Here is a 57,465-nt window from a genome sequence, read left to right as displayed (position 1 = left end):
CGTCAGCCCCTCACCGGCCGGCACCAGGAAACCGGACAGCTCCGGCAGGGCCGGGCCGGGCAGCGCCAGGGTGATCAGGGCGACGCTGGCGTAGTCGAGCGCGCCCACCGTCTCGGCCGCCTCGGGCGCGGCGGCGGCGAGCAGCCGGGCGGCCGGGCGGGCCGGCACCGCGAGCAGCACCGCGTCGGCCTCGACGTGCTCGGCGTCGCGGGTCGGCCCGACGGTGAGCCGCCATCCGGACGGGGTGCGGCGCAGCTCGCGTACCGCGGCGCCGCGGCGGATCGTCGCGCCGCTCGCCGTCGCCGCCGCCTCGACCAGCGTGCTCAGCCCACCGGCCAGGGTGCCGAAGACCGGGGCGCCGGGCGCGCGCGGCGCGGCGGCCTGCGCGGCGCGTACCGCACCGACGAGCGTGTGCTCGGCGCGTGCCGCGCGGGCCAGCGCCGGCATCGTGGTGACCAGCGACAGGTCGTCGGCCCGCCCGGCGTACACGCCGCCGAGCATCGGATCGACCAGCCGCTCCACCACCGCGTCACCGAGACGCTTGCGGACCAGCTCACCGACCGAGGTGTCCTCACCGTCGGCCAGCAACGGGTGGCCCGCGTCGCGGTCGGCGTCCGCGGCCGGCGGCGCGACCGCCGCCACCTTCTCCAGATCCCCGGGTACGCCGACGAGCGTCCCGCCCGGCACCGGGCGCAACGTGCCGTCGACCAGCAGGGCGGCCTGCCCGACGGTCGGGTGCACGATCGCCTCGGCCAGGCCGAGGCGCCGGGCCAGCGTCACCGCCGCCGACTCGCCACCGGCCGGGTCGCGCATCAGGAACGACTCCGCGCCGAACTCGACCGGCCCGCCTGCGAGCTCACCGGTGAACAGCTTGCCGCCGAGGCGGCCGGACTGCTCGTACACGGTGACCTCGGTGCCCTCGGGAGCGCGGTCGCGAAACCGGACGGCGGCGGCCAGCCCGGTGATCCCGCCACCGACGATCGCCACCCGCCACGGTCGCACCACTGTCGCCTCCTAGCGCTCCGGTCGCGCGGTCAGCTCGTGCACCAGCGCGACCACCCGGGTCAGCACCTCGGGGTCGGTCTCCGGCAGGACGCCGTGGCCGAGGTTGAACACGTGGCCGGGAGCGGCCCGGCCCTGCTCGACGATGCGCCGCACCTCGGTCTCCACCACCGGCCAGGGCGCGAGCAGCACAGTCGGGTCGAGGTTGCCCTGCACCGCCTTGTCCGGCCCGATCCGGCCGGTGGCGACGTCCAGCGGCGTACGCCAGTCCACGCCCACCACGTCGGCGCCGGCCTCGCCCATCGCGCCGAGCAGCTCGCCGGTGCCCACCCCGAAGTGGATCCGCGGCACGCCGGAGTCAGCGAGCCCGCCCAGCACGTACGTCGAGTGCGGCAGCACGAAGCGGCGGTAGTCGGCCTCGGAGAGCGCGCCGGCCCACGAGTCGAACAGCTGCACCGCGGAGACCCCGGCGTCGATCTGCACCTGGAGGAACGCCAGCGTCACCTCGGCCAGCCGGGAGCACAGCGCGTGCCACAGGTCCGGGTCGCCGTACATCAGCGCCTTGGTCTTGGCGTGGGTACGCGACGGCCCGCCCTCGACCAGGTAGCTGGCGAGCGTGAACGGGGCGCCGGCGAAGCCGATCAGCGGGGTGTCGCCCAGCTCGACGACGAGCTGGCGGACCGCCTCGTCCACGTACGACACCTCGTCGCGGCCGATCGGGGAGATCCGCTCGACGTCGGCGGCGGTACGGATCGGCTCGGCCACCACCGGGCCGGTGCCGGGCACGATGTCCAGGTCGATGCCAGCCGCGGCGACCGGCACCACGATGTCGCTGAACAGGATCGCCGCGTCCACGCCGTGCCGGCGCACCGGCTGGAGCGTGATCTCGGTGACCAGGTCCGGCCGGCGGCAGGACTCCAGCATCGGCACGTTCGCCCGGATCTCGCGGTACTCCGGCAGCGACCGGCCGGCCTGGCGCATGAACCAGACCGGCGTGTGCGGGCCCGGCTCGCGCCGGCAGGCGCGCACGAAGGGCGAGTCGGCCGGCCCGCCGCGGCGGGGTTCTCCGTCTCGGGCGGCAGTGCCCGTGGTGTCGGTGGTCATCGCGGCAATCGTGCCACGCCCCCGGCAGGCGCCCGCGCTCACCGTCCGCATTTGTGACGTAGAAGGAAGGGCCCCCGCTTAACGCCTCCGGTAGAGGAAGGGCCCCTTCTTAACCGTCGATCACCCGGCGCGCCGTCGCGCGCCGTACGGTGGGCGCGCATAGGCTGCCCGCATGGCCCCCCCGATCGCGCTCCCGGAAACGTTCGCTCGCGCGGTCGCGGGGCTGCGGTCGGTGACACCCCGCCCGGAGATCATCCTGGAGGAGGTCGGCGCGCCCCAGCGGCTGGCCCCGTTCGCGTTCGCGCTCTCCGCCGCCGTGATGCGCGACGACGACGAGGTGGCCACCGGCCGGCTGATCCTGCTGCACGACCCGGCCGGGCACGAGGCGTGGCAGGGCACGTTGCGGCTGGTCACGTACGTCACCGCCGAACTCGAGGTCGACCTGGCCAGCGACCCGCTGCTGCCGGGCGTCGGCTGGACCTGGCTGACCGACGCGCTGGACGCCCAGGGCGCCGGGCACCGGGCGATCGGCGGCACCGTCACCCAGACGCTCTCCACCCGGTTCGGCGAGCTGGCCGGGCCGCCCGCCGCCGGCGACATCGAGATCCGCGCCTCCTGGACGCCGCTGCGCGCCGACCTGGGGCCGCACCTGCTCGGCTGGTGCACGCTGCTGGCCTCCACGGCCGGCCTGCCGCCGCCCGGCGTCACCGCGCTGCCCCGGCGTTCCGCCGGCGCCGCCTGACCACACCCGGCCGGATACGCGAAGGCCGCCCCGGCGAACCGGGGCGGCCTCGGGCGAGCACAGGTCAGAGATAGTTCTCGGCCTCGTCGCAGACCTTGTCCAGACCCTTGTTCGCCGCCTCGAAGGCAGCCCGGTCGCCACGCGACGCGGCGGCGATGGCGGTGGTCAGCTTGTCCAGGCAGCTCGCGATGACCTTCTTCTGCCGGGCCTGCTCGTCCCGGTCGTTCTTGGTGCCGGTCAGGTCCTGCTGGGTGTCCGACAGCCGCTCCTGCACCGTCTTCAGCTCACCCTTGAGCTTCTCGATCTCCTGCTGGTTCGCCGAGATGGTGCCGTCGCGCTGGCTGACCAGCCGCTGGGACTTGTCCAGCTCGCCGTCCGTGGAGACGTACAGGAAGGTCATCACGCCACCGAAGACGAACAGCAACGCGGCGACGAGGCCGAGGACCAGCGGGGCCCACCTCCGGCCGCCGCCGGCGGGCGCGGCGCCGGCCGGTCCGTAGGGGCCGGGCGGCCCGGACATCGGCGGCGGGCCGTAGCCGGGGCCGGACACCGGTGGGGCCGACAGCGGCTGCGGGTAGCCGGGGCCGGAAACCGGCGGTACGGAGACCGGCGGCGCCGACATCGGCGGGGGCACCGGAGCGGCGCCCGGCGCGTAGCCCGGCTGACCCGGCGCGGCGGGCTGGTATCCGCCGTACCCGGGTGTGCCGTCGGGCGCGGTGGGCTGGTGCAGGGTCGGGGCGGGCTGGTTCGGGTCGTACTGCTGGGGCGCGGGCCGGCTGCCGTACACGTTGCCGTAGACCGTGCCCCCCGGCGCCGGGGGCGGGTTGTCGCCCCCGGCCGGTGGGTAGGACATGTCGTTCCTCCAGATGAGCTGGTCCCCCGCGGGGTGGCCCGATGGGCCGGGGTCGATGCGCTGCGGTCGCCCCACACCGGCGTGGGCGACCGGTCAGCAGAGGCGGAACCGGTCGCAGGCGGTCTTGATCGGCACCGCCAACCCGATGCCCTCGGCGTTGCGGGCCTTGGCCGTGGCGATGCCGACGACCTCCTTGGCGCCGTTGATCACCGGGCCGCCGGAGTTACCGGGGTTGATCGGCGCGTCGAACTGGATGACCGGGCCACCGCCGCGCTCGTCTTCGCGGAACGCGCTGACCACGCCCGTGGTGACGCTGTCCTGCAACCCGAGCGGCGCGCCGACCACGATGATCTGCTGGCCGGACCGCACCGGATCGCTGGCCGCGACCAGACCGGCGAACTTGGCGGTGGTGCGCAACTGCGCCAGGTCCTTGTCCTTGTCGGTGGCGATGATCGTCGCCTCGAACCGCTGGTCCTTGCGCTCCAGGAACACCTTGCGCTCACCGGCGGTGAAGACCGACTCGACCACGTGGAAGTTCGTCAGCAGCGTGGTGCCGCCGCCGGACGGGGCCTTGCCGACGGCGAACGCCGTACCGGTGAACTGCCCGGCCCGCACCCGGAACACGCTCGGCAGCACCGCGCTGGCCACCGCCTCCGGGTTGAAGGCGGCTCCGGCCTGCTTCTCCAGGCTGCCGGCGCGCTGCTCCAGGCCGTCGAGCCGGCTGGCGTCCGCGCCCTGCCCCTCGGCCATCCGCTTGTCGGCGGCGGCGAGCCGGTCGTCGAGCCGGTAGATCTGGTACGCCTGCACGCCGCTGACCACCGCAAGCACGGCGGCCAGGGCCAGCGCCACCACCGCGAGCCGGCTGCGCCGGGGGGCGCGCTCCGGCGGACCGAGCGGCGCGCCGAAGCCGGAGACCTGCTGACCCGGGTACGCCGCCGGCTGGCCGGGATAGGACGGCGCGGACACCGGCTGGCCCGGATAGGCGGGCGCGGAGACCGGCCGGCCCGGGTAGGACGAGCCGGAGCCGGACGGGGCGCCGGAGTGCCGGTCCGCGTACGGCGACGAGGCCTGGCCCGGGAACGACTGTGACCCGGCGGGCGCCTGGCCCGGGTAGGCCGGGGCGGACTGGGCCGGTGCCGAGCCGAAGGAGGACTGCCCCGGCTGGGCCGACGGCGTGCCGTAGGAGGACTGACCCGGCTGGGCCGGCGCGCCGCCGAACGACGACGGGCCCGGCTGGGACGGCGCGGCGCCGAACGACGGCTGGGACGGCGCGGGCGGGGTCGCGACACCCGACGACGCTGAGTAGGCGGCCGACGGCGACGCCCCGGCCGCGTCGGCGCGGCCCGGGTAACCGGCGGACGGCTGCGCGGTCGCCCGCGCCGGATGACCCGCGCCCGAGGACGGGGCGGGGTAGCTCGTGCCCGAGGACGCCGGGTAGCTCCCCCCGGACGATCCCGGGTAGCTCGCGCCCGGCGACGTGGTCGGGTAGCCCGCGCCCGGCGACGTGGCCGGGTAGCCCGTGCCCGGCGCCGCGTGGCCTCCGGTGCCGGCGCCGCTCCACGACGCGCCGACACCGCCCGCGGTCGACCCGGGCACGGTCGACCCGGACAGCGGAGCCGGACCGCCGGGCGGGTCGAAGCGTGGCGGCAGCGGGCCCGGCCGATCGGCCGTCGGGTCACCGCCCTGCCCCGGCACGCCGTCGCCGGTTCCGTACCCGCCTGTCATGCTCGACCGTCCTCCCCGTCGGCTTCGCCGACGCCCCCAACCGCTGTCGTCCGGCCCTGTGCGCCGCTCGCGGCTCGATGGACCGTACCGGCGGAAACGGGCTTTGTCTCCCCCGCTGTCCGACCCTCTCACGGCCCCGCAACCCGGTTCGTTCCGGACACCTGACGGACACCGCGCCGACACGCGCCGGACCGGCTGCGCACACCGGATCGTCCGGCCTACTAGGGTTGTCAGGTGACCGACGAACCACCCCTGCGCCGTCGGGCCGCCGAAAGCCGTACGGGAGAGGTCTCCGCCGATCCGACGTCGGCCCTGCCGGAGCCGGCGGACGCGGGGACCGAGACCGAGCCGGGCGCGGCCGTCCCCCTGACCGCGCCGCGCGACGGCACGCCCGCCCCGGTGGCCACACCGGCCGAGTTGAACGAGGTCGTGGCCCGTTTCGCGGGCGGCACCGGCCCGGTGGCCCTGGACGCCGAACGCGCCTCCGGCTACCGCTACAGCCAGCGCGCCTACCTGGTGCAGTTGCGCCGCGTCGGCGCCGGCACCGCGCTCATCGACCCGCTGCCGCTGCCCGACCTGTCCGCCCTCGACGAGGCGATCGCCGAGACCGAGTGGGTGCTGCACGCGGCCAGCCAGGACCTCGCCTGCCTGGCCGAGCTGGGCCTGCGCCCGCGCCGGCTGTTCGACACCGAACTGGCCGCCCGGCTGGCGGGATTCGAGCGGGTCGGCCTGGCCGCGCTGACCGAACAGCTGCTCGGGTTCAGCCTGGAGAAGCACCACTCCGCCGCGGACTGGTCCAGCCGGCCGCTGCCGGAGTCCTGGCTGACGTACGCGGCGCTGGACGTCGAGCTGCTGGTGGACCTGCGCGACGCGCTGGACGAGGAGCTGGGGCGGCAGGGCAAGTCCGGCTGGGCGGCGGAGGAGTTCGACGCGCTGGTGCGCAACGGCGCTCGTCCGCCGCGCGTGCGCGCCGAGCCGTGGCGGCGCACGTCCGGCATCCACCGGGTACGCGGCGCGCGCGCCCAGGCCCGGGTGCGGTCCCTCTGGTACGCGCGGGACCAGATCGCCGCCCGCCGGGATGCCGCGCCGGGCCGGGTGCTGCCCGACTCGGCTATCGTGGCCGCCGCCGAGCTGGACCCGAAGGACGAGAAGACGCTGCTCACGCTCCCCGGTTTCGGTGGGCGCTCGGTGCGCCGGCTGGCACGTACCTGGCTGGCGGCGCTCGACGACGCGCGTCAGTTGCCGGACGACGCGCTGCCGGTGAGCCCGACGGTGGAAGGGCCGCCTCCGCCGCACCGCTGGGCCGAGCGTGACCCGGTGGCGGCCGGGCGGCTGGCCCGGGCCCGGGAGGTGGTGGTCGGCACCGCCGGGGCGCACCGGCTGCCGGCGGAGAACCTGATCGCGCCGGACTCGATCCGCCGGCTGGCGTGGCAGCCGCCGGAGGAGATCACCGACGACACTGTCGCGGAGGCGCTGCGCGCCTTCGGCGCCCGGGAGTGGCAGATCGGGCTGCTGCTGCCCGCTCTTACCGAGGCGCTGCGCACCCCCCAGCAGTAACGTCGGTGGCAGGTGTGAGGTGGGCCACGCGGGGGGTGGTGCCGCGTTTGGTTACTGGCGAGTAGCATCCGGGGAAATGCCCGTGCCGAGGGAGGCTCCAAGTGCCCCGTGAAGTCCGGGATGTCGTCTTCGTCGACGGCGTCCGTACCCCGTTCGGCAAGGCGGGTGGGATGTACGCCAACACCCGCGCCGACGATCTGGTGATCCGCTGCATCCGCGAGCTGATGCGCCGCAACCCGCAACTGCCGCCGGAGAAGGTGGAGGAGGTGGCGATCGCCGCCACCACCCAGATCGGTGACCAGGGCCTGACCATCGGCCGCACCGCCGCCCTGCTGGCCGGCCTGCCCAAGACCGTGCCGGGATTCGCCATCGACCGGATGTGCGCCGGCGCGATGACCGCCGTCACCACCGTGGCCAGCGGCATCGCCATGGGCGCGTACGACGTCGCGATCGCCGGCGGCGTCGAGCACATGGGCCGCCACCCGATGGGTGAGGGCGTCGACCCCAACCCGCGCATCGTCGCGGAGAAGCTCGTCGACCCGTCCGCCCTGGTGATGGGCTCCACCGCGGAGAACCTGCACGACCGGGTCCCGCACATCACCAAGGAGCGCACCGACGCGTTCGCGCTGGCGTCGCAGCAGAAGACCGCCAAGGCGTACGCCAACGGCAAGCTCCAGGGCGACCTGGTGCCGGTGGCGGTGCGCGACCCGGAGGCGGGCTGGGGCCTGGCCACCGTGGACGAGGCGCCCCGCGACACCTCGATGGAGAAGCTGGCCGGGCTGAAGACGCCGTTCCGGCCGCACGGCAAGGTCACCGCGGGCAACGCGGCCGGCCTTAACGACGGCGCCACCGCCGCGCTGCTCGTGGCCGAGGAGACCGCCCGTGAGCTGGGCCTGCCGGTCGGCATGCGCCTGGTGTCGTTCGGCTTCGTCGGCGTCGAGCCCGAGGTGATGGGCGTCGGCCCGATCCCGTCGACCGAGAAGGCGCTGCGCATCGCCGGCCTCAGCATCGACGACATCGGACTGTTCGAGCTGAACGAGGCGTTCGCGGTGCAGGTGCTCGCCTTCCTCGACCACTTCGGCATCGCCGACGACGACCCGCGGGTCAACCCGTGGGGCGGCGCGATCGCCATCGGTCACCCGCTCGCGTCCTCCGGCGTCCGGCTGATGACCCAGCTCGCCCGCCAGTTCGCCGAGCACCCCGAGGTCCGCTACGGCCTCACCGCCATGTGCATCGGCATCGGCATGGGCGGCACCGTGATCTGGGAGAACCCGCACTGGGAGGGTGGAGACAAGTGAGCCTCGCCGCACCGAACGAGGTCGTCACCAAGGCGCTGCTGCGCCAGGTGGCCGTACCCGGGCTGGACCGGCCCGCCGCCCTCATCACGCTGGACAACGGCTTCGACCACACCAAGCCGAACACCTTCGGCCCGGCCGGTCTGACCAGCCTGGACGAGGCGATCACCGCCGCGCTGGCGGCGGAGCCGGCGTTCATCGCGGTCACCGGCAAGCCGTACATCTTCTGCGTGGGCGCGGACATCACCAGCCTGCCCGCCCTGGAGAACCGCGAGCAGGCGCTGGAGATCGGCCGGCTCGGCCACCGCGTCTTCGCCCGGCTCAAGGACAGCGCCGTCCCCACCTTCGCGTTCGTCAACGGCGCGGCGATGGGCGGCGGCCTGGAGCTGGCGCTGCACTGCCACTACCGGACGCTGTCGGCGGGCGCGGCGGCGCTGGCGCTGCCCGAGGTCTCGCTCGGCCTGATCCCCGGCTGGGGCGGTACGCAGCTGCTGCCGAACCTGATCGGCATCCCGGCCGCCACCCAGGTGATCATCCAGAACCCGCTGATGCAGAACAAGATGCTCAAGCCGAAGCAGGCGGCCGAGATGGGCATCGCGGACGTGCTGCTGGAGCCGGCCGACTTCCTGGAGCGGTCGCTGGAGTGGGCCGCCGGCGTGGTCCGGGGCGAGGTCGCCGTGACCCGTCCCGAGGTCGACAAGGACATGTGGGCGGGCGTGCTCTACTTCGCCCGGCAGACCCTCGACCAGCGGCTGCACGGCGCGGTCCCGTCCGCGTACAAGGCGCTGGACCTGCTGGAGACGGCGAAGGACGCCGACTTCGCCACCGGCACCGCGGCGGAGGACGAGGCCCTCGCGGACCTGGTCTTCTCCGAGGAGCTGCGCAGCGGCCTGTACGCCTTCGACCTGGTGCAGCGGCGGGCCAAGCGCCCGGCCGGCGCGCCGGACAAGGACCTGGCCCGCCCGGTCACCAAGGTCGGCATCGTCGGCGCCGGCCTGATGGCCAGCCAGCTCGCGCTGCTGTTCGCCCGGCGGCTGCAGGTGCCGGTCGTCATGACCGACCTGGACCAGTCGCGGGTGGACAAGGGTGTCGGCTACGTGCACACCCAGATCGAGAAGGCCGTCAGCAAGGGCCGGATGGACAAGGGCACCGCGGCCAAGCTGTACGGCCTGGTCAGCGGCTCGGTCGACAAGTCCGTCTTCGCCGACGCCGACTTCGTCATCGAGGCCGTGTTCGAGGACCTGGGCGTCAAGAAGCAGGTCTGGGCCGAGCTGGAGAAGATCGTCAAGCCGGAGGCGGTGCTCGCCACCAACACCAGCTCGCTGTCCATCACCGAGATGGCCGCCGACCTGGAGCACCCGGAGCGGGTGGTCGGCTTCCACTTCTTCAACCCGGTCGCGGTGCTGCCGCTGCTGGAGATCGTCCGCGGCGAGCGGACCGACGACGCCACGCTGGCCACCGCGTTCGCTGTCGGCAAGCAGCTCAAGAAGTCGTCGGTGCTGGTCAAGGACGCCCCGGCGTTCGTGGTGAACCGGCTGCTGACCCGCTTCCTCGGCACCGTGTTCGCGGCCGTCGACCAGGGCACCCCGCTGGACGTGGCGAACAGCGCGCTGGACCCGCTGGGCCTGCCGATGCGTCCGCTGGCGCTGCTGCAGCTCGTCGGGCCGGCCGTGGCGTACCACGTCGGCGGCACCCTGCACGAGGCGTTCCCGGACCGGTTCGGCGTCAGCGAGAACCTCAAGCGGATCGCCGACTCGGGCCAGCCGATCGTGGTCGACGACCAGATCAACGACGAGGTGGCGAAGCTGCTGGTGGTCGGCGACGAGCCGCTCACCGCCGAGCAGGTGCGGCAGAACGCGCTGGACGCGCTGGCGCAGGAGATCCGGCTCATGCTCGACGAGGGCGTCGTCGCCGAGGCGCAGGACATCGACCTGTGCATGATCCTCGGCGCCGGCTGGCCGTTCCACCTGGGCGGCGTGACGCCGTACCTGGACCGGACCGGCACCTCCGAGCGGGTGACCGGCAAGCGGTTCCTGCCGCGCGGCGTGGCCAGCCTGCGCTGACCGATACCGCATCGATCGCGGTGGTCGGGCTGTCCGAGACGGACGCCCGGCCACCGCGATCGGCGTTTCGCGGGCAGGTCACGGGTCGGATGCGGTTTCGTCCCACCGGCCTTCCACGGACAGCGGCATGTCGGTGCTCCTGGCTACGATCACGCCTTCAGTTTTCTCACAGGAGCTGCCTACATGTCCCAGCCGCCGTCCAATCCCTACCCCGGCCACTACCCGCCGCCCCAGCACCAGCCCGGCGGCTTCCAGCCGCCCCAGCAGCCGCAGTACGGCGGTGGCTACCCGCAGGCTCCGCAGCAGCCCCAGTACGGCGCTGACTACCCGCAGATCCCGCAGCAGCCCCAGTACGGCAACCAGTTCGGCGCGCCGGTCCCGCCGAAGAAGTCCGGCGTCGGCAAGATCCTGCTGATCGTCCTCGCGGTGGTCCTGGTGCTCTGCGTCGGTGGCGGCATCGTCACCTGGCTCGTCACCAAGGACACCGTCGGCGAGGTGGTCACCGCCACCAAGACCCGGGTGGTCGAGCCGCAGACGCTCGGCGGCCGGCCGAAGGTCACCGACCCGCAGCTGCAGAACGCCGCGACGCAGATGAAGGCCTCGCTCAGCAAGGACGTGCCGGACGCGACGAGCACGGCCGGCGCCTTCTACGGCAACCCGGAGAAGAAAGACCTGGTCATGATCGTCGCCGTGTCCGGCGTCATGGCCGACCCGAAGAAGGAACTGGACGACGCCGCCACGGCGGTCACGCCGGACCTGGCCACCAAGGACTTCAAGACGGTCGACCCGGGCCCGCTTGGCGGCGACGCCAAGTGCTCCGACGGCAAGGCCTCGGGTGAGCAGGTGGCCGTCTGCATCTGGGCCGACCGGGGCAGCCTCGGCATGGTGGTCGTCTACTTCAAGTCCGCGGCCGAGCTCCAGAAGGAGTTCGTCACGATGCGCGGCGAGATCGAGAAGCAGGGCTGACACCGCTACGCACCGGGCCCCCGCCGCGACGGCGGGGGCCCGGTGTCGTTTCCGGATCAGGCGGACTCGGCCCGTTCGGCAGGGCTCCGGCAGACGCAGAACTCGTTGCCCTCGGGGTCGGCCAGCACCACCCAGCCGCTGCCGTCCGGCCGGCGCCGGTCGGCCACCAGCGTGGCGCCGAGGTCACGCAGCCGCGCCACCTCCTCGTCGCGGGTGCCCTCGGCCGCGTGCAGGTCGATGTGGAACGCGCCCTTGCCGTGCCGCTCGCCCACCCGGACGAACAACAGGTCGGGGCCGTCGCCGGCGGGCGCGGCGAGGACCGCCTCCGGGTCGTCCGGGTGGTCGTCGTCGGCGAGCCGGCGGTCGAGCACCCGGGCCCACCATCCGGCGAGGGTGTACGGGTCGTCGGACTCGACTGTCACGCAATGGAACTGTGCACTCATCGGTGCTTCCTCCTGTGGGGTACGCGCCCCGGCGGAGTGGGAACGTCAGCGGGGAACGCGGGGCGCGGGACGGTTCACGAAAGACATCGACCACACCCCCTTCCACCTCATCGGGCTGACCGGTTGATCATTCCACCGCCCTCCGGCGCCGGCAACCCCGCCCCGCCGCAAGGAAGGGCCCCTTGTTAACAGCTGCGTGTTAACAAGGGGCCCTTCCTCTACCGGAGGCGTTAAGAAGGTGCCCTTCCTTACGGGCCGACGAACACCGCCTTCGCGCGCCAGTCGACGCCGTCGACCGCCGGGCCGCTGCGCACGGTGAACGTCGCGGCCGGCACGCCGTTCACCCAGTCGGTGGCGGCCAGGTCACCGGTGTTGCGGTTGACCTTGTAGAGCGTGCCGCCGGAGACGAAGACCGCGCCCGCGTCGGCGAACCCGCTCGCCCCGGACACCGTGAACCGGTCGGCGCCGACGACGCCGCTGTCCGGGGTGAACCAGCGCCAGAACAGTCCGTTCTGCCCGTTGAGCGTGTAGTAGAGCCGCCCGCCGGAGAAGAACATGCCGGTCACGTTCGGGATCTCGGCGTAGAAGCCGGTGGTCGCGCCGACGTACGTCTGCCCGGTCGGCCCGGAGTTGGTGATCACGTTGTCCCAGTACGGGTCGTGGTACGGGTCCACCAGTTCCGGCGTGCCGAACGTGGTGCCGTTGAACGTACGCCGCCACAGCGCGCCGTTGGCGCCGTAGAACACCGTCCCGCCGACCCAGAACGCGTTGCGCGCGCCCGCCCAGACGGTGCCGTTCGGGTCGGTCACCGGGTCCGGCGCGCCGACCGTGCTCTGCCCGTCGTACGAGCGCACCTGCACCGGCGAGCTGGCCGGGGCGGGCGGGGGCCCGGTCTTGACGATCTCGACGGCGTTCACCAGCGGGTTCTCCCGCACGTGGCGGAACTCCACGTCGATCGAGCCGTCGCTGACCACCGTGAACTCCCGCATGGTGCCCACGTTGTGCCCGGCGGTGGCGGACAGGTCGAGGTCGTCGAGGACGACAGCACCCTCCAGCGCCACGTCGAAGATCCGCGTGCCGGCGTTGGCGGTGCCCGCGTACCGGTTGGCCATGTAGAGCCGCACGTGCACCTCGGTGCCGTTGGGCACCGGGAACTGCCAGGTCATCTCCGCACCGCCGGACGGGTCGTACCGCTCGTGGTTGTAGAGCTCGACCGGGGTGCCGGCCGGCACCGTCGAGTCCAGGCTCGCGGCGGTGGTGTAGCTGGAGACGCTGCTGCCGGTGTTGTGGTACGGGCTGGGGCTGGAGCTGGTGTCGGCCGCCCAGTCCGGCCCGCCGTCGGTGGCGGCGACGGACGAGCCGCCGGCGTTCACCCGGTACAGCACGTTCGTCGGCTGCGGCAGGCCCGCCTGGTAGACGTTGCCGGGCAGGGTGGCCGTGGTGGTGGGGTGCACCGCCGTCCCGCCGGCCAGCGGGAAGAACGCGATCCGCTCCCGGCGGTACTGGAAGTTGCCGATCCACAGCGTGTCGCCGCCGACCCAGAGCCCGGTCGGCGTGACCAGCATCTCGGAGGCGCCGATGCCGCGCGGGTGGCGGCCGGGGTTCCAGGACAGCGGCAGGCCGTTGGCCGGGTCGAGCGCGGCGATGCTGGCCCGGCCGACCGCGCCGGCCCGGGCGTTGTCGGTGCCGGTGGTGTTGTTGAGCCAGCGGAGGTGGCCGCCGACGTAGACCGCCTCTTCGCTGATGCCGACGGACAGGAACGTGTCGCCGCCGCTGTAGTCGACCCAGGTCGGCTGGAGAGCGGAGCCGGTCGCGCCGGCCTCCCAGCGGGCCGCGGTGTCGCAGAGCGTTCCGCTGTACGGCGCGCCGGTGGTGACCACCACGAAGTAGCTGTTGTCCGGGGAGAACGCGACGTCACGGACGTACGAGTCGAAGGACTGCCACTTGCAGCGCGGCGTGTAGCGGGCCGTGTTCCAGTCCGCGACGGTGGCGGCGGTGGCACCCAGGTCGATCTTGACGATCTGGTCGTGCAGCACCCCGTCGGCCTTCTTGAAGTTGCCGATGACGACGAGCTGCGTGCCGTCCGGGGAGACGGCGAGCTTCTCCGCGCCGACGCCGGCCTTGGCGCCGCTGACCCCGTCCCAGTTGTGGTTCTCGGTCAGCGTGGTGGTGAGGTAGCTGTCCACGGCGCCGGTGGTGGCGTTGAGCGACGCGAGTCCGCCGCGCGGGTTGGGGTTGCCGGCCGTGGTGAAGATGCCGCCGACCAGCAGCCGGTTGCCGACCAGCGCGATGTCCTTGATGAGCCCGTTGAACGCGGGCGGCGCGAAGCTGGTGACGACCGCCCCGGTGTTGACGTCGAGCAGGGCCACCTTGCGCCGGGTCACGCCGTTGACGGTGTTGAACTTGCCGGCGACGAAGACCGTGTTCGCCGTGGGCCCGCCCGTGACCGCTGTCACCTCGTTGTCGAGCGTGGGCGCGAACGCGGTGTCCACCGCGCCGGTGGCCTTGTCGAACGCGAGCAGGTAGTCGCGGGGGATGTCGACGTCGGAGTTGCGGTTCTGCACACGGGTGAAGGAGCCGCCCGCGATGATCTTCGTACCGGCGTCGTGGATCGCGTCGACCGAGCCGTCCTGGACGTCGGGCGAGGCCGTGGAGGGGACGGTGTGGACCACTTTGTCGTGGCCGGGCGCGGCGGCGGCCGCGGGCGTGGCCGGAGAGAGGCCGACGACGGTGAGGGCGCCGGCGGTGAGGACCGCGAGAAGACGGCGGCGGCGCGGGGCCGAGAGGTGGGTCACGGGCAGCTCCGGTGGGTGAGCAGGGTGAGGCGTCGCTGCGCTTACTCTCCGTTGATCACCGCTCCGCGTCCAGCGTGAGCCGAGCATTCTGCCCGACCACCGTGCCGCCGGGGGCCGACCACCGCCGGGTCCGGCCAGGACAGCCGAGGCTGTCCGCACGAAAAGGTGAGGCCGCCTCACCGGCTGGACGGGTCGGGATGGGCGGTCAGGTGGCCGCGGGCGGGTCGGCCGACGGAAGCGTGACGGTCACCTCCAGGCCGCCACCGGGCTGGGCGACCGCCTTCACCGTGCCGCCGTGCGCGTCGCAGACGGCCCGCACGATCGACAGACCGAGCCCGGAGCCGCGAGCACCGGTGCGTTCCTGGCCGCCGCGCCGGAACGGCTCGAACAGCCCGGGTACGTCGGCGGGGGCGACCTCGAAGCCGGTGTTCCCCACCACCAGCCAGGACCGCTGCCCGTCGGTGCCGGTGCGCACCCAGATCCGCCCGTGCAGGTGGTTGTAGCGGACCGCGTTCTCCACCAGGTTGCCGGCCAGCCGGTCCAGCAGCCCCGGGTCACCGACCACCGGCGCCGGACGCAGCGACGTGTGCACCTTCAGGCCGATCCGCTCGACCTCCCGGGACACCGCGGACAGCGCGTTGGCGGTGCCGACGGCGAGGTCCGACTCCGCGCGCCGGGCCAGCCGCCGGCCGGTCTGGGCCTCGCTGCGGGCCAGCACCAGCAGCGCGTCGACCAGGCCGTTGGCCCGCTCCGAGGCGTCCCGCACCACCCCGGCCATGCGGCGGTACTCGGCGAGGTCGGCGTCGTCGTCGCTGAGCGTCACGTCGATTTCGGTACGCATCACCGCGAGCGGCGTCCGCAGCTCGTGCGAGGCGTTCGCGACGAACCGTTTCTGTGCCTCGAACGCGCCGCTGATCCGGTCCAGCATCGCGTCGAACGTCTCGGCCAGCTCGGCCACCTCGTCGTCGGCGCCGGACCAGCCGATCCGCTCGTCGAGCGTGGCCTCGCCGAGCCGGCGCGCGGTGGCTGTCACCTGGTGCAGCGGGCGCAGCGCCCGGCCGGCCACCAGGTACGCCCCGGCCACCCCGACGACGCTGATCGCCACGAGCGCGAGCAGTCCCTTGACCAGCAGTTCCTGCGACGCCGCGTCGACCAGTTGCCGCTGCCACTGCCCGGCGTCGAGGGTGCGGCCGTCGGTGAGCACCACTGTGGTGCCGGGCAGCAGCTCGTCGGTGGGGCGCAGCGCGTCGCGGACCAGCAGCCAGGCCAGCAGCACCAGGATCGCCCCGGCGCCGACCAGCAGGACGCCGTTGAGCAGGGTCAGCCGCAGCCGCAGCGTCGGCCGCACCCGCCGGGTGCCCACGCTCACCGCGTGCGGCCGATCCGGTAGCCCGCCCCGACCACCGTGTCGATGAGCGGCGGGTCACCCAGCTTCTTGCGCAGCGTCATCACGGTGACCCGGACGATCGTGGTGAACGGGTCGGTATTGGCGTCCCAGACCCGTTCCAGCAGCTCTTCGCTGGACACCACCGCGCCGCGCGCCTTGAGCAGCTCGGCGAGCACGCCGAACTCCTTGTTGGTGAGGTCGAGCGGCACGCCACCACGGGTGACCACCCGCCGGGCCGGGTCGAGCACAAGGTCGGCCACCTCCAGCACCGGCGGCGCGGCCGGGGTGGCCCGGCGCCCGAGCGCCTGCACCCGCGCCACCAGCTCGTCGAACGCGAACGGCTTGGCCAGGTAGTCGTCGGCGCCGAGCTGCAGCCCCTCCACCCGGTCGGCGACGGTGCCGCTCGCGGTGAGCATCAGCACCCGGGTCAGCGCGCCGGAGGCGGCCAGATCGGCGCAGATCTGGTCGCCGTGCACACCCGGCAGGTCGCGGTCCAGGATCACCACGTCGTAACGGGTGACGAACGCCGCCTCGTGGCCGGAGTCGCCGTCGTAGGCGACGTCCACCGCCATCCCGCGCTTGCGCAGCCCGCGCGCGATCGCGTCGGCGAGGTTGCGCTCGTCCTCGACCACCAGTACCCGCATCCCGGCCTCCCGCCTCGTGACCTCTGACAACCTAGTGCCGCCGGCCAAGCGTGTCGCCGGAGGAGCTGCCCTGCCGGCGCATGATCCGCCCGCCGTCCACCGGGTCGCTCTTCCGCACCTGCGCGGATTTCTGTGACTGTCAGTGAGATTGGCGACGGCGCGCCGCTGCGTCACTCACTGTCACCGACGGTTGCTCCTCCACGCGAGACTGCCGCCGAGTCAAAAGCCGCTGAACTGCAGATATGCCAATTCGGCCGTCGGGGTCTGCGATGCCCTTCCGTCGACTTTGCTCTGCAGCCCGATACGCACTTGTTGCGGTGAGTCACCGTTGCGTCGATGGCTGCAGAGCAAAGTTGGCGCAGGGTGAACCCCGGGAGCTCACGTCACGGTTACCTTCGGTGACGAAAATGCAGTCAGGTGGGCCGCCCCATCAACTCGCTACGCCCCTGATCACACCGGGCCCGGCGAGCAGGCGGACCCTCCCGCGCGGCTGGCCCGAACCCACTGGCCGACCGGTCCAGCGCGGGGCCCGCACCCACCGCCGTTGCACAAAACCTTCGGGTACGCGATGCTCAGCGGCAATGATCGACAAGCACGCGGGCGAGGCACCCGATCCACGCCGGGCGGCACCCCGATGACCGGCCGCGACATCGCGTACCGCCGGTTCCGTTTCCCGGCGGACCGGGACGTGGGCCTCGCCGACGGGCTCACCGCGGGGCCGGACGGGCTGGCGCTCGACGGCGCGCCCGGCCGCCTGACCCACACCGATCCGCACTCCGGGACCACCGCCGAGTACGCCGCCGGGAGCTGGACCTCCCCGGTGACGCCACTCGGCTTCGCCGCCGTCGAGCTGGTGCCCTCCTGGACCGCGCACACGCCGGCCGGCTGCTGGCTGCGCGTGGAGCTGCGCGGCTGGGCCGGCGACGCGGCCTCCACCGGCTGGTACGAGCTGGGCAACTGGGCCGCCGACGACAGCACGGTGCACCGGGCGTCCGTACCCGGGCAGGCGGACGACCGGGCGCGGGTGGCCGCCGACACGCTGCGGGTGACCGGCGCGACGGTGACCGGCTGGCAGGTGCGGGTGACGCTGCTGCGCCGCCTCGACGCGGCGGACGGCCCGGCGCTGCGCACGATCGGCGTGGTCGCCTCCACCGACCCGCCCGGCGTCGGACAACGAGCCGGCGCAAGAACCGACGCCGGCGCGGGCGGCGCGCGAGGGCGGGTGCTGGACGTGCCGCGCTACGCGCAGCGGCTGCACGCCACCGGGGAGACCCGCTGGGGCGGCGGTGGAGACTCCTGGTGCAGCCCCACCTGCGTGTCCATGGTGCTCGACTTCTGGGGCGCCGGCCCCACCCCGGACCGGTACGCCTGGGTGACGCCGCCCGGCCCCCGCCCGCGGGTCGTGCACGCCGCCCGGCACTGCTTCGACCACGCGTACGCCGGAGCGGGGAACTGGCCGTTCAACACCGCGTACGCGGCGACGCACGGCGTGGACGCGTTCGTCACCCGGCTGCGTTCGCTGGCCGAAGCGGAACTGTTCGTGGCCGCCGGCATCCCGCTGATCGTGTCGGCGGCGTTCACCGCCGGGCAGGTGCCGGGGCTGGACTACGACACCCGGGGGCACCTCATCGTGCTGGTCGGCTTCACCGCCGACGGCGATCCGGTGCTGAACGACCCGTACGCGCCGGACGACGAGCGGGTCCGCCGCACCGTGCCGCGCGCGCCGTTCGAGCATGCCTGGCAGGTGGGCAGCGGCGGCATCGCGTACGTGCTGCGGCCCGAGTCGACGCCCCTGCCGCCGCCACCGGCGCAGGCCAACTGGTGATCAGCGTCCGGCCGGCCAGATCGCCATGCCGCCGGTCGGGCGCAGGCACACCAGCTGCGTACCCGTGTCCGCGCACTCGGACCAGGCGCCGGGCAGGATCCCCCGGATCCGCACCTGTCCGGCCGCCACGTCCAGCGCGCCGACGAGCGTCCGGTCCTCGGTGAGCGTGCGCAGCCCGAGCAGCGGCCCGGACGGGAGGTCGTTGCCCGAGACGCGCCAGCGGCCCAGCCGGGCCAGCACCCGGCCGGTCGGCGGGTCCAGCGCCGACAGTTCCAGCTCCTCCCCGACCCCGCGCTCGGCGGCGATCAGGCGGTCGCCGACCGGTCCCATCCCGAGCCACCGCTCGTCGGTCCAGGCCGGGCGGCCGGTGGCCGGATCGAGGGCCTGCGCGCCGCCCACCTGGTTGCGCAGGCACACCATCCCGGCGCAGTCGGCGAACCAGAGTCCGGCGCGGGAGCCCACCGGCAGGCTCCACCGTTCCTCAAGCCGGTCCAACCCGTACCCGGTGACCGAGCCCCGGGCGTCCTCGACCAGCAGCAGATCGGCCACCACCTGGGCGTACCGGTAGTCGGCGCGGCCGGCCGCGGGCGCCACCCGGCCGGTGTGCGCGACGGTGCCCGCGTCCGCGTCGTACACGGTCACCCGGCCCTGCGGGGTGACCAGGACGAGCTGTGTCACCCCGTGGTCGTCGCGGCGGTACCCCACCTCCTGGCCCGGTACGGGCAGCGTCCACCGCACCGCGCCGGAGGCCGGGTCCACGGCCCGTACGGTGCCCGCGCCGGGCGGGCGGGGGTTCTCCAGCAGCAGCCCGCCGGAGGCGGTCGGGACCGGGTATCCGGGATGCCGCCAGCGCAGCGTGCCGGTCGCCGGGTCGAGCATCGCCGACACCGAGTCACCGTCCCCGGCCGGGCTGCTCGTCACCAGCAGTCCCCCGGCCACTGTGGTGAGGCCGAGCACGTGGTCGCCGTCGGTCAGCGCGAACCGCCACGCCGGTTCCCCGCCGGGCAGCCGGTACGCGGCGACCACCCGCCCGCCCCGGCCGGTCGCGCCGGGGCCGTCGGCCACCACCACCCGGTCCGGCCGGACCACGAACGCCGCGCCCTGCGGGGCGGGAATCCGGATCGGCACGGGCCGGCGCGGCGGACCGGCGGCAGCGTGCACGACGAGCAGCACCAGTACGCCGAGCAGCGCCACCCGGACCGCCGGGCCGGGCGGCCGGCGGGGCGGCGCGGGTTCCGGCTCGTCGGCGGACTCGCCGTGCCGCATCTCGCCCAGTTCGATCACCGGGCTCACGGCAGCCGCCGCACCACGTAGTCACCTGCGGGCCTGCGGCAGACCAGCAGCGTCACGCCGGTCGTGCAGTCGGTCCCGGTGATCACTCCCCTGATCGGGGGCGGACCGCCGGACAGGTCCATCTCGGCCAGGAGCTGCCGGCCGCCGCCCAGCAGCCGGGTGGCCAGCAGCGGACCGCCGGACCCGTGCTGCGGGGCCAGGGTCCAGCCGCCCAGCTCGGCGATCAGACGCCCGTCGGCCTGGCCGAGCACCGCCAGGCCGCCGGCGCCGATCGCGGTGTCGCCGACGAGCAGCCGGTCGTCGCGCGCCGCCACGACGCGCGCCCACCGGTCCACGCTCCAGCGCACGGCGCCGGTCGCCGGGTCGAGCGCTGTCATCCCGGCGCCCGGCCGGACGGCGCAGAGCAGGGCACCGCACCTGTCGACGTAGTCGACGAGCTTCTGTTCGACGGTCCAGCGCGGTCGCAGCGTGTCCAGGTCGTACGCCTCGATGAGCCCGCCGCCGATCTCCAGCAGCAGCCCGGCCACGGTCATCACGTGGCGCGGGCCGGGCGGTCGAACCGGGTGCAGGTCCCGGGCCGCGACCCGCGCGCCGGTGCGCGCGTCCACGACCACCACCTGCCCGGTGGCCGGCCACAACAGCATGCGTTCCGCCCCGGAGCCGTAATCGAACCCCAGCACGCCCGTCGAGGGCAGCGTCCACATCGTCCTTCCGTCGGCGGGGTCGACCCGGGTGATCGACGGGCGGGAGTCGGACGCGGCGGACTGCGACAGCAGCACCCGGCCGACCGCGAACGCGACGCCGCGCCGGCGCCAGACGTCCGCGCCGGTGGCCGCGTCGTACGTCACCGTCTCCCAGTCCTCGTCGTTGCCGGCCGGGCCGGCCACCATCACCCGGCCGTCCTGCTCCCACACCGACACGGCGGTGCCGATGCCGGGCAGCGGACTGCGCCACAGTTCCCGCCCTTCGCGGTAGGCGACGATCTCCCGCCCGTCACCGCGGTTCGGCCGCACCACGTACACCACGTCGCCGGAGACGAACACGGCCGAGCCCAGGCCGCCGGGCAGCGTCCACTCCGCCGGTCCTCGCGGCGGCGCGGCGGCGGCGAGCGTGAGCAGCGCCAGCAGCAGGAGCGCCAGGGTGCGGGCCGGCCGCCCGACGCTGCGCGGCGGGCGGGGGGCCGCCGGGGGCGGAGCGTCGTGACGCAACTCCCCCAGATCGATGACGGTCACGACCATCCTCTCCCGCGCGCCCGGCCGCCGTCCGGCCGTGACCGGCATTGCCACAATTCGCCTGTACGATGGCGCGTCGTGGCCGTGCCCGTGGTGGACCCCTCGTTGAACCCCTCGTCCGTCGAGACGGACGCCGTCGTGGCCGATCCGCCACGCCGTGCCCGTCGCCGGCCGGCCCGCGCCGATCTGCTGGCCATCGGAGCCTATGTGCTGCTCGGTGTTCTCGTCTGCCTCAACTACTGGGGCGACGTGGAGCACCGGGTCTCCTCGCACCTGCCGACCGACCACAGCTGGTTCGAGTGGCTGTTCGCGCACGGCGCGTACTCGGTGCAGCACCTGGAGAACCCGCTGTTCACCACCCGGCAGAACGCGCCGGACGGGGTGAACATGATGGCGAACACCTCGCTGCTCGGGGTGACGCTGCCGCTTGCGCCGCTGACGCTGCTGCTCGGCCCGCAGGTGATGTACGCGCTCTACCTGGGCGCGGCGCTGTCGGCGACCGCCGCCACGTCGTACTGGGTGCTGTCGCGGCACCTGGTCCGGTCCCGGGCCGCCGCGTTCGCCGGTGGCGCGTTCCTCGGCTTCGCGCCGGGCATCGTCCACCACGCGAACGGCCAGCCCAACTTCGTGTCGAACTTCCTGCTGCCGCTGATCGTGGCGCGGGTGCTGCGGCTGGGCGAGCCGGGGCGGTGGCGGCGCAACGGGCTGGCGCTCGGGCTGCTGGTGGCGTACCAGGTCTTCATCAACGAGGAGATGCTGCTGCTCACCGCGCTGGCCTGCCTGGTCGTCGTGGTGGCGTACGCGGTGCAGCGGCCCCGGGCGGCCCGCGCGCGGGCCGGGTCGTTCCTGGCCGCGCTCGGGCTCGGCGGCGGGCTGGCGCTGCTGCTGACCGCGTACCCGATCTGGTTCCAGTTCAACGGGCCGCAGTCCTACCGCGGATTGCAGGGCGGCGTCTTCCACAACTGGGGCGAGGACCTGGTGGCCTTCGTCACGTTCGCCCGGGACACGATCGCCGGTGACGAGGCGGTGGAGAAGACCATCGGGCTGACCGAGCAGAACACCTGGTTCGGCTGGCCGCTGGTGCTGGTGGCGCTGGGCGCGCTGGTGCTGCTGGTCCGCCGGTCGGTGCCGGCCCGGATCCTGGCCGTGCTGGTGGTCGTCTTCACGATCGCCTCGATCGGCCCGGTGGTGCGGTTCAACGGTGTGGAGACCGACGTCGACGGGCCGTGGGCGTACATTCCGGACGACCTGCCGCTGGTCGAGATGATGATGCCGACCCGGTTGAGCCTGGTCGTGGTGGCCGCCGTGGGTGTGCTGCTCGCCCTGGCGTGGGACGCGCTGGCCGGTGCCGGCCGTCCGCCGGTGCCCGCCCCCCGCGCCGCCGCCGACGACAGCACGGACGGCGACGGCGACGGGACGGCCGCGCGCGACACGCGCCGCCGGGTGCTGCGGCTGGCCGGGTACGCCGCGATCGTGGCCGCCCTGGTGCCGCTGATCCCGCGTCCGCTGCCGGCGGAGCACATCGACCCGCCGCCGCGCTTCATCACCGCCGGTGGCTGGCGGCCGTACGTGCCGGAGGGCCGCACGCTGGTGCCGGTGCCGATCCCGAGCAACGTGCACGGGCTGCACACGCTGCGCTGGAGCGCGCTGACCGGACACGAGTTCCCGATCCCGGGCGGCTACTTCATCGGCCCCAACGAACGCGGTGAGGGTGTCTTCGGCGCGCCGAACCGCCCCACCAGCACGCTCATCTACTCCACGATGGACGCCAACGAGGTGCCGGAGATCACCGAGGAGAACCGCCGCCAGGCCGTGGACGACCTGCGTTTCTGGCGGGCGTCGGTGGTGGTGCTCGGGTCCGGTCCGCGCGAGGCGGTGCTGCGTGACCTGATGGCCGAGCTGCTCGGCCCGCCGCAGCGGGTGGACGACGTGTGGCTCTGGGACGTGCGCGACCGGGTCTGAGCCGGCGTCCCGGTCAGCCGGTCAGCGCCCGGACGTCCCACAGGTGCCCGCCGGGCACGTCCCGGCCGGGGCCGAGAAGGGCGTCCAGCGTGGCGCGTACCGGGTCGGCCGGCGTCGAGTCTGCCTGCACCAGCGCCGCCGCCCGCCAGTGCCGCAGGTCGGCCACCGCCTGCCGGCGTTCCGCGTCGCCGACCGGCGGCACCTGGCCGGTCTCGGCGGCCCGGCGCAGCAGCAGCGACGTGGGCCGGTCCGGCGCGCCCCAGCGGGCGGCCGGGTCGTCCGCCGAGCGCGGGCCGATGAAGTAGCCGCCCGGCGCGTCGAACGCCAGCGCGGTGCGCGCCGACCAGAACATGGCCGGGCTGACCGCCGCCCCGGTCACCGGCGGCACCGGCACCAGCGTGCGGCCCTGCGGCACGTACTCCTGCCAGCCGCCGCCGGACACGACGGCCGGGACCGGCGCGACCGGCACCGTGCGGATCGGGGTCGGCGTCAGCGGCAGCAGCGCGGCGGCGACCGCGCCGGCCCACGGCGCCCAGGCGCGCACGGCGCCGTGCCGGACCCGGTCGACTGCGAGCGCCAGCAGCACCCCGAGCACCGGTACGCACACCAGCGCGAAGCGCGCCGGCACCACCAGGTCCAGCAGCGGCGCCCCGGCGAGCAGGCGGTACGGGCCGGGCAGCCCGGTGTCGTCGCGGTTCACCACCACCGAGGCGCCGAGCGACAGCGCCGCGAACAGCAGGCCGCACGCGGCGAGCGCGCGTACCAGCGGCCGCCGCCACAGCCGTACCACGACGAGCAGCGCCAGCAGCGGCAGGAACGGGCCGAAGAACGAGTTCTGCTCGGTCGGGTTCGGCGACAGCAGCCCGGCCCGGTGGGCGTCCCCGGCGACGCTCTGCCGGGCGGAGGCGACGAACGAGACCAGGTCCAGCCGGTAGCCCCCGGTGTGGAACGGCATCCCCCGGTAGTGGCCCGGCCCGGCGAACTGGAACCACAGCGGGTACGCCAGCAGCACGCCCGCCACCAGCGCGCCGACGCCCAGCCGGCGGGCCACCACCGGCGCCAGGCGACGCGCGGCGGCCCGGTCGGCGAGCGCGTACGCCCCGGCGAACACCCCGGCGGCCAGCGCCAGGAAGACGAGCACCTCCTCGCCGAGGAACACCTGGTACGCGACGGCGAGCCCGAGCAGCACGCCGTCGCGGCGTACCCGGTCGGTGGCCGGGCGGAACACCAGCGCGAGGATCACCGGCACCAGGAACTGGGCGGCCATGTGCAGGTGCGCGCCGGCCTGCGCCACCATGCCCGGGGCGAAGCCGCAGACCAGGCCGCCCACCGCGGCGGCGGCCCGGGAGCGGACCAGCCGGCGGGCGAGCAGCGCGTACCAGGCGGTGGCGGTGCCGGCGAGGCTGATCGTCACGGCGACGAGGAACGCCGCCTGGGAGCCGAACGCGACGGTGACCGGGGTGAGCGGCACGCCCAGCCCGAGCACCGACGTGTTCGCCATCAGGTTCACCCCGTCCGGGGCGTTCAGCGCGGCGCTGTGCAGCGGGTTCTCGCCGCCGGTGACCGCGCGGGCGGCCCGGGCCAGCATCCACTCGAACAGGATCTGGTCGCCGGCCTGGTGGAACAGCCGTTCCGGGCGGCGCCACTGGTCGCTGGTGAGCAGCACCGCGAGCGCGAGGTAGCCGGCCACCACCAGCGCGTCGACCGGCCGGCGGCGGGGCGCGGGCGCGGGAGCGGGCTGCTCGGGTGCGGTCAGGCGGGCCGGCTGGTCAGTTTCCGCACGTCCCACAGCCACACGTCCAGCTCCTGCCGTCCGGGCCCGACCAGTTGCTCCACCGTGCGGCGCAGCGGCTCGGCGTTCTGCTCGGCCAGCGGCAGCACCACCACCGCCGCGTTCCAGTGCCGCAGCTCGTCCAGGTAGCGGCGGCGCTGCCGGTCGTCGAGCTTCGGCGTCCGGCCGGTGGACGACACCTCCCGCAGCATCTCGCCGATGCCGCTGGGCCGCCCGCCGAAGCGTCCCGGGTCTCCGGTGACGCCGTTGCGCGGGGCGAGGAAGTAGCCGCCGGGAATCTTGAAGTCGAGGTTGGTGCTGGCCGCCCAGCGCATCGGGTCGGTGTTGCCCATCGCCGGCACCGGCACGGACACGAGCGTCTGGTCCGGGCCGACGTACTGCCGCCACCGGTCGGCGGTGATGAACTTCGGCACCGGCTCCCGGGTGGTGACCCGCAACGGCATCGGCGCGATCGGCAGCAGCGCGAGGATCAGGCCGGCGGCGGTGAGCTTGCGGGCCGTCCGCCGGTCCACGCCCCGCAGCGCCCAGGCGCGGCGCACCGCGTACGCGAGCAGGATCGCCACCGTCACGCTGGTGATCAGGCCGAAGCGGGTGGGCACCACGGCGTCCAGCAGCGGCAGCCGCACCAGGAACTCCCACGGCCCGGTGACGAGTTCCCGGTCCCACCAGGAGATCCGCTCGCCGAGGGAGAGCACGGCGAAGAACAGCCCGGTCGCGGCCAGCGCCCGGACGATCACGTCGCGCCGCAGCCAGATCACGATGCCCACGGCAATCAGCGACAGGCTCCAGCCGAAGAACGCGTTCTCCTCCGAGTAGTTCGGGGCGAGGTTGACGTTGGCGCGCTCGTTGCCGCCGAACGTGGGCGAGCCGGGGGCGAAGTACGCGGCGATGTCGTTGCCGTAGTCGCGTACCGCGTCGCTGAGCCCGTGGTACGCCATCGGGCCGGCGAACTGCACATACAGCGGGTACGCCAGCAGCGCGCCGGCCAGCGCCGCGCAGACCGCCAGCCCGGCGCCGAGCGGACGCCACGCGGTCGTCCACCGCTCGCGCTGCTGCACCACCACGGCGATCAGGAACACGCCCAGCGCGAGCGCGGTGAAGAGCAGGATCTCCTCGTTGATGAACGCCTGCGCGGTGACCAGCAGCGCCAGCAGCACGCCGTCGCGCACCGGCCGGGTCGAGCGGGTCAGCACCAGCACCCGCCACACGATGAACGGCAGCAGGAACTGGCTGATGATGTTCGGATGCCAGTTGGCGTGCGACAGCATGGCCGGCGAGAACCCGCAGAACCAGGCCGCCACGGCGGCGGCCGGGCGGTGCCGGATCACGTGCCGGGACAGCACCCGGTACCAGGCGGCGGCGGTGCCGGCCAGGCCGAGCGTGACCAGCGTGACGAAGGAGACCGCCGGTCCGAACAGGAGGGTCACCGGCACCATCGGGATGCCGAGCGCCAGGATGGCGGTGTTCGCCATCAGGTTGACGCCGTCGGGGTAGTTGAACTGCTCGGTGAAGAACGGGAACTCGCCGTGCAGCACCACCCGTACCGAGTGGGCCAGGAAGAACTGCACCTGCGCCGGGTCGCTGCTGTAGAGCGCGGCCACCCGCCCGGCCGGGTCGGCCCAGATGCCGCTGGTCACCCAGATCGCGGCGAGCAGGAATCCGCCGTACACGATGAGGTCGATCCGGCGGCGGGTCCACCGCCACCGGCGCGCGCGCCGCGCGCCCGGCGTGGCCGGCGCCTCGGGCTCGGCCGGCGGTTGCGGAGGTGTCGTGGTCGCCGGCTCCGGCTCGGCGACGGTGACCGGTGGTGGATCAAGGGTGACGGAGCGGTGGCCCGTCGGGGCGGCGGCGTCCGGCGTCGAGGCGCCGCGGGTCTCGGCAGGCGTCACAATCGGCGGAGTCTACCGGAGCCGGATATTGATACCCGAATCGCCCGTCACGTTCCGCAGTGGTCACTCGACCGAAAGGGTGAGCCGGGCGCGGCCGGGTGGCGGGCCGTCTCGTACCATGTGGGCTTCCGACCGACGACCGGCGAGGGGATCAGGGTGCTTTCAGCCCGCCGAAGCGCTACGACGGGCACCGCGCTGGCAGCTCTGCTGCTGGTCACCGCGGGTTGCGGACCGATCGCGGACCGGAAGCCGGCGGATCTGCGGGTCGGCTACGACAGCCTGGACGGCAACCTCGCGGTGTGGCCGCCGCGCGGCAGCCTGGCCGGCGACGCGGCGGCGACCGCCGCGATCACCACAGCGGTACGCGAGTGGCGCTCCCCGGTGGACGACCGGGTACACGTGCCCACCTCCGGCATCCTCTTCTCCGGTCAGGTGGCCGGCTCCGCGCTGGCGCTGGTCGCCGCCGATGTGCCCGGTGACGCCGCCTCCTGGCTGCTGCAACTCGACCGGGACGGGCAGCGCTGGCGGGTGGCACACGCCACCGAGTACACCGATCCCGGCTACCTGGTCTACTCCGACGTGCTGCCGGTGCGCGACCCGGACGGCCGCCGCTACCTCACCTCGGCCCGCGTCGCACGCCTGCTCGGCCCCGACGGCAAGGCCGTCGCCAGCACCGACGGCGTCACCGAGCCGGTCGCCGTGCCGGACTGCCGGGCCGTCGAGCTGACCGCGGCGCTGCGGCCCACGACGTCACTGCCGCGCGGCAAGGCCGCCGACCGCGTCCTCGACCTGGGTACGGCCACCGAAGCGCCCCGCTACCCCCTGGTACGCGACGACACGGGCGCCGGGAAGCGCGCGCTGACCGGGCTGGACACCTGCGTGCTGGCCGGTGAGCGGGGCCCGTTCGGCAGTGTGCCGCGCCGCATCGGCGACCGGGACGCGCCCCGTTCCGCGCCGGAGTCCTGGCCGATGGCGAAGATCGCCACCCGTTCGCTCGGTTCGGTGGCGCTCGGCGACGGGGAGCCGGGCGAGTTGGAACAGTTGAGCTGGGACAGTCCCAGCGGGACGATGACCGCGGTGGTCTACCGGCCCGCGGACGGCGGCACGCCGGTGGTCTCCCCCGCCGACCGGTCCACCACGCTCCAGGCGTACCACCTGCCGATGCCCGGCCGGCCGCTGGCGGTGCTGAGCTGGCGTACGGGCGAGGTGTCGTTCTCCGCCCCGCCCGGCACCACCCGCCTGGTGGACCGTCCCGGCCTGGTGGTCGTCGAGCACACCGACCAGCGGCAGACGTTCAGCCTGGCCGGCACCGAGAAGACCTGGTACCGCTCCCTCCCCACCCCGTAACCCCGCCGTTGTCCCGCCCCGCCGCCCACCCCGTCGATCATGAACTTGACGGCGACAAACCGGACACCAATCCCCGCCAACCTCATGATCACCCGACTGGCTCGGTGATCAAGGAGTTTGTGTCGTCCGGGAGGCTCTCCACGCACCCAAACTCCTTGGTCAACAGGGCAGGCCAGGGCGGGGCCAGGGCTGGAGGGACTCGGCGATCTTGCAGTGAGGGCCCCGCCGATCAGGGCAAAACCGGCAACCTCGGGGTCGGAAGTGTTAGATCGACGGGTTCAGGGCGGGCTGAGGTGAGGGTGAGGGCTAAGCGACGGGCTAAGGGTGGGTCAGCTGCATGCCTACGTAGGGGGTTCGGGCCGGGCCGGGGCGGGAGGTGCCGTCGGGGCGCCAACCGTGGCGCGTGTAGAACGCGCGGGCCCGGGTGTTGCGCTCCCACACCTCCAGGACGCCCAGCGCCAACCCCTCGTCCGCCAGGTGACGCACGAACAGCGCGTGCAGCGCGCCACCGACGCCTCGGCCCCAGAGTCCCGGATCGACGTGGATCTGGTAGAGCTGCGCGGTCGTCCGCGGATCCAGGTCGGACGAGTGCGGCGGACCCATGGCCAGCACCCCGGCCAGGACACCGTCCACGATGGCGACTCGCACCTGCTTGCGCGCCGAGGTGATTGCCGCCGCCCAGCCCTCCCGCTGCTCCCGAGCCAGCTCCGGAGTGAGGATCTCCTCGGTCGGCAACCCACCGGCCCCGTAGTAGGCGACCCGCGCCCGGCTGTGCAACTCGACGATCCCCGAAAGATCCCCGAGCCCGGCCTCCCGAATCTCCACCGCCCCTCCCTCGACACAAGACATCCAGCGATCTTGCGGTTGCGGCCCTCCCTTATCGGGCGAAGCCGACATCAGGAGGGCCGCAAGTGCAAGATCGACGCGCAGACCGGGCGGCGGGCAGGAGAGCGGGGTCAGCTCTGGGCTCGGGCTCCGTTCGCGGCCGGGTCGACCGGGGTGGCGTCCAGGCTGGAGATCCAGCCGGTGACGTCGCGTGCCACGTCCTGCGCGGTCAGCCGCAGGTCGGCCAGGATCTGCGCGCGGCTGCCGTGCGGGTGCCAGTCGGCCGGTACGCCCATGTCCTTCACCGGTACGCGGACGTCCGCGTCGCGCATCGCCTGCGCCAGCGCGGAGCCGACGCCGCCGATGCGTACGCCGTCCTCCACGGTGACCACGAGCCGGTGCGCGGACGCCAGCTCGACCAGTTCGGCCGGCACCGGGCGCACCCAGCGCGGGTCGACCACAGTCACGCCGTACCCCTGCTCGGCGACCCGGGCGGCGACCTCGACACCGAGGCCGGCGAACGAGCCGACCGCCACCAGCAGCACGTCGGTACGCGCCGACTCGGCCAGCACGTCGACCGGGCCGACCCGGCGTACGGCCGGCAGGTCGGCGGCGACGGTGCCGGTCGGGAAGCGCAGGATGGTCGGGCCGTCGTCCACGGCGATCGCCTCGCGCAGCTCCTCACGCAGCGTGGCCGAGTCACGGGGCGCGGCGATCCGCAGGCCGGGCACCACGCCGAAGACCGACATGTCCCAGATGCCGTAGTGGCTGGGCCCGTCCGGGCCGGTGATGCCGGCGCGGTCCAGCACGAACGTGACGGGCAGCTTGTGCATCGCCACGTCCAGCAGGACCTGGTCGAACGCGCGGTTGAGGAACGTGGCGTAGACCGCCACCACCGGATGCAACCCGCCCATGGCGAGGCCGGCGGCGGAGGTGGCGGCGTGCTGCTCGGCGATGCCCACGTCGTAGACCCGCTCCGGGTACTTGCGGGCGAGCGTGGCGATGCCGGTGGGCTCGGCCATGGCGGCGGTGATGCCGACCACGTCGGGCCGCTCGTCGGCGATCGCGACCAGCTCGTCGGCGAAGACGTTGGTCCACTTCACCGACGGCACGGCGAGCAGCTTGCCGGTCTCGGCGTCGAACGCGCCGGGGCCGTGCAGGCAGTCGGCCTCGTCGTCCTCGGCGGGACGGTAGCCGTAGCCCTTGCGGGTGACCGCGTGCACGATCACCGGGCCGCCGAAGTTCTTGGCCGCGCGCAGCGCCGCCTCGACGGCCGGCACGTCGTGGCCGTCGACCGGGCCGACGTACTTGATGCCGAGGTCCTCGAACATGGCCTGCGGGGCGACCGCGTCCTTGATGCCCTTCTTGACCGCGTGCAGCACCTCGTACATCGGCTTGCCGACGAACGGGGTGTTGCCCAGCGCGTCCTTGACCGTGTCGAGCACCTTCTCGTAGCCGGGGTTGAGCCGCAGCGACGACAGGTGGTCGGCGAGGCCACCGATGGTCGGCGAGTAGGACCGGCCGTTGTCGTTCACGACGATCACCAGCGGGTTGCCGGCGGTGGCGATGTTGTTCAGCGCCTCCCAGCACATGCCGCCGGTGAGCGCGCCGTCGCCGACCACGGCGACCACGGAGCGCTTCTCGCCGCGCAGCGCGTACGCCTTGGCGAGGCCGTCGGCGTACGACAGGGCGGTGGAGGCGTGCGAGTTCTCGATCAGGTCGTGCTCGCTCTCCGCCTGGCTGGGGTAGCCGGAGAGGCCACCGCGCTGGCGGAGCTTGTCGAAGCCCTCCTGCCGGCCGGTGAGGATCTTGTGTACGTACGCCTGGTGGCCGGTGTCGAAGAGGAGCCGGTCGCGGGGGGAGTCGAAGACCCGGTGCATCGCCAGGGTCAGCTCGACCACACCCAGGTTGGGGCCGACGTGGCCGCCGGTGCGGGAGACCTTGGCGATCAGGAAGTCACGGATCTCGGCGGCGAGGATGTCCAGCTGCTCGGCGGTCATCCGCTTCACGTCCTGCGGGCCGCGGACGGTGCCCAGCAGCCGACCGTGGTTGGCCGTGCCCTCTTCAACACTCATGACCGGAGAGTCTATCGGCCGCGCGACAGTCCGCAGCCCGGCCGTGCATCGACCCAGGTCAGGCGTCGACCACCAGCCGCCGGGGCGCGGGTGGGCGCGGCGCGGCGGCGGACGGGCCGGCCGGCGTCCAGGAGCCGAGCACGGTGGCCCGGGAAGCGCCGGTCACCGACGGCACCGCGCCCGGCAGGCCGTGCCAGGACAGCCAGCCGAGCAGCGCGAACGCGTACGCCTCCTTGGCCTGGGCGGGTACGCCCAGCTCGTCGGTGGTGCGCAGCCGCCAGCGTCCCACGCCCAGCGCGGCCAGCCGCGCCCGGAGTGTGGGATTGCGCACTCCCCCGCCGGCGGCCACCACCTCGGTGACCCGGTGCCGGTCGCAGGCGTCGGCCACCGTGCGGGCGGTCAGCTCGGTGAGCGTGGCCAGCACGTCGTCGGCGGCCACCGGCTCGCCGAGCGCGGCCAGCGCCGCGTCCAGGTAGGCGCCGTGGAACAGCTCCTTGCCTGTCGACTTGGGCGGCGGCGCGGCGTAGTACGGCTCGGCGAGCAGCCGGGCCAGCAGCGCCTCGTGCACCCGCCCGGCCGCGGCCCGCGCTCCGTCGACGTCGCAGGGCCGGTCCAGGAAGCGCCGGGCGGCGGCGTCCAGCAGCGCGTTGGCCGGGCCCACGTCGTACCCGAGGACGGGCGCGCCGGGCGCGACCACGGTGAGGTTCGCGATCCCGCCGAGATTCAACGCCGCACGTGGGCCGGCAGCCGGGTCGAGCAGCAGCGCGTCGAACGCCGGGACCAGCGGCGCGCCCTGGCCGCCGGCCGCCACGTCCGCCGAGCGCAGGTCGTGCAGCACGGGTACGCCCACCCGGGCGGCCACCCGGGCCGGCGCGCCGAGCTGGAGCGTGCCGCGCACCCGGCCCGCCTCGACCCAGTGGAAGACCGTCTGCCCGGGCGACACGACCGCGTCGGCAGCGCCCCCGGCCAGCTCGACGCCGGCCGCCGCCGCCTCGGCGAACACCTCGCCGAGGCGGTTGTCCAGCCGGCAGACCGCCTCGATGGTGGTGGCCGCCGGGGGCAGCAGCGCGCCGATCTCGGCCCGCAGGTCGTCCGGGTACGCCAGCTCGCGGTGTCCGAGCGGCCGCAGCCGCAGCGTGTCGCCGTCGGCGGTGAACTCGGCGGCCACCACGTCCACGCCGTCGTAGGACGTGCCCGACATCAGCCCGACGATGCGCAAGGAAGGGCCCCTTCTTAACGGATCCGGTAGTAAAAGGGCCCCTTCTTAACGCGCGGGGCCGGGGCCGTGCGCGGGCAGGAACAGGCCGACCAGCTCCACGTGCTGGGTCATCGGGAACAGGTCGTACCCGCGCAACTCGGCCAGCCGCCACCCCGCCTCGCGGAACGTGCGGACGTCCCGGGCGAAGGCGGCCGGGTCGCACGCCACGTACGCGACCGCGCGCGGCCCGGCGGCCACCACGTCGCGGACCACCGGCGCGCCCGCGCCGGAGCGCGGCGGGTCGAGCACCACCAGGTCGACCGGGCCGGTGATCCGGCGCCGGGCCAGCGCGGTCTCCACCCGCGCCGCGACCACCTCGACGCCGCGCAGGTCGGCGAGGTTCTCCCGGGCCGCGGCCACGCCGTCCGGCGCGGACTCGACGAGCGTCACCCGGGCCCCGTCGACCCGTTCGGCGAGCGCGGCGGCGAACAGCCCGGCGCCGCCGTACAGGTCCCAGGCCGTCTCGCCCGGTTGCGGGTCGAGCAGGTCGAGCACCGCGCCGGTCAGCGCGTCCGCCGCCGCCGGGTGCACCTGCCAGAACCCGGAGGCGGGCAGCGTGAAGGACCGCCCGGCCGCCGTCTCCCGGACCCGCTCCGGCCCGCTCACCGCCGTCGGAACCCCCTCGGCGTACGCGACCACGGCGACGTCCCCGCCGGTGCTGGCGACGGTCTCCACCGCGTCGGCGTCGGGCCAGCGGGCGCCGGTCGGCGGGAGCACCGGCAGTTCCTGGATCGCCGGGTGCGCGATCAGGCACCGCTCGATCGGCACCACCTCGTGCGAGCGGTGCTTGAGCAGCCCGGCCCGCCCGGCCGCGTCGACCGCGTACCGGACCCGGGAACGCCAGCCCAGCGGCCCGCCGGGCAGCGCCTCGACGCGTACGCCGAGCGCGTCGATCTGCGCGGTGGTGAGGCCGCCCAGCCGGGTGAGCTGCTCGCGCACCACGGCGAGCTTCCAGTCGAGCTGGGCGGCCGGGGCGACGTGCTGGAGGTCGCAACCGCCGCACCCGCCCGGCCGGGCGTACGGGCACGGCGGGGTGACCCGGTCCGGTGCGGCGTCCAGGATCTCCACCGCGTCGGCGCGGGCGAAGCCCCGGTGCAGCTCGGTCACCTCGGCGATCACCCGCTCGCCGGGCAGCGCGTGCCGGACGAAGACCACCTGCCCGCCGACGCGGGCCACGCAGTGCCCGCCCGGCGCGACCGCGTCGACTGTCAGCTCGACCCGCTCGGCCTCCTCCAGCCCGGGGCGTTCCGCCGTCGGCACCGGACCGGGACGCTCGTCGGCGCTCACGGCCGTTCCTCCCGCTCGGCGGAGGGCGCGGACGGGGTGGACGGGGTGGACGCCACCGGCGGCGGCAGTGTGCTCTGCGGCGCCACCCGGGGGCCGCGCGCCGGACCCCGGCTGAGCGTGGCGTCCAGGCGGTCCAGGTTCTTGCTGGCGGTGGAGGCGAGCTGCCAGGGCACGCTGGTCACCATCACGCCCGGCTCGAACAGCAGCCGCCCCTTGAGCCGCAGCGCGCTCTGGTTGTGCAACAGGTTCTCCCACCAGCGCCCCACCACGTACTCGGGAATGAAGACGGTGACCACGTCGCGCGGCGACTCCCGGCGCACCGACGCGACGAAGTTGAGGATCGGCCGGGTGATCTCCCGGTACGGGGAGTCGATCACGGTGAGCGGCACCGGCAGCTCGCGGCGCTCCCAGTCGGCCTGCAGTTCCCGGGTGTCCTGCTCGTCCACGTTCACGGTGACCGCGGTGAGCGTGTCCGGCCGGGTCGCCCGCGCGTACGCGACCGCCCGCAGCGTCGGCTTGTGCAGCTTGCTGACCAGCACGATGGCGTGGTTGCGGGCGGGCAGCACGCCCCGCTGCTCGGTCGGCTCCAGCTCCTCCGCGACCCGGTCGTAGTGCCGGCGGATGCCGAGCATCACCACGTACATCACCGCCATCGCGACGATCGCGATCCACGCCCCGAGCAGGAACTTCGTGGCCAGCACGATGACCAGCACCACGCCGGTCATCACCATGCCGAACGTGTTGATCGCCCGGGAGCGCAGCATCCGGCGGCGCGCCTCCGGGTCCCGCTCGTTGCGAAGGTGCCGGTTCCAGTGCCGGATCATGCCGGCCTGGGAGAGCGTGAACGAGACGAACACCCCGACGATGTAGAGCTGGATGAGCTTGGTCACCTCGGCCTGGAAGCCGATGATCAGCACCACCGCGAAGACGGCCAGGAAGAGGATGCCGTTGGAGAACGCCAGCCGGTCGCCTCGGGTGTGCAGCTGGCGCGGCAGGTAGCGGTCCTGCGCGAGGATCGAGCCGAGCACCGGGAAGCCGTTGAAGGCGGTGTTGGCGGCCAGGAACAGGATCAGCGCGGTCATCCCGGCGACCACGTAGAGCAGCACCGAGCCGCCGCCGAACACGGTCTCCCCGAGCTGCACGGTCACCGTCTTCTGCACGTAGTCGACCGGGCCGGAGACGATCTGCGTCCTCGGGTCCTCGACGAACTGCAGGCCGGTGAGCCGGGACAGCCAGATGATGCCGACCAGCATGGTGACCGCGATGCCGCCGAGCAACAGCAGCGTGGTCGCCGCGTTCTTCGACTTCGGGGCCTTGAAGGCGGGTACGCCGTTGGAGATCGCCTCCACGCCGGTGAGCGCCGCGCAGCCCGACGAGAACGTGCGCAGCAGCAGGAACACCAGCGCGAACCCGGTGACGCTGTGCTCGGCCTGGATCTCCAGGCCGGCGCTCGGCGCGCGCAGGTCGTCGCCGAGCACGAAGACGCGGACCAGCCCCGTCAGCAGCATGCCGCCGATGACGATCACGAAGCCGTACGTGGGGATGGCGAAGGCGGTGCCGGACTCGCGCAGGCCGCGCAGGTTGATCGCGGTGAGCAGCACCACCGCGCTGACCGCGATGAGCACCTTGTGGGTGGCCACGAACGGCACCACCGAGCCGAGGTTCGCCACGCCGGAGGAGACCGAGACGGCGACGGTGAGCACGTAGTCGACGAGCAGCGCGCTCGCCACCGCCAGGCCGGCCTTGGGACCGAGGTTGACCGTCGCGACCTCGTAGTCGCCGCCGCCGGAGGGGTAGGCGTGCACGTTCTGCCGGTAGCTCGCCACCACGGTGAGCATGACCACGACGACCGCGAGCGCGACCCACGGCGAGAAGAAGAACGCCGAGGCGCCGGCGATGGACAGCGTCAGGAGGATCTCGTCCGGCGCGTACGCCACGCTGGAGAGCGCGTCGGAGGCGAAGACCGGCAACGCGATGCGCTTCGGCAGCAGCGTGTGCTGCAGGCGGTCGGACCGGAACGGTCGACCGAGGAGGAGTCGCTTCAGCAGCGAGGTGGGTCGGGCCACAACCGCCAAGCGTACGACCACCGGATCCGGGGCGCAGGGGTGGTCGATCTCCCCCGCGTGCGTCCGCGCGGTACGGTTCGGTCCCCCGTCCGGCAGGGGGACGTGGCAGGCTCGCAGGCGACGGGTCGGCGGGCGGCGCCGTGGGAGGAGCGGACACCGTGCATGTGGTGATCATGGGCTGCGGCCGGGTCGGGTCGACCCTGGCCCACAGCCTGGAGTCGCGCGGCCACTCGGTGGCGGTGATCGACCAGGACGCGGACGCGTTCCGCCGTCTCGGGCCGGACTTCGCCGGCATCACCGTGACCGGCGCGGGCTTCGACGGCGAGGTGCTGCGCCAGGCCGGCATCGAGCGGGCCGACGCGTTCGCGGCGGTCTCCAGCGGTGACAACTCCAACATCATCTCGGCCCGGCTGGCGCGGGAGACGTTCGGCGTGTCCCGGGTCGCGGCCCGCATCTACGACCAGCGCCGGGCGCAGGTCTACGAGCGGCTGGGCATCCCCACCGTGGCAACCGTCCGGTGGACGGCCGACCGGATGCTGCGCCACCTGGTCCCCGAGGGCAACGTGGAGATCTTCCGCGACCCGACCAGCACCGTGTCGATCATGGAGGTGCCGGTGCACAAGGACTGGATCGGCCGGCCGCTGCGGCAGCTGGAGCAGGCCGCCGGCGCCCGGGTGGCCTACCTGAACCGGTTCGGCATCGGCACCCTGCCCACCGCCTCCACCGTGGTGCAGGAGGGCGACCAGGTCTTCATGCTGGTGACCGACGACATCAACGGCCCGGTCACGTCGGTGGCGGCGGCGCCGCCGGAAGGGGGGCACTGAGCCATGCGGATCGCCATCGCCGGCGCCGGCAACGTGGGCCGCTCGATCGCCCAGGAGCTGATCGACAACGGCCACCAGGTGATGCTGATCGAGCGGCAGCCGAAGATGCTGCGGCCCGACCGGGTGCCCGCCGCCGACTGGGTGCTCGCCGACGCGTGCGAGCTGGCCAGCCTGGAGGAGGCCGACGTGGCCGGGTGCGACGTGGTCGTCGCGGCCACCGGCGACGACAAGGTCAACCTCGTGGTGTCGCTGCTGGCCAAGACCGAGTTCGCGGTGCCCCGCGTGGTGGCCCGGGTGAACCGGGCGGAGAACGAGTGGCTGTTCACCGAGCAGTGGGGCGTCGACGTCGCGGTCAGCAAGCCGCGCGTGATGGCGGCGCTGGTCGAGGAGGCGGTCACCGTCGGCGACCTGGTCCGGCTGATGACGTTCCGGCAGGGCGAGGCGAACCTGGTCGAGATCACCCTGCCGCCGACCGCGCCCTACGTGGGACAGGCGATCCACGCGGTGCCGATCCCCCGGGACGCGGCGCTGGTGGCGATCGTGCGCGGCAAGCGGGTGCTGGTGCCCACCCCGGACGACCCGATCGAGGCCGGCGACGAGCTGGTGTTCGTCTGCACCGCCGCGGTGGAGGACGACGTACGCGCGGTGATCCTCGGCCCGGCCAGCGCGGACCGCCACCGTTCCTGAAGCGGCCTTAGGCGCCCGGCAGCGGGGTGGGCGCGCCCTCCCGGGTGACCCGGCGCACCACCCAAACGGTGATCAGCAGCAGCAGCGCGTACGGCGGGTAGCCCAGCGCGAGCCGGGCCACGCCAAGCGCGGTGTCCTGGTGGGCCAGGTAGAGCCCGGCCTGTACGCCGACCTTGGCCAGCCACACCACGCCCCACAGCACGGTGAGCTGGGTGAAGGTGCGGACCAGCTTGGGGTCGTCACGCCACTCGGAGCGGCCCTTGGCGACCAGCACCGACCAGATCCAGCCGACCAGCGGCTGCCGGATCGCGGCCGAGAGCAGCAGCGCCAGGCCGTAGCCGATGCCGTAGAGGATGCCGGGCAGGTAGAAGTCGCGCTCGTCGCCGGTACGCAGGGCCAGCAGCGCGCCGATGCCGACGCCGAACAGGCCGTTCACCGCGTGCCGCACCGGCTTGCGCTGGGCCAGCCGCAGGCCGGCGATCAGCAGCGCCACCGCCACCGAGGCGTACACGGCGGGGCGCAGCTCGCCGATCACGTTGGCGACCACGAAGACCACCACCGGGATGCTCGACTCGACCAGCCCGCGCCATCCGCCGAGCTGGTCGGCCATCTGCTCGGCGAGGCTGGGCAGCCGCTCCTCGTCCTGCGGGCCGAGACCCGACGGGGTGTGCTGCTGTCCGGTCGTCACTTCGGCGACTCCAGCTCGTAGTACGGGTTGTAGATCACCTTGCGGTCGTCACGCACCGCCACCCGGCCGCGCGCGGTCAGGTGCCGGCCCGGCTCGATCCCGGCGATGTGCCGACGGCCCAGCCAGACCAGCGTGACGACGTCGGTGCCGTCGTAGAGGTCCGCCTCCAGCGTGGGCAGGTTCGTGCGCGGCGTGTAGACGACGGTGCGCAGCCGCCCGGCCACCGACACCACCTGGCCCCTGTTGCACTGGCGGGCCGGCGTGCCGCCGGACTCGGCGCTCTCCCGGCGCAGCTCCTGCGCCTCGATCTCGGCCTCGCTGGCGGTGAGCCGGTGCAGGAGCCGCCGCAGCGACCCCCGGCTCTCGTCGGTCGTCATGACCTCCGCGTCACCCTCTCCACAGCGGGGCCCCGCTGGTGGCGGAACCGTCCCGCCAGAGTACGCCGACACGGCCCGCCGGCGGGAGCGCCGTGGTACGCGTACCGCCGCCCGGGACGCCGGCACGCCGCGGGCCCGGCGCCGTTCGACGCCGGGCCCGGGCACGTGTGGATCAGACCTCCTGCTGCTCGGCGGCGGCCTGCTGCTCGGCGACCTCGCGGGGCAGCCGCAGCGGCAGCGGCTCGCGCACCGGCTTGGCCTCCTGCCCGCGGTCGACCACCAGGCCGTCCAGGCAGGCCGTCAGCGGCCCGGCGGTGGCCGCCTCGGTGGCCGCGAGGCCCTGGAAGACGCCGCGCACCATCCAGCGCGGGCCGTCGATGCCGACGAAGCGCAGGTCGGTCGGGCCGTCCGGGGTACGCACCCGGGCGCGCAGCTCGGGACCGCGCTCCCCGTCGACCTCCTGGACGGTGGCGCCGTCGGCGACGAGCGACTGGCGGATCTCCTCGCGCACCTCGTCCCAGATGCCCTCGGAGCGGGGCGCGGCGAAGACGCCGAGCTGCAGCGCGCTCTGCCCGTGCACCAGCACCACCTGCTGGATCACGCCCTGCGGGTCGGCCTGGACGCGCACCTCCACGTCCGGCACCGCCGGGATCTGGAGGCTGCCCAGGTCGAGCCGGGGCGCGTCGGGGGCCTCGCTGACGTCGTACGGCCCGCGGTCCGGCGCCGACGGGGTCTCCTCGGCGTCGAGGACCCCATTGTCACGCGCCTCGTCGGCCCGCTTCCGGGAGAAGATCACTGCGCCCACCCTCCGCTGTTCGCACTCACCCTGCCACCTCTTCGCTCTGCCCGCCGGACGGCGCCGGGACCAGGCCGGCGTGCCCACCGGTGGACCCGTGCCCGCCCGTGCCACGCCGGGACGCGGGCAGCTCGGCCACCGGCCGGAACTCGGCCCGGGCGACCCGCTGGACCACCAGTTGCGCGATGCGGTCGCCCCGGCTGATCTTGGCTGGCGTGTCCCGATCGTGGTTGATCAGGTTGACCAGGATCTCACCCCGGTAGCCGGCGTCGACCGTACCGGGCGCGTTGAGCACCGTCACGCCGAGCCTCGCCGCCAGACCGGATCGGGGGTGGACCAGCCCGACGTACCCGTCGGGCAGCGCCACCGACACGCCGGTGGGCACCAGGGCCCGGCCGCCGGGGGGCAGCTCGACGTCCGCGGCGGCCACCAGGTCCGCGCCGGCGTCACCGGGATGGGCGTACGCCGGCAGCGGCAGCTCCGGGTCGAGCAGCCGCACGGGCACGGGTACGACGTCTGTCACGGTCATCCTCTTCCGTCCGGTCCTGCGGGGGTGCCCTGTCATCCTGCCGGTTGCCGGGCCCGCGACGCGCCGTACCCTCGTCAGTGTGCGTCAGTCGTCATCTCCGGCCGCGCCGCCGGCCACCGCCGCGCCGTACGCGGAGCGCCTCGGCCTGCCCTGGTGGGCCTGGCCGCTCGGGCTGGCCGCGGCCGCGCTGCTCGCGGTCGAACTGTGGATGGGCGCGACCGGCGTCCGCGCCTGGCTGCCGTTCGTGCTGCTGATCCCCGCCGCGGTGGCCGCCCTGTGGTGGCTGGGCCGGATCCGGGTCGAGGTGCGCGACGGCGAGCTGCGGGTGGACGACGCCCACCTCCCGGTGCGGTACGTCGCGGACGTGGTGCCGCTGGACGCTGCCGGCCGGCGCGAGGTGCTCGGCGTCGGCTCCGACCCGCTGGCCTTCGTGGTGCAGCGTCCGTGGATCGACGGCGCCGTGCAGGTGGTGCTGGACGACCCGGAGGACCCGACCCCGTTCTGGGTGGTCAGCACCCGGCACCCGGTCCAGCTGGCGGCCGCCGTCCTGGCCGCCCGCGACGCGGCCTGATCCGACGCCGCCCCGAGGCGGCCTGACCCGACGCCGCCCGCGAACGGCCGGTCCGACGCCGGTCAGGACGGCTTGTCCGGCAGTGCCCGGGCGGTCCGCCGCAGGTCCTTGCGCAGTTGCTCGCCGAGCGCGCGGGTGGCCCGGCGGTTGAGGTAGCCGGCCACGGCGGCGCCGGTCAGGAACGGCCCGAGCGTGGTGAGGTTGCGCCCGAATCGGCGCATCAGACTGTCCCGCAGCTCGCGGCGGGCGGCGGTGCCGAGCACCGCGCTCACTCCGACGCCCGGCATCATCGGGTTGACCCCGCGCTGGGTGGCCCAGGACTGCACCAGCGACACCGCGCGGCCGGTGCCGCCGGCCGGCAGCGGCACCCGGTGGACCTCGTGCAGCTCGCCGATGAGTTTCAGCTCGATCGCCACCACCGCGACCGTCTCGGCGGCCAGCAGGACGGGGGCGGAGAGCAGCGTGGGCGTCACCGCCCACTCGACAGCTGCCACTCCGCCGCCGGCCGCGCCGACCCCGGCGGTGGCCCGGGACGCGTTGCGGACCAGCCGGTCGGCGAGCGCGTCGTCGTCCAGGCCGGGGAAGTGCCGCCGCAGCGTGGCGAGGTCGCGGATCGGCACGTGCGGGGCGATCTCGGCGACCGTGTCGGTCATCCAGCGCACCGCCGCCCTCGGCTTGAACAGGTCGGTGATCCCCCGGGCGCGGGCCTGCCCGACCAGCCGGGTCAGCAGTTGCCGCCGGCGGGCCGGGGCGATGTCGTCGGCGGTCAGGGCGGCGACCGTCGCGCCGAGTTCCCCGGCGTCCGCGCCCGGCTCACCGGACGTCGAACCGGAGCCGGTAGTGGCCGCCGTCGCGGCGAGTTCGGTGGAGGCCGGCGGCACGGTGGAGCCGCCAGGTGCGGGCACGGCGGAGCCGGTCGGTGTCGCATCCGGCCCGGTCGGTGCCGGTCTCGCCGCTGGAGCCGGGGTCCGGTCGGCGCCGGTCCCCTCGCTGCGCTCGCTCACCCGTCCGCCCTCCTTGCTCCGCGCGGCGTGGCAGCCGCCCGTAACGAGTCAAGCAGCAACCGGCCACCGGCGCACGGCGGCGGCTCGAACAGCGGCGGCCCCGTCGAGGAGGCCGCCGCCGGTGTCCCCGGTCGGGATCAGACGCACTCGCGGCAGATCAGGTCGCCGTTGCGCTCGACCGCCAGCTGGCTGCGGTGGTGGACCAGGAAGCAGCGGGCGCACCGGAACTCGTCCTGCTGCATCGGAAGGACCTTGACCGTGAGCTCCTCGTCGGCCAGGTCGGCGCCGGGCAGCTCGAAGCTCTCGGCCACCTCGGCCTCGTCGACGTCCACGGCGCCCGACTGTGAGTCGACCCGCCGGGCCTTGAGCTCTTCGAGGCTGTCCTCGCCGAGGTCGACCTCGTCGCGACGCGGGGCGTCGTAGTCGGTGGCCATCGGTTTCACTCTCCAATATCGATATTGTCGCTGCCGGTTGTAACGCCGGACGACGCCGTTTCGGTTCCCCTGACCGGCCACCATCTCTGTCGGGCACCCGACCCGACGAGCGGTGGGCCGGGCTCGCCGGTGCGAAATGCCCCCGGTGAGCGCGGAACCTTACCCCCCCTGTGGGCGAGGCATGTATACCGCCCTCGCGGGGGAGATGTACGCCTCGGCGCCCGAAGTTGTTCCCAATGTGACTCAGGCGACACGAAGATAGGGGTAGTCCTACCGGTTCACCGCGTGGCGCGCCGGTATGTCGGACTGTTTCCACGCCTGAGCCGGACAACGGTTAACCTCAGCGGCGTACTGGACGGCCGACCGGTCGCGGCCCGACCGCGTCGCCCGCCACCACCCAATCACTGTCCGGGGAGCGCCCAGGATGAGTTTTGCGCGAGTGCGGGCACTCGTTGTCGTCGGACTGCTGGCGGTCGTCGCCCTGGTCGTCGTGGTCGTCGCCGTGTTGAAGGACAGTCAGGGCACAGCCGGTACGGCGGCCGCCTGCCCGGACGGCTGGCCGCTGGTCGACCTGCGGCTGCGGGAGCAGAAGGACGTCAAGATCAACGTCTACAACGCCACCGACGAGGCCGGCCGGGCCGGCAGCGTCGCGGACGACTTCCGCAACCGCAAGTTCCAGGTCAAGAAGGTCGGCAACGAGAAGAAGGCGTTCGACGGCGTGGCCGAGTTGCGGTTCGGTCCCAACGCCGTGGGGTCGGCGCACCTGCTGCGCGCGTACTTCCTGAACGAGGCCAGCCAGAAGTTCGACGCGAACCGCAAGGACGACGTGGTCGACGTGGTCCTGGGCAACCAGTTCCAGCAGCTCGCCACCACCACCGAGGTCAACCAGTCGCTCGGCGACCTGGGCGCCCCGCAGGCGCCGCCGGAGACCTGCCCGAAGCCGGTCGAGAAGTAGGCGGCCGGCGGCCCGACGACGCAGGGCGGTCCTCCTCCGGGAGGGCCGCCCTGTCGCGTGTGCGGGGCAGGTCACGGCCCGCCGGAGGCGTCCAGGTCGACCAGCCGGGCGTGCAGCGGCCCGTGCAGCGCCGGCGGCGCGGCGAGCACCAGGTCCGGTCCGGCCGGGCGGCCGGACAGGCCGGTCACCAGCAGCCCGGCCTCCCGGGCGACCAGCCCGCCGGCGGCCAGGTCCCAGTCGGCCAGGCCCTTCTCGTAGTACGCATCCACCCGCCCCTCGGCGGCCAGGCAGAGGTCGAGCGCGGCGGCGCCCATCCGGCGGATGTCCCGGATGTGCGGGATCAGCTCCGTCACCACCCGCGCCTGGTGGGCCCGGCGGCCGGCGTCGTAGCCGAAGCCGGTGGCCACGAGCGCCTGGCCGAGATCGGTCGCGGTCGAGCCGCTCAGCCGCTGCCCGTCGCGCCAGGCGCCGCCGCCGAGCGTCGCGGTCCACTCCTCGCCGGTGACGACGTTGCGGACCACCCCGGCGACCACCTCGCCGGCCACCTCAGCGGCCAGCGAGACCGCGCAGTAGGGCAGCCCGTACAGGTAGTTGACGGTGCCGTCGATCGGGTCGAGGATCCAGCGCACCCCGTCGGCGCCGGCGGGGCCGGTCTCCCCCGCGCCGTACTCCTCGCCCAGCACCGCGTCGCCCGGCCGCCGCTGCCGCAGCGCGGCCAGCACCTGCCGCTCCACCGCCCGGTCGGCGGCGGTGACCACGTCGGTCACCGTGCTCTTCGTCGCGGCCACCGAGACACCCTCGACCCGCATCCGGTACGCGGTGGCGGCGGCCTCCCGGGCCACCTCGACCGCGATCGTGAGCAACTCCCGCGCCGTAGGCGTCGCGGTGATCATGTTTGTCCCCTTCCCGCACGATCGGGACCGGCCCACCCGTGCGCGGGTATCATCCTTACAAAGTCCACATCTGCGCCGATTCGGCGGTCCCGGACCGCCGGTCCGCCGTGCGGCGCGGGATGATCGCGGCAGACGGCGTTACAATTCACCCTGCCCACGCGCCACGGACCGCCAGCGACCGGACGGCCCGGGACACGGGGGTCCTCAACGACTCGCCCGGCACGGCCGTCCCATGCTGCGCCGGACGACCCGGCCGTGCTCGCTCTTTTCGCCTCCGGAAGGTCTTCGTGACAGATCCCCGCCAGACCGGCGCCGACGTTCGCTCGCTCACCGACACCCTGATCGCCCACGCGCAGAGCGCCGGCGGTCAGCTCACGTCGGCCCAGCTCGCGCGCACCGTCGAGTCCGCTGAGGTGACCCCGGCCCAGGCCAAGAAGATCCTCCGCGCGCTCTCCGAGGCGGGCGTGACGGTGGTGGTGGACGGCTCGGCGAGCACCCGCCGCCGCGTCGCCGCCGCCCGGTCCGCCACCCCGGCCTCCCGCGCGACCACCGCCAAGACCACGAAGAAGGCCGCCGCGCCCGCCCCGAAGCAGGCGCCGGCCGCCGAGGAGGCGCCCGCCGCCCCGGCCCCCCGGAAGGCGACCGCGCGCAAGGCCACCACGGCCGACGTCGCCAAGGCCGCCGCCCCGGCGAAGGCCACCAAGGCGACCCGCGCCACCAAGGCCACGGTGGCCGCCAAGACCGCCGCGGCGAAGCCGGGGAAGGCCGGCGGCAAGGCGGAGGGCCCCGACGGCGAGATCGACCCGGAGGAGCTGGCCGCCGAGATCGAGGACGTGGTGGTCGAGGAGCCGGCCGAGCTGACCCAGGCCGCCGAGGCCGACGCGGCCAGCTCCGCCACCGACAACGACTTCGAGTGGGACGACGAGGAGTCCGAGGCGCTCAAGCAGGCGCGCCGGGACGCCGAGCTGACCGCCTCCGCCGACTCCGTGCGGGCGTACCTCAAGCAGATCGGCAAGGTTCCGCTGCTCAACGCCGAGCAGGAGGTCGAGCTGGCCAAGCGGATCGAGGCCGGCCTCTACGCCGCCGAGCGGCTGCGCGCCGCCGACGAGGGCGAGGAGAAGCTGGTCCGCGACCTGCAGCGCGACCTGATGTGGATCTCCCGGGACGGCGAGCGCGCCAAGAACCACCTGCTGGAGGCCAACCTCCGCCTGGTGGTCTCGCTGGCCAAGCGCTACACCGGTCGCGGCATGGCCTTCCTCGACCTCATCCAGGAAGGCAACCTCGGCCTCATCCGCGCCGTCGAGAAGTTCGACTACACCAAGGGCTACAAGTTCTCCACCTACGCCACCTGGTGGATCCGCCAGGCCATCACCCGCGCCATGGCCGACCAGGCCCGCACCATCCGCATCCCGGTGCACATGGTCGAGGTGATCAACAAGCTCGGCCGGATCCAGCGCGAGCTGCTCCAGGACCTGGGCCGCGAGCCCACCCCGGAGGAGCTGGCCAAGGAGATGGACATCACACCGGAGAAGGTGCTGGAGATCCAGCAGTACGCCCGGGAGCCCATCTCGCTCGACCAGACCATCGGTGACGAGGGTGACAGCCAGCTCGGCGACTTCATCGAGGACTCCGAGGCGGTCGTCGCCGTCGACGCGGTGTCGTTCTCGCTGCTGCAGGACCAGCTCCAGCAGGTCCTCCAGACGCTGTCCGAGCGTGAGGCGGGCGTGGTGCGCCTGCGCTTCGGCCTCACCGACGGTCAGCCGCGCACCCTGGACGAGATCGGCCAGGTGTACGGCGTGACCCGGGAACGCATCCGGCAGATCGAATCGAAGACCATGTCCAAGTTGCGGCACCCCTCGCGTTCCCAGGTGCTCCGCGACTACCTGGACTGACCGCGTACGTCAACAATTCGTGCCGGTTTGATCACCAGCCGTAGAACACTCATCAGTGATCGATCGGTTGCCTGTTTGTGATCGTTGACGTGGCACCCTTGGTGCACGGCACACTGTCCCCCACGCCATGTGTGACCTCGGTCCCCCGCGGGCACACAGGGAAGGCAGGGCCCGAGATGGGTGTTGCACGATAGGTGAGCAACCGAAGAGAGTGTTCATCGGTGACGACCAGAGGAGGAAGGCGATGACCCCGACCCTCACGCCGCCGCCCGAGACGGTGAGCCCCCCGGCCGCCGATGAACGGTGCGACCGCTGCAATGCTGCCGGCAAGCTCCGGATCACTCTGGCGGGTGGGAGTGAGCTGGTGTTCTGTGGGCACCACGCGAACAAGTACGCGGAGGATCTCGTGAAGATCACCGTGCGCTACGCGTCGGACCCGGAGTTCAGCTGGCGTGGCGCCGATCTCATGGCGAACTGAGGTCCGACAGGAAATCCACATCACGACATAACCGGCCGGAGGCACCCACACGGGTCGCCTCCGGCCGGTTTTTCGTGCCGGTGCCGCCTGCGCCGCCCGGTGTTAAGAAGGGGCCCCTGCTCTACCGGAGGCGTTAACAGGGGGCCCTTCCTTACAGGGTCTGCACGGTGGCGATGCGCTCTTCGAGCTGCTCGATCGTCGCCTGCGCGCTGGGTGGGCCGCCGCAGATCCGGCGCAGCTCGGCGTGGATCTTGCCGTGCGGCTGGCCGGTGTGGTGGTGCCGGGCGGCCACCAGAGCGTTCAGCTGCCGCCGTAGCGCCACCCGGCGCTGGGCGGCACTCATCGGTGGGGGCGCCGCCGCCGGGGCCGCAGCGGCCGGCTCAGCGGTCCGCTGGGCGGCCCGGCGCTTCTGCGCGGCGAGCTGCTCGGCCTGCCGCTTGGTCAGCAGCAGCGAGACCTGGTCGGCGGTGAGCAGACCGGGCAGGCCGAGATATTCCTCCTCCTCCGGCGTACCGGCCTGGGCGGCGGTGCCGAACGACGCGCCGTCGAAGATGACCTGGTCCAGCTCGGCGGTCGCGGAGAGCGCGGCGAAGCGCTTCTCCAGCTCGCCACTGGCGCCGTCGTCGCGCTGGGCGCGCTCCAGCAGGTCGTCGTCGAAGCCCTCGCGGTCCTTCGGCTTGCCGAGCACGTGGTCCCGCTCGGCCTCCATCTCGCTCGCCAGCCCCAGCAGGTGCGGCACGCTGGGCAGGAACACCGACGCGGTCTCACCGGGACGGCGGGCCCGGACGAACCGGCCGATCGCCTGCGCGAAGTACAGCGGGGTGCTGGCACTCGTCGCGTACACGCCGACCGCGAGCCGGGGGATGTCGACGCCCTCGGACACCATCCGCACCGCTACCAGCCACCGTTGCTGCGAGGCGGCGAACGTCGCGATCCGCGCGGACGCGCCCTGGTCGTCGGAGAGCACCACGGCGGCCTTCTCACCGGTCACCTGCTCCAGCAGCTTCGCGTACGCGCGGGCCACCTGCTGGTCGCTGGCGATGACCAGGCCACCCGCGTCGGGCATGCCGTTGTCGCGCAGCACGCTGAGCCGGGCGTCGGCGGCGCGCAGCACCTGCGGCATCCAGTCGCCGGCCGGGTCCAGCGCGGTACGCCACGCCTGGGCGATCAGGTCCTGCGTCATCGGCTCGCCGAGGCGGGCCGCCAGCTCCTCACCGGCGTTGGTGCGCCACCGGGTCTCCCCCGAGTACGCCAGGAACAGCACCGGCCGGACCACGCCCTCGCGCAGCGCGTCGGAGTAGCCGTAGACCGAGTCGGCGCGGGAGCGCAGCAGCCCGTCGCCGCCGCGCTCGTAGCTGACGAACGGGATCGGATTGTCGTCGGAGCGGAACGGCGTGCCGGTGAGCATCAGCCGGCGTACCGCGGGCTCGAAGGCGGCCTTGACGCCGTCGCCCCAGGTACGCGAGTCGCCGGCGTGGTGGATCTCGTCGAGGATGACCAGCGTGCGTCGGGTCATGGTGCGCCGCCGGTGCACCTGCGGCGCCATGCCCACCTGCGCGTACGTGACCACCGCGCCGTGGAAGTCGGCGGCGGAGTGCAGGTCGGCGTTGCGGAACGCGGCGTCGAGCTGGATGCCGACCCGGGCGGCGGCCTGCGCCCACTGGGTCTTCAGGTGCTCGGTCGGCGCGACCACGGTGACCGCCTCGACGGTGCCGTCGGCGAGCAGCTCGGCGGCGATGCGCAGCGCGAACGTGGTCTTACCGGCGCCGGGCGTGGCGACCGCGGTGAAGTCCTCGGTCCGGCGGCGCAGGTATTCCACGAGCGCCTTGCGTTGCCAGGCGCGCAGGGGCGGGAACGTGTCGAGCGCCGGCATCCGCGGTGGCACGCGTAGCTCCTCTCCGCCGCGGACGGCGGCGGGCCCGACCGGGGCCACGGGAGCCGCCGCCCATGAAAACGCCCTCGCGCATCCGGTGCCGCGAAGGCGGACTCAGCATAACCAGCGCGGGCCGTACGCCCCACTCGACGCCACGCCTGTCACATCCGCCCACCCCGGTGGGAAGCGGGTCAGGGCAGTGGTCCCCGGGTGCCGGTGCGCGGCGGCCGCAGCGTCGCCACCGGCGCGGACCAGCGCCGGCGCAGCGCGATCAGGCGCAGCCCGAACACGAGCAGGGCGGCGGCGGTGAGCGGCACGGCGGTCGCCTGTCCGGACGCCGACAGCAGCGCCACGGTGACCGCGCCGGCGAGCGCGGCGAGGGCGTAGATCTCCCGGCGCAGCACCACCGGGATCTCGCCGGTGAGCAGGTCGCGGCCCAGCCCGCCACCGATCGCGGTGAGCATGCCGATCATGCAGGCGCCGACCGGGGGCACGGCGGCGTCGAGGGCCTTGAGCGTGCCGATGACGGTGAACAGGCCGAGGCCGGCGGCGTCGAGCACCAGCACCGTGGTGCGCAGCCGGGCGAGCTGCGGGTGAAGCCAGAACACGGCGGCGGCGGTGACGGACGCGGTGGCGGCGTACCGCCAGTCGGCGAACGCCAGCGGGGGCACCTCGTCGATCGCCAGGTCACGGAAGATTCCTCCGCCGAGCGCGGCGACCACGCCGACGAAGACGACGCCGAACAGGTCGAGCCGTTTCGCCACCGCCGCGGAGGCGCCGGAGGCGGCGAAGACCGCCACGCCGGTGAGGTCGGCGACAAGCAGGGCGGTGGAGGTGGTCACCGCCGCAGGTTACGTCGAGGGGCGGCGGAGCCGCCCGCTGTCACTCGGCGTACGAGTCGTAGATCTCCTTGCACTTCGGGCACACCGGCGAGCCGGGCTTGGCCGCCTTGGTGACCGGGAACGTCTCGCCGCAGAGCGCGACCACGAAGGTGCCCATGACGGCACTCTCAGCGATCTTCTCCTTACGGACGTAGTGGAACATCTCCGGACCAGTGTCCGCGTCCTTCAGCTCGGGACGCTCGAGAACCTCTGTGCTCACGACTCCACCTCCGGCGTTCCAGTTTTCCAGGTCGGTCCGTCCTGGTCCACCTGGGCCCCGGGCGGGAGCGGGCCGTACGGTAGCCGACGTGACCAACTTTCACATCAGTCTCGGTAGTGAGGTGGCCGACGCCCTGCGCGACGGCCGCCCGGTCGTGGCGTTGGAGAGCACGATCGTCTCGCACGGGCTGCCCCGGCCGGACAACCTGCGCGTGGCGCGCGAGATCGAGCAGGCGGTACGGGACGCGGGCGCGGTGCCGGCCACCATCGGCATGGTCGCCGGCGAGTTGCGGGTGGGGCTGGACGACGCCCAGCTCACCCGCCTCGCCACCGTCGACGGCGTGAGCAAGCTCTCGGTCCGCGACCTGGCCCCGGCGGCGGCCACCGGCGCGGACGGCGCCACCACGGTCGCGGCCACCAGCGCGGTCGCGGCGGCGGCCGGGATCGGCGTGTTCGCCACCGGCGGGCTCGGCGGCGTGCACCGGGAGGCGGCGCAGACGTTCGACGAGTCGGCGGACCTGGTCACGCTGGCCCGGACCCCGATCGCGGTGGTCTGCGCCGGGGTGAAGTCGATCCTCGACGTGGGCGCCACGCTGGAGCGGCTGGAGACGCTCGGGGTGGGCGTGGTCGGCTACCGCACCCGCCGCTTCCCCGGCTTCTACCTCACCGACGCCGGCTTCGACCTGGACTGGTCGGTCGAGTCGCCGGAGCAGGTGGCGGACGTGCTGGCCGCCCGCGCGGCGCACGGCGTGCACCACGGCGGCCTGGTGGTGGCCAACCCGCTGCCCGCCGACGAGCAGCTCGACCCGGCGCTGCACGACCGGACGCTCGCCGAAGGGCTGGCCGCGCTGGCCCGCGAGGGGATCACCGGCAAGGCGGTCACCCCGTTCCTGCTGTCGCACTTCCACTCGGCGACCGAGGGCGCCAGCCTGGCGGTGAACGTCCGGATCATCCTGCGCAACGCCGACCTCGCGGCCCGGATCGCGGTCGCCGCGGCGACCCGTCGCGCCCCATGAGCGCCACGCCGCGCATCGTCGTCGTCGGCGACGTGATCACCGACGTGCTCGCGGTGCTGTCCGGGCCGCTCGCGACCGGCTCGGACACCGCGGCCGGGATCCGGTTCAGCGGCGGCGGGCAGGCGGCGAACACCGCGGCCTGGCTCGCCGGGCAGGGCGCGGCGGTGACGCTGGTCGCCGCCGTCGGCGACGACGAGACCGGCCGGGAACGGGTGGCCGAGCTGACCCGGATCGGTGTGGACTGCGCGGTGGAGCGGCACGAGGGCTACCCGACCGGCACCGTCATCGTGCTCGCCCACGACGGGGAGCGCACGATGATCAGTCAGCGGGGCGCGAACCTGCGGCTGACCGCCGCGCACGTGGACGCGGCGCTGGCCGCCGCGCCCGACGCCGGGCATCTGCACCTGTCCGCGTACACCCTGTTGGACGTCGGGTCGCGCGGCGCCGGCCTGCGCGCGCTGGCCACGGCCCGCGAGCGCGGGCTGACCGTCAGCGTCGACGCGGCGTCCGCGGCGCCGCTGCGGCGCGTCGGCGGGGCGTTCCTGACCTGGGTACGCGACGTCGACCTGCTGCTGGTCAACACGGACGAGGCGACGGTGCTGGCCGGCGGGCTGGACCCGGCGGCGCAGGCGCGGGCGCTGACCGCGGTGGCGCACCGGGTGGTGGTCAAGCGCGGCGCGGCGGGCGCGGTGTGGGTGGAGCGCGGCGGTGTGGTGGAGTTCGCGCCGGCACCCGGGGTGGACGTGGTGGACGTGACCGGAGCCGGGGACGCGTTCGCCGCCGGGCTGCTCACCGCGTGGCTGGCCGGCGCCGACCCGCGCGCCGCGCTGGCCCGCGCCGGTGACCTGGGCGCGCTCGCCGTGACGACGGTGGGCGCCCGCCCGGCGCCCTGACGGCGGTGGCCGGTCCGGGCGGGTGCTCCGCCCGGGCCGGTCAGGGCTCGGCGTCGATGATCTTGTGCGGGTTCTCCTCGGCGGTGAGGGCGGTGGGTGCGGGCTCCTCGCGGCGCCGGTTCTGGAACCGGTTCGCCAGCCGGTGCTCCTCCTTGGGCGGACGGTCGTTGGCGAGCAGCACGGCGAGCCAGGGCACGAGCACCATGCCGAGCGCGCACAGCGGCAGCCAGAGCCAGAGCAGCGGTGCCTTCGCGCCGACCAGGATCGCGCCCGCCACCAGACACGCGACCCGGATGGCCATCATCAGCACGTAACGCTTCTGCCGGCTGTTGAGCTGGTCGTCCTGGCTGCGCGGGGCGTCGGTGATCAGGATCGGCTGGTACGCCTGACGCTTCACCACGGACCTCCTACGAGGGGATACGGCCCATCCTGTCACTCCGGACGGATGATCGGCGAAATTCGTGACGAGCGGTCGCGTGTTACGTGGGTGGTACGCTTCGATCCGTGGCCAACCGGTTCAGCTTCACCGACGAGGCGCTGGCGAACCTGCGGGTCTACGACGTCACACCCGGGGAAGTCTGGGAGGCCCTGCACAGCAGGCACCGGGTCATCCGGCACCTCGGTGACGACGTGATGGTGGTCTACGCCACCGAGCACCGCGGCCGGCGACTCGCCGTGCTGCTGGCCGAGGCCGACGGCACCGACAACGACTGGGACATCCTCTCCGCCCGCGAACTGAGCGACGTCGAGGCCAAGCGCTACGACGAGGCGGTGCGGAACTCACGCCGACGAGGAGGCGGTCACGATGCACCGTGACGAGGCGACCAAGCGGTTCCACGCCGGGGGCGACACGTTCGCCGACCTGATCGACGACACGTCACCGGCCCAACTGCCCACCCCCGACACCGACGTGCCGATGGTGAGCCGGTCGGTCCGGCTCCCGCTGGAGACGTACGAGCGGGTCCGCGCCGCCGCCGACGCGCGCGGCATCGGCGTGACCACGCTGATGCGGCAGTGGATCGAGGCCGGCCTGGCTGACCTGGACGACTCGGCCACCGTCTCGCTGGCCGACGTACGCCGCGCGCTGGCCTCGCTGTCCCGCCCGACCGCCGCCTGACAACTCACGCCTCGGGGCCACCCTCGCCGAGCGCCTCCCGCCCGATCGGCGAGGCGGAGGACTCCGGCGGCCGGTGCCAGGCCCGGCGGGCGTCGGCGAACGCGACGAGCGCCAGCAGGACGGCCACCGCGCCGAGCGCGAACATCGCCGGCACGGCCACCAGCGCGGGCAGGAGCAGCACCAGGGCCAGCAGCCCGGCCAGCCGGGGGCGGGACACCCGGCCGAAGATCTCGTACTCGAACCGGGAGCGGGCGGCCAGGAACAGCGCCGGACCGCCCACCACGAAGACCAGCCAGTCGGGCCGGGCCGTGTCGTACGGGTGGGCGATGACCAACTCGTAGCCGACCGCCGCGCCGATCACCCCGAGCACCATGAACAGGTGGGTCTGCGCCGCCGACTCGGCCAGCCGTCCCGGCGTGCCGGCCGTCCGCAGCGCCTGCGCGAGCAGGTGACCGGCCCGGTAGAAGTAGATCCGCCAGAGCAACGCCGTGATCACGAACGAGATCGCGAACGCCACCGCGGCGTCGCCGGAGAACTCCTTGCCGCTGTAGGTCACGCCGATCACCAGGATCGACTCGCCGAGCGCGATGAGGAAGATCTGCTGGTAGCGCTCGGCGAGGTGCTCCCCGGCGACGAGCCACTGCCGGACCCGCGAGGCCCCGAGCCGGGGCAGCGGCCAGCCCAGGAGCGTGCCGAGATGGTCCACCGCCAGCGCGACGACCCACAGCGCCAGGCGCGGGCCGGGCATCAGCGCGCCGGCGAGCCAGAGCGGGGCGCTGAATCCCGCCCAGGCGGCCAGCCGCAGCGGGACCATGCGGCGCGGATGCCCCCGCAGCGCCACCGCGATCAGCAGCGGCCGGCCGACCATCACCGCGACGTACGCGAGCGCGAACGGCAGCGCCCGTTCCTCCAGCGCCCGGGGCAGCGTCACCCCCAGCACCAGGCTGCCGAACATGGTGCCGACCACCACGACCTGGATGACCGTGCGCTCCGGCTCGTACCGGCTGGTCACCCAGGTGGTGAGGGTCCAGACCTGCCAGAGCACCAGGAACAGCAGCAGGGTCTTGCCCACGTCGGCGGCCACCGCACCGGCCGAGCCGTCGAGCCCGTCGATCAGGCGCTGCGAGACCCGGGTCAGCGCGAACACGAAGACCAGGTCGAAGAAGAGCTCCAGGAAGGTGGCCCGGCCGGGGCTGGACGCGGTACGCAGCAGCGCCCCGCCCCGCTGCTCGGTCATCGTCCGCCCCCGTCCCCCGTCCTGGCAACAAACGACAGGGGCGGCGGGCCGGTTGCGGCGGCGGGCGGCGGATCAGCCCTTCGCGGCCTTCGCCTCCGCCTTCATCCGCTGCTTGAACTCGCGTACCCGGCGCAGCGACTCCGGATCGGTCACGTCCGCCACCGACCGGTGGGCGTCCGCGTCGCCGTAGTCACCCGCCGCCTCGCGCCAGCCGTCCGGGGTGACTCCGAACCGCTTCCCGAGCAGCGCGACGAAGATCTGCGCCTTCTGCCGGCCGAACCCGGGCAGCTCGCCGACCCGGCGCAGCAGCTCCCGCCCGTCGGCCACATCCGACCAGAGCCGGGCCGGGTCGCCGTCGTAGCGCTCGACGAGCATCCGGCACACCTCCTGCACGCGGGCCGCCATCGCCTTCGGGAAGCGGTGCAGCGCCGGCGGCCGGGCGAAGAGCTCCACCAGCGCCTCCGGGTCGTACCCGGCCAGTTCCGCGGCGTCCGGCTCGTGGCCGAGCCGCTGCGCCAGCACGTACGGGGAGGAGAACGCCTTCTCCATCGGCACCTGCTGGTCCAGCACCATGCCGAGGAGCAGGGCCAGCGGGCTGCGCGCCAGCAGTGCGTTGGCCTGCGGGTCGATGGGCAGGGAGAGCGTCATAGGGACCATAGTGCCGTCCCGCCCGGCGGTCGGGGCGCCGACTCCCCGACGACGTGACGCGGCCCGGCGGACCTCTGGGAGGTCCACCGGGCCGCGGCCCACGGTGTGGTCAGGTCACCCGTGTCGTCAGTTGACGACGAAGAGCAGCCGGTTCGGCGAGCCCGAGCCCGGGCTGGTCACCTTGCCGGTGGTGGCGTTGCTGGTCAGGTAGCTGGCCACCTGAGCCGGGGTGTAGGAGGTGTTGGCGGACAGCACGAGCGCCGCCGCGCCGGCCACGTGCGGGGACGCCATCGAGGTGCCGCTGATCGAGTTGGTGGCGGTGTCGCTGGTCCGCCACGCCGAGGTGATCGACGAACCCGGGGCGAAGATGTCCACGCAGGAGCCGTAGTTGGAGTAGGAGGCACGGGCGTCGGTGCTGGTGGTGGCGCCCACCGTGATCGCCGCGGCGACCCGGGCCGGCGACGAGTTGCAGGCGTTGGCGCTGGAGTTGCCGGCCGCGAGCGCGTACGTGATGCCGGAGTTGATCGAGTTGGCCACCGCGTTGTCCAGCGTGGTGCTGGCGCCGCCGCCGAGGCTCATGTTGGCCACGGCCGGCTTCACCGCGTTCGAGGTGACCCAGTTGACGCCGCTGATCACGCCGGCGGTGGTGCCGCTGCCGGAGCAGTTGAGCACCTTGACGGCCACCAGGCGCACGCCCTTGGCCACGCCGTACTTGGTGCCGCCGACGGTGCCGGCGACGTGGGTGCCGTGGCCGTTGCAGTCGGTGTTGTTGGTGTCGACCGTGTTGGTGCCCCAGGTGGCCCGGCCGCCGAAGTCGCTGTGCGTGGTGCGGATGCCCGTGTCGATGATGTAGGCGCGCACGTTGCTGGCGGTGTTCGGGTAGGTGAAGGTGCTGTTCAGCGGCAGGTTGCGCTGGTCGATCCGGTCCAGGCCCCAGGTGGCCCCGGTCTGGGTGCCCTGGGTGGTCATGACGCGGTCCTGCTCGACGTACGCGACCGCCGGGTCGGCGGCGAGCCGGCGCGCCTGGGCGGCGGTCATCTTCGCGCTGTAGCCGGTGAGAGCGGAGCTCCACACCGTGCCGACGTTGCCGCCGTAGCGCTTGGCCAGGCCGGCGGCCCGGTCCGGGACGGCGGTACGGGCGGCGAGGGTGTTCGCGGTGCCGACCGCGTCGCCCTTGAGCACGACCACGTAGCTGCCGCTGACGGCGTCGGCGGCACCGGCGTACCGGATCTCCCCGGTGGGTGCGGCGAGAGCGGGCGTGGAGGCGGCGGCGGCGAAGGCCGCGGCGGCGGCCGTGACGGCGAGCGCACGCAGCGCGCGGCGCCGGGGAAGGGACACGTCGGGCATCGTCTGGCTCCCTACCGGGGCAGCCCGGTTTGTGGCCGGATCACCCCATCGACGGATGTTGGCAGGAATGCTAACCAGAGATCGACAAACATGAAAGAGATAGTTGCCGATAGATACGGTCCACGTTATGGATCGGCGGGTGCGCGCCACGCCGGACGGCGCCCGAGGCAGGATGAGCACGTGGACCGTCACGACATGCTGCTCTCCCCCGCCGGGGTCGACGCGCTGCGCACCGCGCTGACACTCGCCCGCTTCACCGCCAACGGGATCGCCGACCGCCTGGGCCCGCAGGGCACCGGCGGCGTGGCCCGCAACGACTACCGGGCCGCGCTGCGCGCCACCGAGGACCGGGACCGGCTGGCCACGCTGATCCGCGTCTTCATCTGCGACCAGACCGAGCCGGAGGCGGCGGTCGCCGACGCGCTGGCCCCGCTGGCGCTGGACGAGGCGCTGGCCGGGGGCATCGTCGAGCGGCACGGCGACGGCCTGCGCGCCGCTGTCGACCTGGAGCCGTACGGCGACGACTGGTGGGTGCTCGCCGACGTGCCCGCCAGCGCCCGGCCCGGCCGTCCGCTGCACGCCGAGCACGTGCTGGGCATCGGCGGCGCGACCCAGACGCTGATCTCGGCGGCCGTACGCCCGGTCGTGGACACCGCGCTCGACCTCGGCACCGGCTCCGGCGTACAGGCGCTGCACCTGGGCACCCACGCCCGCCGGGTCACCGCCACCGACGTCTCCGAGCGGGCGCTGCGGTTCGCCGCCACCACCGCCGCGCTCAACGGACAGGACTGGGAACTGCTGCGCGGGGACATGGTCGCCCCGGTGGCCGGACGCCGCTTCGACCTGGTGGTCAGCAATCCGCCGTTCGTGGTCGGGCCGGGCACCACCACGCACGTCTACCGGGACTCCGGGCGGGTCAGCGACGCGATCGGCGCGGAACTGGCCGCCGCCGCGCCGGACCTGCTCACCGAGGGCGGCACCATGCAGTACCTGGCGAACTGGGTGCACGTCACCGGTGAGGACTGGGCCGAGCGGGTCACCGGCTGGTTCGCCGGCACCGGCCTGGACGCCTGGGTCATCCAGCGCGAGGTGGCCGACCCGATGGCGTACGTGAACCTCTGGCTGACCGACGTCGGCGAGAGCGCCGACCCGCAGCGGATGGCGGCCTGGCTGGACTGGTTCGACGCGCACAAGGTGGAGGCGATCGGTTTCGGCATCGTCTCGCTGCGCCGCTCCGGCCACGCCCAGCCGGTCGTCCGGGTGGAGGACCTGCGCCAGCGGGTCGAGCCGCCGCTGGGCGACCGGATCGGCGAGTGGTTCACCAGGCAGGACTGGCTGCGCGCCCGGGACACCGAGGGCCTGCTCGCCGCCCGCTACCGCGCCGCCGAAGGGCTCCAGCTCCGGCAGGAGGCCACCATGGGCGACGACGGCTGGGCGGTGGACCGGCAGGTCCTGGCCATGCCGCGCGGGCTGCGCTGGTCGGAGGAGATCGACCCGCTGGTGCTCGCCCTGGTCGGCGGCGCGGACGGCCGGCTGCCGCTGCGCGACCAGCTCTCGCTGCTGGCCGCCGCGCACGACGTGGCGCCGGACGAGCTGGCCGAGGCGGCCGGGCCGATCGTGGCGCACCTGGTCGAGCGCGGCATCATCGAGCCGGTGACCGACTGATGCGGGCGGTGGTGCAGACGGTCGGCCGGGCCCGGGTGACAGTCGACGACGAGGTGACCGGGGAGATCACCGACGGGCTGCTGGTGCTGCTCGGCGTCACCCACACCGACACCCCGCAGGTGGCCGCCACGATGGCCCGCAAGCTGCACGAGCTGCGCATCCTCGACGACGAACGCAGCGCCGCCGACGTCGGCGCCCCGCTGCTGGTGGTCAGCCAGTTCACGCTCTACGGCGACGCGCGCAAGGGCCGGCGGCCGAGCTGGACCGCCGCCGCTCCCGCCGAGGTGGCCGAACCCCTGGTGGACGCGGTGGTCGAACAGTTGCGCGCCCGGGGCGCGAAGGTGGAGACCGGCCGCTTCCGCGCCCACATGCTGGTGGAGAGCGTCAACGTCGGTCCCCGGACCCTCGTGCTCGATCTCTAGAAGAACAGCCCACGGCGGGACAGCGACTGCCGCAGCCAGCCGTCGAGCTGGGCGGCCCAGTCGGTCTGCTCCGCCGTGGCGTGGTCCACCGTGAACCGGCCGAAGGCGTCGCGGCCCTCCGTGAACAGACCGCCCCGCTTGTCCAGCTCCAGCACCACGTGCACCTGCTGCGGATCGGTGACGAAGGTGACCTCGAGCTGGTTCATCGCGCCCGCGTACTGCGGCGCCGGGTAGAACTCGATCTCCTGGTAGAAGGGCAACTGCTGGCGTACGCCGTAGATGTGCCCACGCTCGACGTCGGCGCGCGCGAAGCGGAAGCCCAGCCGCAGCAGCGCCTCCAGCAGCCGCTCGTGGGCGGGCAGCGGGTGCACCGACACGGCGTCCATGTCGCCCTTGTCCACCGCCCGGGCCACCTCCAGCTCGGTACGCAGACCCATCGTCATGCCGTGCAGGTGCTGGCCGTACAGGTCGGTGAGCGGGGTCTCCCAGGGCACCTGGTAGCGGAACGGCACGTCGTAGCGCTGCCCCGGCTCCAGCCGGAACGCGCCGGTCATCTGGGCGCGGCCGAACTCCTGGTTGACGTCGTACTCCG

At 73.8% G+C, this 57,465-nt stretch carries 52 protein-coding genes (2 of these 52 running past the window's edge); 20 read left to right on the top strand and 32 right to left on the bottom strand.

From position 1 onward, the window contains the following. Positions 1–1,005, bottom strand: the 5' portion of a protein-coding gene (hemG, locus tag PVK74_RS29360) for a protoporphyrinogen oxidase (RefSeq protein WP_274477671.1). 405 nt of this gene lie to the left of the window's left edge; only the first 1,005 of its 1,410 coding nucleotides appear in the window; the start codon lies at positions 1,003–1,005; its stop codon lies off the left edge, out of view. A gap of 9 nt (positions 1,006–1,014) precedes the next feature. Next, complete coding sequence (hemE, locus tag PVK74_RS29355) at positions 1,015–2,106, bottom strand: uroporphyrinogen decarboxylase (RefSeq protein WP_187693712.1); 1,092 nt, start codon at positions 2,104–2,106, stop codon at positions 1,015–1,017. Between the two features lie 172 nt (positions 2,107–2,278). Between hemE and PVK74_RS29350 the strand changes: the two genes are divergently transcribed. Further along, complete coding sequence (locus PVK74_RS29350) at positions 2,279–2,848, top strand: DUF3000 domain-containing protein (protein ID WP_043325643.1); 570 nt, start codon at positions 2,279–2,281, stop codon at positions 2,846–2,848. 64 nt (positions 2,849–2,912) lie between these two features. Here PVK74_RS29350 and PVK74_RS29345 read toward each other — a convergent pair whose 3' ends face one another. Both PVK74_RS29345 and PVK74_RS29340 read right to left on the bottom strand, forming a co-directional pair. Beyond that, positions 2,913–3,701, bottom strand: a complete 789-nt coding sequence (locus PVK74_RS29345; protein WP_274477670.1) for a hypothetical protein — start codon at positions 3,699–3,701, stop codon at positions 2,913–2,915. Between the two features lie 93 nt (positions 3,702–3,794). Continuing rightward, on the bottom strand, positions 3,795–5,426 hold the full coding sequence (locus PVK74_RS29340; RefSeq protein ID WP_140946381.1) for a S1C family serine protease: 1,632 nt from the start codon (positions 5,424–5,426) through the stop codon (positions 3,795–3,797). Positions 5,427–5,660: 234 nt separating this feature from the next. Here PVK74_RS29340 and PVK74_RS29335 point away from each other — a divergent pair, with 234 nt between their 5' ends. The 4 genes from PVK74_RS29335 to PVK74_RS29320 all read left to right on the top strand — a co-directional run bounded on the left by PVK74_RS29335 (position 5,661) and on the right by PVK74_RS29320 (position 11,307). Then, positions 5,661–6,983 carry a ribonuclease D gene (locus PVK74_RS29335; protein WP_064447158.1) on the top strand — a complete coding sequence of 441 codons (1,323 nt, stop codon included), beginning with the start codon at positions 5,661–5,663 and terminating at the stop codon, positions 6,981–6,983. A gap of 101 nt (positions 6,984–7,084) precedes the next feature. Further along, positions 7,085–8,281, top strand: coding sequence for a thiolase family protein (locus PVK74_RS29330; RefSeq protein ID WP_064447157.1), 1,197 nt, complete (start codon positions 7,085–7,087; stop codon positions 8,279–8,281). Further along, on the top strand, positions 8,278–10,341 hold the full coding sequence (locus PVK74_RS29325; RefSeq protein WP_274477669.1) for a 3-hydroxyacyl-CoA dehydrogenase NAD-binding domain-containing protein: 2,064 nt from the start codon (positions 8,278–8,280) through the stop codon (positions 10,339–10,341). Before PVK74_RS29330 ends, PVK74_RS29325 begins: the two co-directional genes overlap by 4 nt. A gap of 183 nt (positions 10,342–10,524) precedes the next feature. Then, entirely contained in the window at positions 10,525–11,307 is a 783-nt protein-coding gene (locus tag PVK74_RS29320; RefSeq protein ID WP_064447155.1) for a hypothetical protein, read from the top strand. Positions 11,308–11,363: 56 nt separating this feature from the next. On the opposite strand, the gene PVK74_RS29315 is transcribed toward PVK74_RS29320, so the two are convergent. From PVK74_RS29315 to PVK74_RS29300, 4 genes are all read right to left on the bottom strand, one after another. Continuing rightward, positions 11,364–11,750, bottom strand: a complete 387-nt coding sequence (locus PVK74_RS29315) for a VOC family protein (RefSeq protein WP_043325653.1) — start codon at positions 11,748–11,750, stop codon at positions 11,364–11,366. 248 nt (positions 11,751–11,998) lie between these two features. Next, positions 11,999–14,545, bottom strand: coding sequence for a malectin domain-containing carbohydrate-binding protein (locus PVK74_RS29310; RefSeq protein ID WP_274477668.1), 2,547 nt, complete (start codon positions 14,543–14,545; stop codon positions 11,999–12,001). Between the two features lie 205 nt (positions 14,546–14,750). Beyond that, positions 14,751–15,908: a sensor histidine kinase gene (locus PVK74_RS29305; RefSeq protein WP_176722869.1), complete on the bottom strand. Its 1,158-nt coding sequence runs from the start codon at positions 15,906–15,908 to the stop codon at positions 14,751–14,753. Positions 15,909–15,910: 2 nt separating this feature from the next. After that, a complete protein-coding gene (locus tag PVK74_RS29300) occupies positions 15,911–16,576 on the bottom strand; it encodes a response regulator transcription factor (protein WP_274477667.1) in 666 nt (221 codons plus the stop codon). Positions 16,577–17,210: 634 nt separating this feature from the next. On the opposite strand from PVK74_RS29300, the gene PVK74_RS29295 reads away from it, so the two are divergent. Next, positions 17,211–18,401, top strand: coding sequence for a C39 family peptidase (locus tag PVK74_RS29295; protein ID WP_274477666.1), 1,191 nt, complete (start codon positions 17,211–17,213; stop codon positions 18,399–18,401). On the opposite strand, the gene PVK74_RS29290 is transcribed toward PVK74_RS29295, so the two are convergent. Continuing rightward, positions 18,402–19,694 carry an outer membrane protein assembly factor BamB family protein gene (locus tag PVK74_RS29290; RefSeq protein WP_069089376.1) on the bottom strand — a complete coding sequence of 431 codons (1,293 nt, stop codon included), beginning with the start codon at positions 19,692–19,694 and terminating at the stop codon, positions 18,402–18,404. Beyond that, positions 19,691–20,926: an outer membrane protein assembly factor BamB family protein gene (locus tag PVK74_RS29285; RefSeq protein WP_274477665.1), complete on the bottom strand. Its 1,236-nt coding sequence runs from the start codon at positions 20,924–20,926 to the stop codon at positions 19,691–19,693. The genes PVK74_RS29290 and PVK74_RS29285 overlap by 4 nt, the downstream gene beginning before the upstream one ends. Before the next feature lie 93 nt (positions 20,927–21,019). Between PVK74_RS29285 and PVK74_RS29280 the strand changes: the two genes are divergently transcribed. Further along, positions 21,020–22,888 carry a DUF6311 domain-containing protein gene (locus PVK74_RS29280; protein ID WP_393100671.1) on the top strand — a complete coding sequence of 623 codons (1,869 nt, stop codon included), beginning with the start codon at positions 21,020–21,022 and terminating at the stop codon, positions 22,886–22,888. Positions 22,889–22,901: 13 nt separating this feature from the next. Here PVK74_RS29280 and PVK74_RS29275 read toward each other — a convergent pair whose 3' ends face one another. Both PVK74_RS29275 and PVK74_RS29270 read right to left on the bottom strand, forming a co-directional pair. Then, entirely contained in the window at positions 22,902–24,683 is a 1,782-nt protein-coding gene (locus PVK74_RS29275; protein WP_274477664.1) for a DUF6311 domain-containing protein, read from the bottom strand. Further along, the gene (locus PVK74_RS29270) at positions 24,641–26,569 is read right to left on the bottom strand and encodes a DUF6311 domain-containing protein (protein WP_274477663.1); all 1,929 of its coding nucleotides are present in this window, start codon (positions 26,567–26,569) and stop codon (positions 24,641–24,643) included. The genes PVK74_RS29275 and PVK74_RS29270 overlap by 43 nt, the downstream gene beginning before the upstream one ends. 156 nt (positions 26,570–26,725) lie before the next feature. On the opposite strand from PVK74_RS29270, the gene PVK74_RS29265 reads away from it, so the two are divergent. After that, on the top strand, positions 26,726–27,916 hold the full coding sequence (locus PVK74_RS29265; RefSeq protein ID WP_043330528.1) for a hypothetical protein: 1,191 nt from the start codon (positions 26,726–26,728) through the stop codon (positions 27,914–27,916). Positions 27,917–28,234: 318 nt separating this feature from the next. Here the strand turns inward: PVK74_RS29265 and PVK74_RS29260 are convergent, their stop codons facing one another. The 5 genes from PVK74_RS29260 to PVK74_RS29240 form a co-directional block, all read right to left on the bottom strand. Then, positions 28,235–28,741 (bottom strand): GNAT family N-acetyltransferase, encoded by a 507-nt coding sequence (locus PVK74_RS29260; protein ID WP_223201199.1) that lies wholly within the window; start codon positions 28,739–28,741, stop codon positions 28,235–28,237. 131 nt (positions 28,742–28,872) lie between these two features. After that, complete coding sequence (gene dxs / locus PVK74_RS29255) at positions 28,873–30,816, bottom strand: 1-deoxy-D-xylulose-5-phosphate synthase (RefSeq protein WP_064447144.1); 1,944 nt, start codon at positions 30,814–30,816, stop codon at positions 28,873–28,875. 58 nt (positions 30,817–30,874) lie between these two features. Then, positions 30,875–32,017 carry an anhydro-N-acetylmuramic acid kinase gene (locus tag PVK74_RS29250; protein WP_274477662.1) on the bottom strand — a complete coding sequence of 381 codons (1,143 nt, stop codon included), beginning with the start codon at positions 32,015–32,017 and terminating at the stop codon, positions 30,875–30,877. Between the two features lie 63 nt (positions 32,018–32,080). After that, positions 32,081–33,361: a class I SAM-dependent RNA methyltransferase gene (locus tag PVK74_RS29245; RefSeq protein ID WP_208635271.1), complete on the bottom strand. Its 1,281-nt coding sequence runs from the start codon at positions 33,359–33,361 to the stop codon at positions 32,081–32,083. Then, entirely contained in the window at positions 33,358–35,427 is a 2,070-nt protein-coding gene (locus PVK74_RS29240; protein ID WP_069089370.1) for an APC family permease, read from the bottom strand. The genes PVK74_RS29245 and PVK74_RS29240 overlap by 4 nt, the downstream gene beginning before the upstream one ends. A 158-nt stretch (positions 35,428–35,585) precedes the next feature. Between PVK74_RS29240 and PVK74_RS29235 the strand changes: the two genes are divergently transcribed. Together PVK74_RS29235 and PVK74_RS29230 are read left to right on the top strand one after the other, a co-directional pair. Next, entirely contained in the window at positions 35,586–36,251 is a 666-nt protein-coding gene (locus PVK74_RS29235; RefSeq protein WP_043325668.1) for a potassium channel family protein, read from the top strand. 3 nt (positions 36,252–36,254) lie between these two features. Continuing rightward, positions 36,255–36,938: a potassium channel family protein gene (locus PVK74_RS29230; protein WP_043325670.1), complete on the top strand. Its 684-nt coding sequence runs from the start codon at positions 36,255–36,257 to the stop codon at positions 36,936–36,938. Positions 36,939–36,945: 7 nt separating this feature from the next. Here PVK74_RS29230 and PVK74_RS29225 read toward each other — a convergent pair whose 3' ends face one another. From PVK74_RS29225 to dut, 4 genes are all read right to left on the bottom strand, one after another. Continuing rightward, complete coding sequence (locus tag PVK74_RS29225) at positions 36,946–37,626, bottom strand: DUF3159 domain-containing protein (protein ID WP_069089369.1); 681 nt, start codon at positions 37,624–37,626, stop codon at positions 36,946–36,948. Then, on the bottom strand, positions 37,623–38,003 hold the full coding sequence (locus PVK74_RS29220; RefSeq protein ID WP_043325675.1) for an OB-fold nucleic acid binding domain-containing protein: 381 nt from the start codon (positions 38,001–38,003) through the stop codon (positions 37,623–37,625). Before PVK74_RS29220 ends, PVK74_RS29225 begins: the two co-directional genes overlap by 4 nt. Before the next feature lie 172 nt (positions 38,004–38,175). Further along, on the bottom strand, positions 38,176–38,799 hold the full coding sequence (locus PVK74_RS29215) for a DUF3710 domain-containing protein (protein ID WP_043325677.1): 624 nt from the start codon (positions 38,797–38,799) through the stop codon (positions 38,176–38,178). A gap of 25 nt (positions 38,800–38,824) precedes the next feature. After that, positions 38,825–39,322 (bottom strand): dUTP diphosphatase, encoded by a 498-nt coding sequence (gene dut, locus PVK74_RS29210; RefSeq protein ID WP_030502984.1) that lies wholly within the window; start codon positions 39,320–39,322, stop codon positions 38,825–38,827. An 85-nt stretch (positions 39,323–39,407) separates the two neighbouring features. On the opposite strand from dut, the gene PVK74_RS29205 reads away from it, so the two are divergent. Next, entirely contained in the window at positions 39,408–39,899 is a 492-nt protein-coding gene (locus PVK74_RS29205; protein WP_064447141.1) for a DUF3093 domain-containing protein, read from the top strand. Positions 39,900–39,961: 62 nt separating this feature from the next. On the opposite strand, the gene PVK74_RS29200 is transcribed toward PVK74_RS29205, so the two are convergent. Continuing rightward, on the bottom strand, positions 39,962–40,903 hold the full coding sequence (locus tag PVK74_RS29200) for a hypothetical protein (RefSeq protein ID WP_374111472.1): 942 nt from the start codon (positions 40,901–40,903) through the stop codon (positions 39,962–39,964). Positions 40,904–41,040: 137 nt separating this feature from the next. Next, the gene (locus PVK74_RS29195; RefSeq protein WP_013284790.1) at positions 41,041–41,337 is read right to left on the bottom strand and encodes a DUF4193 domain-containing protein; all 297 of its coding nucleotides are present in this window, start codon (positions 41,335–41,337) and stop codon (positions 41,041–41,043) included. Positions 41,338–41,776: 439 nt separating this feature from the next. On the opposite strand from PVK74_RS29195, the gene PVK74_RS29190 reads away from it, so the two are divergent. Continuing rightward, on the top strand, positions 41,777–42,292 hold the full coding sequence (locus PVK74_RS29190) for a LytR C-terminal domain-containing protein (RefSeq protein WP_181373764.1): 516 nt from the start codon (positions 41,777–41,779) through the stop codon (positions 42,290–42,292). A 71-nt stretch (positions 42,293–42,363) separates the two neighbouring features. On the opposite strand, the gene PVK74_RS29185 is transcribed toward PVK74_RS29190, so the two are convergent. After that, on the bottom strand, positions 42,364–43,185 hold the full coding sequence (locus PVK74_RS29185; RefSeq protein WP_043325683.1) for an inositol monophosphatase family protein: 822 nt from the start codon (positions 43,183–43,185) through the stop codon (positions 42,364–42,366). Between the two features lie 287 nt (positions 43,186–43,472). On the opposite strand from PVK74_RS29185, the gene PVK74_RS29180 reads away from it, so the two are divergent. Then, a complete protein-coding gene (locus PVK74_RS29180) occupies positions 43,473–45,077 on the top strand; it encodes an RNA polymerase sigma factor (RefSeq protein ID WP_064447138.1) in 1,605 nt (534 codons plus the stop codon). A 244-nt stretch (positions 45,078–45,321) separates the two neighbouring features. Next, on the top strand, positions 45,322–45,555 hold the full coding sequence (locus tag PVK74_RS29175; protein ID WP_013284786.1) for a DUF7455 domain-containing protein: 234 nt from the start codon (positions 45,322–45,324) through the stop codon (positions 45,553–45,555). A 151-nt stretch (positions 45,556–45,706) separates the two neighbouring features. On the opposite strand, the gene PVK74_RS29170 is transcribed toward PVK74_RS29175, so the two are convergent. From PVK74_RS29170 to PVK74_RS29160, 3 genes are all read right to left on the bottom strand, one after another. Beyond that, the gene (locus tag PVK74_RS29170) at positions 45,707–47,428 is read right to left on the bottom strand and encodes a DEAD/DEAH box helicase (RefSeq protein WP_043325686.1); all 1,722 of its coding nucleotides are present in this window, start codon (positions 47,426–47,428) and stop codon (positions 45,707–45,709) included. A gap of 191 nt (positions 47,429–47,619) precedes the next feature. Further along, on the bottom strand, positions 47,620–48,270 hold the full coding sequence (locus tag PVK74_RS29165; protein ID WP_043325688.1) for a trimeric intracellular cation channel family protein: 651 nt from the start codon (positions 48,268–48,270) through the stop codon (positions 47,620–47,622). 40 nt (positions 48,271–48,310) lie between these two features. Further along, positions 48,311–48,529, bottom strand: a complete 219-nt coding sequence (locus PVK74_RS29160) for a DUF3039 domain-containing protein (RefSeq protein ID WP_030502976.1) — start codon at positions 48,527–48,529, stop codon at positions 48,311–48,313. An 88-nt stretch (positions 48,530–48,617) separates the two neighbouring features. Between PVK74_RS29160 and PVK74_RS29155 the strand changes: the two genes are divergently transcribed. Next, positions 48,618–49,544, top strand: coding sequence for a pseudouridine-5'-phosphate glycosidase (locus tag PVK74_RS29155; RefSeq protein WP_043325690.1), 927 nt, complete (start codon positions 48,618–48,620; stop codon positions 49,542–49,544). Continuing rightward, entirely contained in the window at positions 49,541–50,437 is an 897-nt protein-coding gene (locus tag PVK74_RS29150) for a carbohydrate kinase family protein (protein ID WP_064447137.1), read from the top strand. Before PVK74_RS29155 ends, PVK74_RS29150 begins: the two co-directional genes overlap by 4 nt. 40 nt (positions 50,438–50,477) lie before the next feature. Here PVK74_RS29150 and PVK74_RS29145 read toward each other — a convergent pair whose 3' ends face one another. Beyond that, positions 50,478–50,834 (bottom strand): DUF3099 domain-containing protein, encoded by a 357-nt coding sequence (locus PVK74_RS29145; RefSeq protein ID WP_013284780.1) that lies wholly within the window; start codon positions 50,832–50,834, stop codon positions 50,478–50,480. A 107-nt stretch (positions 50,835–50,941) separates the two neighbouring features. On the opposite strand from PVK74_RS29145, the gene PVK74_RS29140 reads away from it, so the two are divergent. Both PVK74_RS29140 and PVK74_RS29135 read left to right on the top strand, forming a co-directional pair. Continuing rightward, entirely contained in the window at positions 50,942–51,253 is a 312-nt protein-coding gene (locus PVK74_RS29140; protein ID WP_043325691.1) for a hypothetical protein, read from the top strand. Then, a complete protein-coding gene (locus PVK74_RS29135; RefSeq protein ID WP_030502972.1) occupies positions 51,243–51,554 on the top strand; it encodes a hypothetical protein in 312 nt (103 codons plus the stop codon). The genes PVK74_RS29140 and PVK74_RS29135 overlap by 11 nt, the downstream gene beginning before the upstream one ends. A gap of 4 nt (positions 51,555–51,558) precedes the next feature. On the opposite strand, the gene PVK74_RS29130 is transcribed toward PVK74_RS29135, so the two are convergent. The 3 genes from PVK74_RS29130 to PVK74_RS29120 all read right to left on the bottom strand — a co-directional run bounded on the left by PVK74_RS29130 (position 51,559) and on the right by PVK74_RS29120 (position 54,786). Continuing rightward, the gene (locus PVK74_RS29130; protein ID WP_064447136.1) at positions 51,559–52,791 is read right to left on the bottom strand and encodes a low temperature requirement protein A; all 1,233 of its coding nucleotides are present in this window, start codon (positions 52,789–52,791) and stop codon (positions 51,559–51,561) included. 72 nt (positions 52,792–52,863) lie between these two features. Beyond that, positions 52,864–53,448 carry an HhH-GPD-type base excision DNA repair protein gene (locus PVK74_RS29125; RefSeq protein WP_274477659.1) on the bottom strand — a complete coding sequence of 195 codons (585 nt, stop codon included), beginning with the start codon at positions 53,446–53,448 and terminating at the stop codon, positions 52,864–52,866. A 117-nt stretch (positions 53,449–53,565) separates the two neighbouring features. Further along, positions 53,566–54,786 carry a S8 family peptidase gene (locus PVK74_RS29120; protein ID WP_043325696.1) on the bottom strand — a complete coding sequence of 407 codons (1,221 nt, stop codon included), beginning with the start codon at positions 54,784–54,786 and terminating at the stop codon, positions 53,566–53,568. 180 nt (positions 54,787–54,966) lie between these two features. Here PVK74_RS29120 and PVK74_RS29115 point away from each other — a divergent pair, with 180 nt between their 5' ends. Both PVK74_RS29115 and dtd read left to right on the top strand, forming a co-directional pair. Next, positions 54,967–56,451 (top strand): DUF7782 domain-containing protein, encoded by a 1,485-nt coding sequence (locus tag PVK74_RS29115; protein ID WP_274477658.1) that lies wholly within the window; start codon positions 54,967–54,969, stop codon positions 56,449–56,451. Further along, a complete protein-coding gene (gene dtd, locus PVK74_RS29110; RefSeq protein ID WP_069089362.1) occupies positions 56,451–56,873 on the top strand; it encodes a D-aminoacyl-tRNA deacylase in 423 nt (140 codons plus the stop codon). The genes PVK74_RS29115 and dtd overlap by 1 nt, the downstream gene beginning before the upstream one ends. Here dtd and PVK74_RS29105 read toward each other — a convergent pair. Next, positions 56,870–57,465: the 3' portion of a sporulation protein gene (locus PVK74_RS29105; RefSeq protein WP_043330535.1), read on the bottom strand. Its footprint extends 193 nt past the window's final position; the window shows 596 of its 789 coding nt (coding positions 194–789); its start codon lies off the right edge, out of view; it ends in the stop codon at positions 56,870–56,872. The genes dtd and PVK74_RS29105 overlap by 4 nt on opposite strands.

The organism is Micromonospora chalcea (genome assembly GCF_028768405.1).
GTDB classification, from domain to species: Bacteria; Actinomycetota; Actinomycetes; order Mycobacteriales; family Micromonosporaceae; genus Micromonospora; species Micromonospora chalcea.
The sequence above is the reverse complement of the archived record's forward strand: the minus strand, read 5'-3'. Positions and strand labels throughout refer to the sequence as shown.

Coding starts and splice junctions, on each gene's coding strand:
- PVK74_RS29340 (WP_140946381.1), bottom strand. CDS start 5,426: ATGACAGGCGGGTACGGAACCGGCGACGGCGTGCCGGGGCAGGGCGGT.
- PVK74_RS29130 (WP_064447136.1), bottom strand. CDS start 52,791: ATGACCGAGCAGCGGGGCGGGGCGCTGCTGCGTACCGCGTCCAGCCCC.
- PVK74_RS29185 (WP_043325683.1), bottom strand. CDS start 43,185: ATGATCACCGCGACGCCTACGGCGCGGGAGTTGCTCACGATCGCGGTC.
- PVK74_RS29135 (WP_030502972.1), top strand. CDS start 51,243: ATGCACCGTGACGAGGCGACCAAGCGGTTCCACGCCGGGGGCGACACG.
- PVK74_RS29350 (WP_043325643.1), top strand. CDS start 2,279: ATGGCCCCCCCGATCGCGCTCCCGGAAACGTTCGCTCGCGCGGTCGCG.
- PVK74_RS29295 (WP_274477666.1), top strand. CDS start 17,211: ATGACCGGCCGCGACATCGCGTACCGCCGGTTCCGTTTCCCGGCGGAC.
- PVK74_RS29125 (WP_274477659.1), bottom strand. CDS start 53,448: ATGGTCCCTATGACGCTCTCCCTGCCCATCGACCCGCAGGCCAACGCA.
- PVK74_RS29320 (WP_064447155.1), top strand. CDS start 10,525: ATGTCCCAGCCGCCGTCCAATCCCTACCCCGGCCACTACCCGCCGCCC.
- PVK74_RS29220 (WP_043325675.1), bottom strand. CDS start 38,003: ATGACGACCGACGAGAGCCGGGGGTCGCTGCGGCGGCTCCTGCACCGG.
- PVK74_RS29195 (WP_013284790.1), bottom strand. CDS start 41,337: ATGGCCACCGACTACGACGCCCCGCGTCGCGACGAGGTCGACCTCGGC.
- dtd (WP_069089362.1), top strand. CDS start 56,451: ATGCGGGCGGTGGTGCAGACGGTCGGCCGGGCCCGGGTGACAGTCGAC.
- PVK74_RS29250 (WP_274477662.1), bottom strand. CDS start 32,017: ATGTCGGGCACGTCCTACGACGGCGTGGACGTGGTGGCCGCCGAGTTC.
- PVK74_RS29230 (WP_043325670.1), top strand. CDS start 36,255: ATGCGGATCGCCATCGCCGGCGCCGGCAACGTGGGCCGCTCGATCGCC.
- dxs (WP_064447144.1), bottom strand. CDS start 30,816: ATGAGTGTTGAAGAGGGCACGGCCAACCACGGTCGGCTGCTGGGCACC.
- hemE (WP_187693712.1), bottom strand. CDS start 2,106: ATGACCACCGACACCACGGGCACTGCCGCCCGAGACGGAGAACCCCGC.
- PVK74_RS29120 (WP_043325696.1), bottom strand. CDS start 54,786: ATGCCCGACGTGTCCCTTCCCCGGCGCCGCGCGCTGCGTGCGCTCGCC.
- PVK74_RS29150 (WP_064447137.1), top strand. CDS start 49,541: ATGAGCGCCACGCCGCGCATCGTCGTCGTCGGCGACGTGATCACCGAC.
- PVK74_RS29170 (WP_043325686.1), bottom strand. CDS start 47,428: ATGCCGGCGCTCGACACGTTCCCGCCCCTGCGCGCCTGGCAACGCAAG.
- PVK74_RS29175 (WP_013284786.1), top strand. CDS start 45,322: ATGACCCCGACCCTCACGCCGCCGCCCGAGACGGTGAGCCCCCCGGCC.
- PVK74_RS29315 (WP_043325653.1), bottom strand. CDS start 11,750: ATGAGTGCACAGTTCCATTGCGTGACAGTCGAGTCCGACGACCCGTAC.
- PVK74_RS29345 (WP_274477670.1), bottom strand. CDS start 3,701: ATGTCCTACCCACCGGCCGGGGGCGACAACCCGCCCCCGGCGCCGGGG.
- PVK74_RS29300 (WP_274477667.1), bottom strand. CDS start 16,576: ATGCGGGTACTGGTGGTCGAGGACGAGCGCAACCTCGCCGACGCGATC.